Annotated in this window: 39 protein-coding genes and 1 pseudogene (2 of these 40 running past the window's edge); 22 read left to right on the forward strand and 18 right to left on the reverse strand. The window is 70.5% G+C overall.

The genetic code is table 11. The annotated features are described in order from the left end of the window. From WMF28_RS15700 to WMF28_RS15730, 7 genes are all read right to left on the reverse strand, one after another. Positions 1-719, reverse strand: partial view of an AAA family ATPase gene (locus WMF28_RS15700; protein ID WP_437603046.1) — the 5' portion only. Its footprint begins 190 nt before the window's first position; only the first 719 of its 909 coding nucleotides appear in the window; it begins with the start codon at positions 717-719; its stop codon lies off the left edge, out of view. A gap of 122 nt (positions 720-841) precedes the next feature. Next, positions 842-1804, reverse strand: coding sequence for a FecCD family ABC transporter permease (locus WMF28_RS15705; protein WP_437603047.1), 963 nt, complete (start codon positions 1802-1804; stop codon positions 842-844). After that, complete coding sequence (locus WMF28_RS15710) at positions 1801-2598, reverse strand: ABC transporter ATP-binding protein (RefSeq protein WP_437603048.1); 798 nt, start codon at positions 2596-2598, stop codon at positions 1801-1803. The genes WMF28_RS15705 and WMF28_RS15710 overlap by 4 nt, the downstream gene beginning before the upstream one ends. Beyond that, on the reverse strand, positions 2595-3443 hold the full coding sequence (locus WMF28_RS15715) for an ABC transporter substrate-binding protein (protein WP_437603049.1): 849 nt from the start codon (positions 3441-3443) through the stop codon (positions 2595-2597). Before WMF28_RS15715 ends, WMF28_RS15710 begins: the two co-directional genes overlap by 4 nt. Before the next feature lie 134 nt (positions 3444-3577). Further along, the gene (locus WMF28_RS15720) at positions 3578-5185 is read right to left on the reverse strand and encodes a cobyric acid synthase (RefSeq protein WP_437603050.1); all 1608 of its coding nucleotides are present in this window, start codon (positions 5183-5185) and stop codon (positions 3578-3580) included. 128 nt (positions 5186-5313) lie between these two features. After that, complete coding sequence (locus tag WMF28_RS15725; RefSeq protein WP_437603051.1) at positions 5314-7059, reverse strand: nitrilase-related carbon-nitrogen hydrolase; 1746 nt, start codon at positions 7057-7059, stop codon at positions 5314-5316. Positions 7060-7083: 24 nt separating this feature from the next. Further along, positions 7084-7311 (reverse strand): UPF0175 family protein, encoded by a 228-nt coding sequence (locus tag WMF28_RS15730; protein WP_437603052.1) that lies wholly within the window; start codon positions 7309-7311, stop codon positions 7084-7086. 97 nt (positions 7312-7408) lie between these two features. Between WMF28_RS15730 and WMF28_RS15735 the strand changes: the two genes are divergently transcribed. From WMF28_RS15735 to WMF28_RS15790, 12 genes are all read left to right on the forward strand, one after another. Then, positions 7409-7558 carry a hypothetical protein gene (locus tag WMF28_RS15735; protein ID WP_437603053.1) on the forward strand — a complete coding sequence of 50 codons (150 nt, stop codon included), beginning with the start codon at positions 7409-7411 and terminating at the stop codon, positions 7556-7558. 232 nt (positions 7559-7790) lie between these two features. Beyond that, positions 7791-8252, forward strand: coding sequence for a macro domain-containing protein (locus tag WMF28_RS15740; RefSeq protein ID WP_437603054.1), 462 nt, complete (start codon positions 7791-7793; stop codon positions 8250-8252). Positions 8253-8928: 676 nt separating this feature from the next. Beyond that, on the forward strand, positions 8929-10770 hold the full coding sequence (locus WMF28_RS15745) for a hypothetical protein (protein ID WP_437603055.1): 1842 nt from the start codon (positions 8929-8931) through the stop codon (positions 10768-10770). Between the two features lie 189 nt (positions 10771-10959). Next, a complete protein-coding gene (locus tag WMF28_RS15750) occupies positions 10960-11421 on the forward strand; it encodes a hypothetical protein (protein WP_437603056.1) in 462 nt (153 codons plus the stop codon). A gap of 55 nt (positions 11422-11476) precedes the next feature. Next, the gene (locus WMF28_RS15755; RefSeq protein ID WP_437603057.1) at positions 11477-12160 is read left to right on the forward strand and encodes a vWA domain-containing protein; all 684 of its coding nucleotides are present in this window, start codon (positions 11477-11479) and stop codon (positions 12158-12160) included. Further along, positions 12157-12912 (forward strand): PP2C family serine/threonine-protein phosphatase, encoded by a 756-nt coding sequence (locus tag WMF28_RS15760; protein WP_437603058.1) that lies wholly within the window; start codon positions 12157-12159, stop codon positions 12910-12912. Before WMF28_RS15755 ends, WMF28_RS15760 begins: the two co-directional genes overlap by 4 nt. Before the next feature lie 6 nt (positions 12913-12918). Beyond that, positions 12919-14736, forward strand: coding sequence for a protein kinase domain-containing protein (locus WMF28_RS15765; RefSeq protein ID WP_437603059.1), 1818 nt, complete (start codon positions 12919-12921; stop codon positions 14734-14736). 718 nt (positions 14737-15454) lie between these two features. Beyond that, complete coding sequence (locus tag WMF28_RS15770) at positions 15455-15910, forward strand: hypothetical protein (RefSeq protein ID WP_437603060.1); 456 nt, start codon at positions 15455-15457, stop codon at positions 15908-15910. Between the two features lie 132 nt (positions 15911-16042). Then, positions 16043-26764 carry a SpvB/TcaC N-terminal domain-containing protein gene (locus WMF28_RS15775; protein WP_437603061.1) on the forward strand — a complete coding sequence of 3574 codons (10722 nt, stop codon included), beginning with the start codon at positions 16043-16045 and terminating at the stop codon, positions 26762-26764. 12 nt (positions 26765-26776) lie between these two features. Then, a complete protein-coding gene (locus WMF28_RS15780) occupies positions 26777-27148 on the forward strand; it encodes a hypothetical protein (protein WP_437603062.1) in 372 nt (123 codons plus the stop codon). A gap of 965 nt (positions 27149-28113) precedes the next feature. Continuing rightward, on the forward strand, positions 28114-28440 hold the full coding sequence (locus WMF28_RS15785) for a hypothetical protein (RefSeq protein ID WP_437603063.1): 327 nt from the start codon (positions 28114-28116) through the stop codon (positions 28438-28440). Positions 28441-28721: 281 nt separating this feature from the next. Further along, positions 28722-29885: an IS481 family transposase gene (locus tag WMF28_RS15790; RefSeq protein WP_437600037.1), complete on the forward strand. Its 1164-nt coding sequence runs from the start codon at positions 28722-28724 to the stop codon at positions 29883-29885. 357 nt (positions 29886-30242) lie between these two features. On the opposite strand, the gene WMF28_RS15795 is transcribed toward WMF28_RS15790, so the two are convergent. Beyond that, complete coding sequence (locus WMF28_RS15795; protein ID WP_437603064.1) at positions 30243-30581, reverse strand: GxxExxY protein; 339 nt, start codon at positions 30579-30581, stop codon at positions 30243-30245. Positions 30582-30596: 15 nt separating this feature from the next. Next, positions 30597-32510, reverse strand: coding sequence for a M6 family metalloprotease domain-containing protein (locus WMF28_RS15800; protein WP_437603065.1), 1914 nt, complete (start codon positions 32508-32510; stop codon positions 30597-30599). Between the two features lie 297 nt (positions 32511-32807). Here WMF28_RS15800 and WMF28_RS15805 point away from each other — a divergent pair, with 297 nt between their 5' ends. Beyond that, positions 32808-34235 (forward strand): sigma 54-interacting transcriptional regulator, encoded by a 1428-nt coding sequence (locus WMF28_RS15805; RefSeq protein ID WP_437603066.1) that lies wholly within the window; start codon positions 32808-32810, stop codon positions 34233-34235. Then, positions 34232-37549: a protein kinase domain-containing protein gene (locus tag WMF28_RS15810; protein WP_437603067.1), complete on the forward strand. Its 3318-nt coding sequence runs from the start codon at positions 34232-34234 to the stop codon at positions 37547-37549. The genes WMF28_RS15805 and WMF28_RS15810 overlap by 4 nt, the downstream gene beginning before the upstream one ends. A 22-nt stretch (positions 37550-37571) precedes the next feature. On the opposite strand, the gene WMF28_RS15815 is transcribed toward WMF28_RS15810, so the two are convergent. Further along, positions 37572-38426 carry a hypothetical protein gene (locus WMF28_RS15815; protein ID WP_437603068.1) on the reverse strand — a complete coding sequence of 285 codons (855 nt, stop codon included), beginning with the start codon at positions 38424-38426 and terminating at the stop codon, positions 37572-37574. A 113-nt stretch (positions 38427-38539) separates the two neighbouring features. Between WMF28_RS15815 and WMF28_RS15820 the strand changes: the two genes are divergently transcribed. From WMF28_RS15820 to WMF28_RS15835, 4 genes are all read left to right on the forward strand, one after another. Then, positions 38540-38743, forward strand: a complete 204-nt coding sequence (locus tag WMF28_RS15820; protein ID WP_437603069.1) for a hypothetical protein — start codon at positions 38540-38542, stop codon at positions 38741-38743. A 26-nt stretch (positions 38744-38769) separates the two neighbouring features. Further along, the gene (locus tag WMF28_RS15825) at positions 38770-39255 is read left to right on the forward strand and encodes a 3'-5' exonuclease (protein ID WP_437603070.1); all 486 of its coding nucleotides are present in this window, start codon (positions 38770-38772) and stop codon (positions 39253-39255) included. 200 nt (positions 39256-39455) lie between these two features. Further along, complete coding sequence (locus tag WMF28_RS15830; protein ID WP_437604264.1) at positions 39456-40202, forward strand: AAA family ATPase; 747 nt, start codon at positions 39456-39458, stop codon at positions 40200-40202. 133 nt (positions 40203-40335) lie between these two features. Beyond that, positions 40336-40674 carry a hypothetical protein gene (locus WMF28_RS15835; RefSeq protein WP_437603071.1) on the forward strand — a complete coding sequence of 113 codons (339 nt, stop codon included), beginning with the start codon at positions 40336-40338 and terminating at the stop codon, positions 40672-40674. A gap of 74 nt (positions 40675-40748) precedes the next feature. Here WMF28_RS15835 and WMF28_RS15840 read toward each other — a convergent pair whose 3' ends face one another. Beyond that, positions 40749-41057 (reverse strand): hypothetical protein, encoded by a 309-nt coding sequence (locus WMF28_RS15840; RefSeq protein WP_437603072.1) that lies wholly within the window; start codon positions 41055-41057, stop codon positions 40749-40751. Between the two features lie 361 nt (positions 41058-41418). Here WMF28_RS15840 and WMF28_RS15845 point away from each other — a divergent pair, with 361 nt between their 5' ends. Both WMF28_RS15845 and WMF28_RS15850 read left to right on the forward strand, forming a co-directional pair. Continuing rightward, on the forward strand, positions 41419-43710 hold the full coding sequence (locus WMF28_RS15845) for an McrB family protein (protein WP_437603073.1): 2292 nt from the start codon (positions 41419-41421) through the stop codon (positions 43708-43710). After that, positions 43707-45329 (forward strand): DUF2357 domain-containing protein, encoded by a 1623-nt coding sequence (locus WMF28_RS15850; RefSeq protein ID WP_437603074.1) that lies wholly within the window; start codon positions 43707-43709, stop codon positions 45327-45329. Before WMF28_RS15845 ends, WMF28_RS15850 begins: the two co-directional genes overlap by 4 nt. Before the next feature lie 51 nt (positions 45330-45380). Here the strand turns inward: WMF28_RS15850 and WMF28_RS15855 are convergent, their stop codons facing one another. Then, positions 45381-45785, reverse strand: a complete 405-nt coding sequence (locus WMF28_RS15855; protein ID WP_437603075.1) for a calcium-binding protein — start codon at positions 45783-45785, stop codon at positions 45381-45383. Between the two features lie 578 nt (positions 45786-46363). Between WMF28_RS15855 and WMF28_RS15860 the strand changes: the two genes are divergently transcribed. Together WMF28_RS15860 and WMF28_RS15865 are read left to right on the forward strand one after the other, a co-directional pair. After that, positions 46364-48760: an SEC-C metal-binding domain-containing protein gene (locus tag WMF28_RS15860; protein ID WP_437603076.1), complete on the forward strand. Its 2397-nt coding sequence runs from the start codon at positions 46364-46366 to the stop codon at positions 48758-48760. Positions 48761-48851: 91 nt separating this feature from the next. Then, positions 48852-49050: pseudogene (locus tag WMF28_RS15865) on the forward strand (MerR family DNA-binding protein); the annotation flags it as partial. Positions 49051-49395: 345 nt separating this feature from the next. Here the strand turns inward: WMF28_RS15865 and WMF28_RS15870 are convergent. The 6 genes in view from WMF28_RS15870 to WMF28_RS15895 are tightly spaced (at most 6 nt apart) and all read right to left on the reverse strand, a layout consistent with a single transcriptional unit that may run on beyond the window. Next, positions 49396-51009 (reverse strand): hypothetical protein, encoded by a 1614-nt coding sequence (locus WMF28_RS15870; protein ID WP_437603077.1) that lies wholly within the window; start codon positions 51007-51009, stop codon positions 49396-49398. Positions 51010-51015: 6 nt separating this feature from the next. Beyond that, positions 51016-52347 (reverse strand): hypothetical protein, encoded by a 1332-nt coding sequence (locus WMF28_RS15875; protein ID WP_437603078.1) that lies wholly within the window; start codon positions 52345-52347, stop codon positions 51016-51018. Beyond that, positions 52344-53327, reverse strand: a complete 984-nt coding sequence (locus WMF28_RS15880) for a hypothetical protein (RefSeq protein ID WP_437603079.1) — start codon at positions 53325-53327, stop codon at positions 52344-52346. The genes WMF28_RS15875 and WMF28_RS15880 overlap by 4 nt, the downstream gene beginning before the upstream one ends. Next, on the reverse strand, positions 53327-55867 hold the full coding sequence (locus WMF28_RS15885; RefSeq protein ID WP_437603080.1) for a type VI secretion system Vgr family protein: 2541 nt from the start codon (positions 55865-55867) through the stop codon (positions 53327-53329). Before WMF28_RS15885 ends, WMF28_RS15880 begins: the two co-directional genes overlap by 1 nt. 5 nt (positions 55868-55872) lie before the next feature. Beyond that, a complete protein-coding gene (locus tag WMF28_RS15890) occupies positions 55873-56778 on the reverse strand; it encodes a hypothetical protein (protein ID WP_437603081.1) in 906 nt (301 codons plus the stop codon). Position 56779: 1 nt separating this feature from the next. Beyond that, positions 56780-57671: the 3' portion of a DUF6531 domain-containing protein gene (locus WMF28_RS15895; RefSeq protein ID WP_437603082.1), read on the reverse strand. Its footprint extends 3125 nt past the window's final position; the window shows 892 of its 4017 coding nt (coding positions 3126-4017); its start codon lies beyond the right edge, outside the window; the stop codon is at positions 56780-56782.

Genomic DNA, 57671 nt, shown 5'->3' on the forward strand with positions numbered 1-57671 from the left:
TGACCGACGAGGGTGATGCCGGACAGGAAGGGGATGACGCCCATGCAAGGAATCCCGGTCTTGTCCTCGAGAATGCGGACGCCGTCGGCGAACTCGCTTGGATCCCCATGAAATTTGTTGATGACGAAGCCGGCGACCCGGGATCGCTCCCTCTCTGTGAGAAGCGATAGCGTCCCGATGATGGAGGCGAACACGCCGGTCTGCTCCGCGCTCCCTACGAGCAGGCATCGCGCGTCGAAGGTCTCTGCGACCCAGCAATTCGACATATCGCGCTCTTTGATGTTCAGCTCGACAGGGCTTCCGCAGCCCTCGATGACGATGTGATCGAATCGTTCGGCGAGTCGGCGGTGGCTCTTGACGATGACGGCGCGGAGTGAGTTGTACCGATGCGTGATCGGGATCTCGGCCAGCCCCGGGGACGGTGCTCCGCAGACGATGATTTCGAGCTTGTCCCCCACCGCCTTGAACATCAACGGGTTCATGTCGACGTGGGGCTCAAGGTTCGCCGCCATGGCCTGGTGCGCCTGGTGGACGTGGATCTCCCCGCCTGAAGCCGTGAGGTAGGAGCCACGCCCAGACGACATCGACATGGGCTTGAACGGGGCGACGGCCTTGCCCTGACCGCTGAGCCAGCGGCAAATGGCCAGCGTGACCAGCGTCTTCCCGACCAGGGACGATGTACCGAGGACGAGAACACTAGGGCAATTCCTGCTCGCCATGGTGAACACGTCGCTCCAGGAGGATCTAGGCCGTCAAGTTGACTACTCTAAGGCAATACCTGCCCCCGTATCAACCATTACGATCGGCACGAAAGAATATGTTCCGTCTTGCGTGTGTTATTTCAACGGTACTGCCGCGCGATCAGGTACACCAGGGTCGGCGCGCCGAGCGCGGCGGTGATGACCCCGACCGGCAGCTCGGCGCCCGCGATCACCGTTCGCGCGATCGTGTCGCACAGCGCCAGGAATGCGCCGCCCACGACCAGGGACATCGGCAACAGCACGCGCCGGTTGCTCCCGAGAGTGAGCCGGACGACGTGAGGCACCATCAGCTCGACAAAGGCGATCGGGCCGCACCAGGCGACGCAGCCGGCGACGCCGAGCGCCCCGCAGCCGATCGCGATCGCGCGCACCAGCGGGACGTTCATACCCCGGCTATGCGCGAGCTCCTCGCCTGTGGCGAGGACGTCGAGGGAGCGCGACAGGCCGATCAAGCCCAGCGCCGTGATCGCGGCGATCGGCAGCAGGAGGACGATACCGCGGTAGCCCACCTGCGGCAGGTACCCGAGCGACCACCGCACCGCAGCGAGCGTGGCGGTCTCATCGGCGGAAAACTGGATGGCCGACGACGCGGAGCCGACTGCGAGAGAGCTGGCGATGCCGGCGAGGATGATGTCGTTGTTGCGCGCCCGCCGGCTCAGCGCGACGAACGTCACCGCTGCGCTCACCCCCAGCGCCCCGAGGAAGGCGGACAGGGTGAGGACCGGCAGCTCCCCCCAGACCATGCTGCGGACCCCGAACACAATGGCGATCAGGGCGCCGAACGTCGCCCCCGCCGTCGTCCCGACGGTGCTGGGCGTGGCCAGCGGGTTGAAGAAGATCACCTGATAGGTCGCGCCGACCAGCGAGAGCGTCCCCCCGACCAGGACCGCCATCAACACGCGCGGCACACGGAGCTGCCAGAAGATGAATTCAGCGCTGTCCTCGACCAGCGGAGGGCCCACGAACGGTGCGGCGCCGATGATCAGCGCGGCGCCGAGCACGAGCGCGCCTATCCTCGTCCCGGCGCGGGCGCGGGGGCTCATGCGAGCGGCGCTGCGTCGGGCGGCTCGACCAGGAACAAGGGTCGGCCCCCCACGTCCACCGCCCGCATGCGGACGCCGAACAGGGCGCCGAACAAGGCGCCGAAATCCGCCGCTCCGTAGCTGGTCACGAACTCGATGCGTCCGTTCTTCATCCCCACCACGTTCAGGCGGTTGGCCTCGCCGTGATGGACCGAGTACGCGAGCGCGTTCACGTCGTGGGTGACGCAGAGAACGCTCTGGCCAGAGCGCCAGAGGCGCACGAGCTGCCCGTAGAGCTCGAATTGCTGCGCCGGATCGAGGTGGTTTGCTGGCTCGTCCAGCAGCACGAGCGGCGTCTCCTGGGCGAGGAGCGCCGCGACGAGGACGCGCTGCAGCTCGCCACCAGAGATATCGGTGATGAGGCGGCCCGCGAGGGGCGCCGCGCCCACCGAGGCCAGCGCCTCCTGCGCCGCGGCGAGCGAACGCCCCCGGCTCTCCCGGAACCGAAACCGGGCTGCGGCGACGAAGTCCACGGCGGGGATCGGCTCGAGGATCACCCCGCGCTGCGGCAACCATCCGAGCTTGGCCGCGCGCTCCCTCCCGGAGAGCGCGGAGAGCGGCTCGCCGTCGACGAGGACACGGCCCGACGAGGGCTGGATGACCCCGAGCGCCACGCGTATCAGCGTCGTCTTCCCGGCGCCGTTGGGGCCCACGACCGCGACGAACTCGGACTCGATGAGGCGCAGCGTGACGTCGTCGAGCAGCCTGTGCGCACCCACGTGGACCGTGACATGGTCGAATTCGAGGACGGTCATCGGGGCTGCGCCTTCGCATCGTGGATGGCCGCGGCGACCTTGTCAAGGAGCCCCAGTATGCGCGGCCCCGTCGAGTTGACATCAGCGCCGTGGATGACACGGATGGCACCTCGCTTGGCCGCGGCGATCGGCAGCGCCTTCCAGTCGGTGAGATAGCGAGCTTCCACGCTCTCCTCGAGCCGATCGACGTCGACGAGGATGAGCACCACCTCCGGGTCCAGCGCGATGACCCGCTCCAGCGACAGGTTGGGAGCTCGGAAGATGTCCTCTGCGATCGCGTTGCGGCCGCCGGCCGCCTCGAGCACCGCGCCGTGGAGCGCGTTGCGCCGGAAAAACCAGATCTCGCTCATCCTCCCGGAGGTCGAGCCGAGCACCATGAGCACGCGTGGAGCGCCCTCCGGAGGCCGCCGGGAGAGCCGCTCCTCGAGCGTGCCGGCCAGCGCCTCCGCGGCCGATTCTCGCGACGTCAGCCGGCCGAGCTCTCGCGTGCCGCTGACCACCTCCGAGAGGGTCTGCCAGGGCAGCAGCTCGGCACGCGCAATCGCTCTGAGCTCCTCCACGCGCGAGTTCTGGGTGCGCTGGCTGATGATGAGGGTCGGGCGCAGCCTCGCGATCGCCTCGACGTTCGGGGTCAGCGCCGTGCCTGCCTTCGTCCGGCGTTGCGCGTCGTCGGGGTAGTCGCAGAAATCGCTCACGCCCACGACGGCCCCGCCCGCGCCTATGGCGAAGAGCGTCTCCGTGATGGCAGGGGAGAGTGAGATGATGCGAAGCGCGCTGGCGTTCTCCTGAGGCGGGCGCCGGTCGCACGCCCACGCGAGCAGCGCCGAGGAGAGAGCCCCGAGCACGAAGCCACGGCGGACCAGGCGGCAGGCAGGGAGCTGTACCGCCTCCTTCGTGGCCCCGGCTCTGCCGCTCGACCTCGGCAACGTTGGCCCCCCCGCGACATATGGCGCGAACATGTCCCTGTGGCGTCGAAACGTCAAGCTTGGCCCCCCCGCTGCGTGCCCGGCGTCTCATCGCCGACCAGCAGCATCCTGGAGAGATAGGTCTCGTCCAGGTGCCGCATGACGTGGCCTGTCCAGCGGTCGATCTCGGCATCGTAACCGCCTGAAAGATAGGAGCGCACGCCCGGCAGCGCCGGCCAGCCGCGCTCTTTCCGCAGGGTGTTCAGGAGGTGCAGGCGGAACTCGTCGTTGTCGAGCAGGCCGTGCAGGTAGGTCCCGAAGACGCGGCCATCCTCCGTCTGCGCCCCGTCCAGGATGACCTCCCCGCCGCCGGCCCGCCTCAGGTGCAGCAGCGGCCTGCAGCGAGGGTCGGTACGTTCGGTCCAGCCCATGTGGATCTCGTAACCCACGAGCTGTCCCACGCCCGGTCGCGCATCGACGAGCACGGCGGTCGCCTGGGTCGTCGTCTTGTGAGCGTTCATGATCGTCCGCACGGGGAGCAGACCGATGCCTTCGACAGCCACGCCGGCCTTGTCCTCGACCTTGTGAGGATCGTCGATGCTCTGCCCCAGCATCTGCATGCCGCCGCAGATCCCGAGGATGCGACCGCCGCGCGCGCCGTGCCGCGCGAGCGCGTCCGCCAGCCCGCGCTGGCGCAGCCACTCCAGGTCCGCGACGGTGGACTTGCTGCCGGGGAGGATGAGCAGGTCCAGGCTCGCCACCTGCTCCGGGCGTGTCACGTAAACGAGCCGCACGCCCGGCTCCCGCGTCAGGGGGTCGAGATCCGTGTGGTTGGCGATGTGGGGGAGCTGCACGACGCCGATGGTCAGCGCCTCGCTGTCGCCCGCGCCCGCGGTGGGCGGCCCGTCGCCGAGCGCCACGCTGTCCTCGGCCTTCAGGCAGATGTCCGGCAGGTGAGGGATGACGCCGAGGCAGGGTTTTCCGCTGCGCTTTTCCAGGAAGCGCACGCCGTCGGCGAAGAGCAGGGGATCGCCGTGGAACTTATTGATGACGAACCCCGCGATAAGGCGCCGCTCCGAGGGGGTGAGCAGCGAGAGCGTGCCGAGGATCGACGCGAAGGCGCCGCCGCGATCGATGTCGGCCACGAGCAGGCACGGCGCGCCCACGGCCCTGGCCATCCAGAGGTTCGAGACGTCCCGCGCTTTGAGGTTCATCTCCGCCGCGCTGCCGGCCCCTTCGAGCAAGACGACGTCGTGGCGCGTCGAGCACCGACGGTAGCTCTCGAGAATGATGGAGCGCAAGGCGCTGTACCGGCGATCAGACGGCAGCCTGCCGAGCTCCGGTGACACCTTGCCGCGCACCACGACCTGCACCGAGGCGTCGGCTCCCGGCTTGAGCAGCACCGGATTCATGTCGGCGTGAGGGGTGACTCCGGCCGCGAACGCCTGCTGCGCTTGAGCCCAGCCGATCTCGGCGCCATCCGGCGTCACGTAGGAGTTGAGGGCGATATTCTGCGCCTTGAAGGGCGCCACATCGACGCCGCGGCGGCGCAGCCAGCGCCCCAGCGCCACGACCAGCAAAGACTTTCCCACGTTCGACGCCGTGCCAAGGACCATCAAGGCGCGGGTTGAGCTCCGCCTCTCCCGGCCGTGGTGTGCCTCGCGCGTCGGGGGGTTGACCATGCTGCGGACTGTACCCCCATCCCGCGGGGGGCGGGAGGCCCCTTCGGCGGGGAACGTCCGGGCGGCTATGGCGCTGCGCCCCCGAAACGGCCTGCAGCGGCCGCCATCGGGCGGCCCCCAGCGAGGGCTCAGTCGTCGAGGAGGACCGCGAGATCGAACGGATAGTAACTGTTCAAAAACTTGGTACGCACCGTGCTCGTGTCCAGGTTCAGGATCTTGAGCCGGCCCCCGGCGCCGACGTCTTCCAGGTTGCTGATATAGCCACCGCCATTCTCGACGATGATACCGTTACCCGTCCAATCCGAGGCCGCCAGATGCACCACCTCGTTGGTCCGGGTCCTCCACATGCGGCGGAGCGCGTCGACGTCCCAGTGGTAGCCTATGCGGCTCAGCGGGTCTTTCGGTGCGAGCGAGCCCGAGGTCGAGGTGATGAGCACGAGGTCAGCTCCTGCCTTGGCGAGGTGCGTCCCGGTCTCGGGGAACAGGGCGTCCTGCCCGGTGAGCACGCCGACGCGGGCGCCAGGAAGATCGAGCAACACCGGCTCGGCCCCGCTGCCGTTCTCGAGGAAGGGGGTGTCATGGATCTGGGCGTGCAGCGAGGGAGGTACGCCCGGACGGACGAGCAGCAGGGACTCGTGCAACGTTTCACCCTGCTCGTACTCGATCACCGTCGTGACCAGCAGGGAGAGCGCGTTCTGCTCGGCGAAGGTCTGGAGCGCAGACCAAGGGAACGCCGAGGACCATCCCGAGCTGGAGGCGTTCACGGGCACGACGGAAGCCCCCAGCCCCGGCAGGACGAGCACGTCGGCGTCCTGGCTCCGCGTGGACCAGAGCTGGTTGATGGTCGTGAGGTTGTGCGCAGGGGAGAGCGCTGGCTTGTAGGCCATCGCGGCCACGCGTACAGGCCCCGGGGTGGGCAGGCCAGGCGCCGGCTCGTAGCCGAGGTCGCGCCGGTAGTACGAATTCGCGATCGCGCCGTACGCGCTCGGCTCCCGGTGGCTGACCGAGTAGGTCGGGTTGCTCACGTTCCCGATCCGCGCGTCGGGAACGACCACGGTCTGGTAAAGGATCGTGTCGGCGGGAGGTAGCGAGTCGTCCTCCGTCCGGTAGATGACCTTGATGTTCCCATCCGGGCTGATCGCGGCGGACGGGGCGTCATTCATGTCGTAGGTGAAGGGAGAGCCGAAGCGCTCGTCGACCTCGGTCCCCCACCGGTTCGCTGCCAGGAACCATACGCCGTTCTCCCTGGCGCGCGTCTGCCAGATCTCCTCCTGCCCGTCGCGGCCCCACCAGTTGGACGGCAGCAGGACGATATCCGCGCCCTCCAGGGCGATGATACGCATCCAGTCCGGAAGATAGGAGTCGGAGCAGATGAGCATCCCGATGTCCCCGTACGGCGTCGTGATGACGTCGAAGGGGACGTTGCCAGCGTCGTGCCAGCCGGAGAGACCCCGCTTCTGCTGCGTCTCGATGAATCCGTCCGGACCGAAGGCCACCACGGTGTTGTATACCGCTTCCGAGGGGGTCACCTCGGCGATTCCGACAGCGACATAACTCTGGTACGCAATGGCGAGGTCGCGGATGCCGTCCAGCTCGGGGTACGGAGAGGTGAACCCGAGGCTGTCCACCACATCCGCCCGGGTGATGGAGAAGCCCGTGGTGGCGAGCTCGGGGGTCACCACGATATCGGCGCCGTTCTGGAGCGCTTCCTCGACGAGGGCGTCGAGCGCGGCGACGTTCTGGGTGACCTCTCCGAGGCCCGGATTGGAATGGATGAGCGCGACCTTGGCCGAGGCGGCAGCCGCGTCCACGGCGAGTGAGAGCAGCGACAGCGAAATACCGCAAGCGCTGAATTTTCTTAGAATTCCGTTCATGTTGTCGTCCAGGCTACCACGAGATCAATGGCGTGAAGCGCACGATCGACCCAATGGTATTCGGGCGGGTCCGCCCGTTTGACGATGGCGGAACGGTGGACGGGGCGCGACATTCTTCTTTGATGCCTCGACCGGATGGTCAACGACCGGCACGCCACGTTCGCCGAGCACCTGCATGAACGCGGCGCGCGGAAGACCCGAGAGCTCGGCCCGTTTTCCGGCGCTGACGCGATGCTGGCGGATCCGGTCCACGATCCGACGTGACGGGCGCGCCCCCCTCTCACCGCGCCTCTAGCTCGCGCAGATCCACGCCCGCGCCCTCCGCGGCGCCTGGCCTGGAGAGCTCGCCGTGACCGAGCCGTCGCGTCGGGCTGCGGTGGTCGTTTCGCTCGCCAGCACCCTGAGCCGCGCCGTCGCCCTCGGGGATGAGGTGGGGGCCCGGGTCGCGCACGAGGCGATCGGCCGGCTGCTCGGGCTGCCGCTGGCACCGGAGGGGTGAGCAAGCTTGGGCCGAACGTCGGGCCCGCCGCTCGGATCGACTCGCTGCCGGAGCCTTGCCGCTCGCCAGCGCCCGCAGGCACGACCGGCTCGTAGGGGGCGCCGGTGCGGACGTACCGGGTGGGCCGGAACGGCGCGCGCGAGGTGGCGGGGCATAGGCGGCGCCTCGCCTCGCATTCGCGGGCCCGTCGGCATCTCACGAAGCTGACCGCGGCGATGCTAGGGGGCCCCGCGTGCCGACGATCTTCACCAAGGGCGACCTCCTCAACACCCCGGATTTTCATGCGTACGCGCACGGCGTGAGCTGCGTGGGCAAGATGGACACGGGGATCTCCGTGACGTTCAAGAAGCGCTGGCCGGGCCTGCTCCCGGCGTTCGAGCAGCGGAGCGCCGAGCGGAAGCTCCAGCTCGGGGAGGCCTTCGTCTGGAGCGAGGGCGGCGACACGGTGTACAGCCTCGCGATCCAGGAGGACGCGACGAAGAGGCCCTCGCTCGCCGCGCTCGAACGCTCGCTGGCCGCGATGGTGACGCACGCCGCCGGGGCGGGGATCGCGCGGATCGGCGTACCGCGCGTGGGCGCCGGCAAGACCGGCCTCGAATGGCCGCGCGTCAAGAGCATCCTCGTGAAGGTCGCCAACGACATGCCGGTCACGCTCGTGGTCTACGAGCAGTTCGTGCGCGCCCCGGGCGCCTGACTCCAGCGTTGGAGGAAGTGATGCGCACCCGCGGCATCAAGACCGAGGTGGCGGGCTGGGGCGGTTTGCCGGACGGCGTGGCCGCGCTCATCCCTCCACCGCGCTAGCCGTTGCTGCGCCTGTCCGGCGTGCTCGCGCCGCGCTCGTCCTTCTCCCGATAAGGCTTCCTGCGCGTACCGTTCACCGAGGCGGAGGGAACACGGCACGCCTGTGACAATTCGACCACCTTCGTGCTGGCCCGGATGGTGGAACGGGCATCGAGACACTGCAAATCGAGGACTGGTCGGAGGACCCCGACTCACTTTGCGGGTACGGCTACCAGTTCTGGATGTCGCGTCACGGTTATCGCGGTGACGGCGCCTTCGGCCAGTGCGGGCTCGGCGCCGCGGCCTGGAGTAAGATTCCTGGAGCTCGGCGCGACCGTCCACCTTGCTGACATCAGGCTCACGTGCGGTGTCCCGCAGGCGTCGGGCCCCGCCATGACCGAGAGGACGGTAGCAATCCCCCCACCCGTGGCCAAATTCACGCGGGCCGTGCCCGGCTCGGCCCCCGAGCCCACCTCCGCATCGGTGCGCCCGGGGCCGGCGGCCGAGGGGCCGGCGCGTGCCGGTGGTTTTTTGCCGGGGGCGGCGAGCGCGGATAGGGAGGAGGACCGCACTGGGTCTCCGGGAGCCGCATGTCCATCGTCGGTCGACCGCCTGCTCCGCCCCCGAACGCCCGCGCGCCGCACCCTGCGACGGTGGCGCAGCCCAGGCCCGCCCTCGGCGGCGTGGCCCCCAGGCCGCCGCACCCTGCGACGGTGGCGCAGCCCAGGCCCGCCCTCGGCGGCATGGCCCCCAGGCCGCCGCACCCTGCGACGGTGGCGCAGCCCAGGCCCGCCCTCGGCGGCATGGCCCCCAGGCCGCCGCACCCTGCGACGGTGGCGCAGCCCGAGCCCGCCATCGGGGAGGCTCTCCAGCCGTATCGCAAGGGTCAACGCAACCGGGGGTTCCTCGACTCCAAGAAAGCGAAGACGAAGGCGGACCGAGCGCGGCACGTGAGCGGGGTGAAGCACATCGATCACCAGCAGCGGGCTTACCTCGCAGGGAAGGTCGACGCCTCCCTGCTGGACGGGCCCCTCGTGAACCTCCCCGTATGGGCGGCGCTGTTGCTCCTCTCGGCTTCCCTCATCACCGCCGCGGAGGCGCGATCCATCGACGCCCACCAGTCGCGCCAGCCGGCGCCGCGATCTCCCCAGAAGCTCCCGTCGAGCCCGGGAGGCTACTCCAACTCCACCGCGCTCGTTCCGGTTGGCGGCGTCACGGACGTGTGCCCGGTCCGGCCTCCGCTCGTGCGCACCCCCGGCATGATCGGCGGTTTGCTGCCCGTGCCGCCGCGGTCCTCGACCTCGCAGATCGGCTCCTCCGAGCTCGTCGAGCTCCTGCCGGCCCGCGAAGTCGCGCTGTCTCCCGGCGAACGCTTGACCCAATCGATCTTCGAGGCGTGGCGCCCGAAGGTGAAGGCGCTCGGCAAGCGCGAGAGCCTGAAGCCCATTTACAAGCAACTGGCGACCTTTCGAGGCGGCGGCGCCAGGCTGTCGGCCATCTCCGGCGGTGATGGAGGAGCGTACTTCCTGAAGGCGGGCGGGAAGACCGGCTGGGTCGTGAAGCCGGGGGATGAAGATCTGATGTGCCCGAACAACCGCAAAGGGTTCGGCTACGACGGCAAGCGCCTCCACGCCGGGATCCCGGTGCATACGGCGGTACAGCGGGAGGTGGCGACCCACCACGTGGCGAACCGCCTCGGGCTGGGCCACCTCGTCCCTGGCACCGTGGCGGCCGTCTTCGACGGGTCCGGCGTCTTCAGCACGAAAGGGCCGAAGCTCTGCTCCGCCCAGCAGTTCCTCCCCGGGATCATGGGCGTCGGCGAGCTCCGCGACGAGCTGGTCACCAGGCTCCGCCAGGGAGGAGCTCCCATCCACGAGGCGGCCGACTCGGCCACCAAGCTCATCGACGGGATGCTGGACGAGAACGACTTCGCCGACATGATGGTCCTGAACTGGCTCACCCACGACAATGATGCGCACGGCGGCAATTGCGTGGTCCACGTCAAGGCGGGGCCGGGCGTCTCCGCGGAGACGCCGCTGCCGGTGAAAGATCTGCTGAAGAAGCCTGTCGACGAGATGGGCAAATACAAGCTCGGCATGAAGAAGATCGACAACGGCCTCGCCATGCCCGAGGAGAACACCAACGGGCGGAATTACCTGTCCGTCTTCCCGAAGTTCAAGCAGCCCGTGAGCGCTCGTGTCCACGACAAGCTCGAGGCATGGACGACGTCCGCGAAGGGCGGCCTCACGCCCGTGAAGGCCGTGGCCGAGGAGCTCGATGAGCTCGATCTCAACCCGGAGGGGATCAGCACCGCCGGCGACGCCATGGTGGATCGCATCCGCAAGTATGCGAGCAAGAGCAAGACCGTCCAGAAGCGCGGCTGGAGCTACGAGCGGTTCCAGAGCCTCGTCGGCTACGTCTATCGAGGCTGAAGCGTACGTGGGCGAGGCGCGACGCGCAGCGGCTCGACAGCCCTCGCCGCCCGCGCGACGACCGCCGCCGCTCCTCGCTCGGCGGAGGCCGCGTGGATCTGGACAGGCCACCCCCCCGGAGGAACGCCCTGATCGACGATGGCGCCGTAGTTGCCCGCGCGGCACCCGGCGCGGGAAGATGGGCGCCCCATGCGCGTCGCGTATCTGATGGTCCTCGGGGCGGCGCTCGTGCTCCCGGGTTGCGGCGGCTCGACCAGGGAGCTCCGCCTCACCCTCACCCCCGCGGCCGACATGAACGACGCCCGCTCGTGCTACGTGCTCGCCCGCGCGGTCGACGGCAAGGCCTTCTCGACGGAGTCGTACGACGACGCGGCGGGCATGGCCATGGCGCCGGACGACTCGGTCCTGAGCGCGCTGGCGGTGCTCCCGGGGGTGAGGCAGGTGCTCATGGTGCCGCTGCCGGCGAAGGGACGGGTGGCGATCTACGCGCTGTTCAAGCAGCCGGAGGACGAGGCGTGGCGCCTGCTCCTGCCGGAGGAGCTGCCGCCGGAGGTGGAGATCCGGCTGGGTCGCAGCCGGATGTGCTGGACGAGCGACGGCGCGCCGAAGGGGGCGACGGGGCTGTGCCGGCAGCGGAGCGAGGGGCGGTAGCAAGAGCCCCGCCGCTTTCTTGCCCCTCCGCGGCCGCCTGCCCTTCCATTCCGGCATGCCGCCGTCCCTCGTCGACCGGGTCCGGGTCAACGACAACAACCGCGAGCCCCGCCAGCCGCTGGTCCTGCTCGTCGACACCTCGGGATCCATGACCGCCGATCTCCCGGACCTCGCCGCCGGCCTCGACGGCCTCCGCGCCGCGCTCGCGCGGGACACCGTCGCCCGCAACCGGGTCGAGCTGGCGGTCGTGACCTTCGGCGGCAAGGTCACGGTCCACGGCGATTTCGGCGAGGCCGCCGTCTTCGAGCCCCCTGCGCTCGTCGCAGCCGGCGATACGCCCATGGCCGCAGCGATCGAGCAGGCCCTCGAGCTCCTGGAGGCCAAGAAGCGCGCCTACCGCGAGAGCGGCCTCGATTACTACCGCCCGCTGATCTTCCTCCTCACGGACGGCGAGCCCACCGACACCGCCCGCTGGCCGGCGGCGGTCCGCCGCGTCCGCGAGGCCGAACGCGACCGGAGGCTCGTCCTCCTCGCGGTCGGCACGAGGACCGCCAACTTCAATCGCCTCAAGGAGCTCTCGCCCGATCGCGCGCCGCTCCGGCTCAAGGAGGCGCAGTGGGACACAATGTTTCAATGGCTGAGCAGGAGCCTCCAGGCGCGGAGCCGCTCCCGGCCCGGTGAGGAGGTCCCGCTCGAGGATCCCACCGGGCCGCGCGGGTGGGGGGCGCTGCCGTCGTGACGGGGTGGCTCGTGTTCGGCGCGTCGGTGCGCGGGCCGCAGCACGAGCAGGAGGGCTCGCCCTGCCAGGACGCCTGGGCGTCGGGCCCTGCCGGCGGGCGCCGGGTCGGCCTGTGCCTGTGCGACGGCGCCGGATCCGCCGCGCATTCGGAGATCGGCGCCGCCGCGGTCGCGGCCGCGGTCGTCGCGGCGCTGCGCGAGCTCGCGCCGGAGAGCCCCCAGGCCCTCTGCGACGCGGTGCGCGCCGCCTGCGCGGCCGGCCGGCAGGCGCTCCTCCGCGAGGCCGAGGCGCGCGCCCTCGCGCCCGAGGACCTCGCCTGCACGCTGGTGGCCGCCGCCGCGTGGGGCGACGCCGTCGCCGTCGCGCACCTCGGCGACGGGGCCGTGGTCGGGCGCCGCCGCGGCGGCGGGGAGCTCGTGGTCCTGAGCGCGCCCGATCGCGGTGAATACGCGAACGAGACGTGGTTCGTCTCGTCGCCCTCGTGGGAGGCGCGCCTGCGCGTGGGCCTCCACGAGGGCGTCGACGCGCTCTGCGCCTTCACCGACGGCTGCGAGGGCGCCGCGCTCGTGCGGGGCCGCGCCCTCGCGCCGTACGCGCCCTTCTGCGCGCCGCTCCTCGACTTCGCGGCCGAGGTCACCGACGCGGGCGACGCCGGCGGCGAGGTGGCGCGGCTGCTCGACGCCGAGCCGCTGCGGCGGAGCTCGGGAGACGACAAGACGCTCGCCGTCGCGCTGCTGCGCGCGCCCCCGTGAGCGCGAATGAGCGCGAAGGCGTACCGGGATCCCGCAGGGAGGGTCGTCGAGCTCGGCGAGGAGCTCGGCGCGGGCGGCGAGGGATCCGTCTTCGCCGTACGCGGGCGCCGGGCGCTCTGCGCCAAGATCTACCGCCCCGACAGGGCCGAAGGACGCGAGCGGAAGCTGCGCGTCATGCTGGAGCGCCGGCCGTCGTGGCTCCTCCGCCGCGCGCTCGCCTGGCCCGTCGCGCTGCTGACCGAGGCCGAGGGGCGCGGGGCGTTCGCGGGGTTCCTCATGCCCCTGCAGCGCGGCGCGATCGAGGTCCACCGCTGCCTCGTGCCCGACGAGCGCATGCAGATCGCCGGGTGGCTCACCCAGCGGGACCTCTGCGTCCTCGCGGCCAGGCTCGCGCGCCTGGTCGAGGGCGTCCACCGCGCCGGCCACTGCGTCGGCGACCTGAAGCCGCAGAACATCCTCGTCTCCCCGCTCTCCGGGCGCGTCGCGCTGGTGGACGCCGACTCGTTCCAGATCCGTGATCCGGCTGCGGGGCAGGTGCACGGCTGCCCGGTGCTCACGCCGGAGTACACCGCGCCGGAGCTCTGCGGCGCCGAGCCCGGCCGCGCAGCCCGCACCCCCGCGTCCGACGCGTTCGCCCTCGCCGTGCTGATTCACCAGCTGCTCCTCGGCGGGGCGCACCCGTTCGAGGGGGAGCTCGCGCCGGGCGGCGCCGGCGGCGCCGAGCGCATCCCGGCCCGGATCCGCCTGGGCCTCTGCCCCTTCGTGCCCGGCGTGACGGGCGTCCGCCCCGCCGCGGGCGCGATCCCGTTCGCGACGCTCCACCCCGGCCTGCAGGCGCTCTTCATCCGCTGCTTCGGCGCTGGCCATGGCGCGCCGGCCGAGCGCCCCGGCGCGGCGGCGTGGCGCGCCGCGCTGCTGCGCGCGAAGCGCGAGATGGTCCGCTGCGCCCGCAGCCCGGCGCACCTCCACGACAAGGCGCTCCCGCGCTGCCCGTGGTGCGAGCGCCGGGAGCGCACCGGGATCGACCTGTTCCCGGCGGAGCAGCGGTTCCAGCGCGCGATCGCGCGGGTCCGCGATCCGGCGGCGGCGCCCGAGGCCGAGCGGATCCGCTGGCTCGGCCTGCACGCGCGCGGGCGCTTGCGGGACGGCGCGCTGAGCGCGGCGGAGCGGGCGTGGCTCGACAGGGCGGGGGCGGGGCTCGGGCTCGACAGGGGCGCGGTGGCGCGGGTGGTCAAGGAGGCGGCGGGGCGGGCGACCGAGGTTGGGGCCGGGGGGCGGGCGACCGGGGTTGGGGCCGGGGGGCGGGCGACCGGGGTTGGGGCCGGGGGACGGGCGACCGGGGTTGGGGCCGGGGGTCGAGCGACCGGGGTTGGGGCCGGGGGACGGGCGACCGAGGTTGGGGCCGGGGGACGGGCGACCGAGGTTGGGGCTGGTTCCGGGCCGGCGCGCGTATGGCTCCCGCGGGGGAGGGTGGTCTTCACCTCGGTCGCGTCGATCGCCGCGGCCGGCGCCTGCGCGGCCGGCGTCCTCGTCACCTCGAGGCTGCTCGCGACTCCGGGCGCGTCCCCGATGCCGCGCCCGCAGCCCTGCGCCGTGCTCGCGCAGCGCGCGACCATCGGCCATACCGGGGGCACCGGCGCGTACCTGCGCGCGGCGCCGTCGACGGGGAGCGACGGGCTCCCGCTGCCCGACGGCACGGCCCTGCGCCTCACCGGCCGCACCCGGATCGCCGAGCAGCTGGCGTGGGCCGAGGTCGAGGTCGTCGCGAGCGGGCGCGTCGGCTGGGTGGCCACGCTGTATCTGGTCCAGGAGGCCCCCCGTTGAGCGGTCTCTCGTGGTCCCAGCGGTCTCTCCCAGGTGGTCATCCTCCGCGTCGAGGCGCGCGTTGCTCCCTGACGTGCAACGAGAGGTTCCGTCCAGAATGACAATGGCTTGACCGCGGAGGACGACGGCCCTGACTCCGGATGACGACGGCTCCAGGGCGAGTGCCGACGGGTCGCACCACGGATGCCGACGGCTCCCGGCCGGATGCCGACGGGTCGCACCACGGATGACGGCGGCTCCAGGGCGAGTGCCGACGGGTCGCACCACGGATGCCGACGGCTCCCGGCCGGATGACGACGGCCCGAGCCCGTACGACGATGGCTCCAGCCCGTAGCACGACGACTCCCGGCCGAATGACGGCGAGCTCCGCCTCGCATGACGAGGGCTCCTCGCGGCGTGACGACGGCCTCCGCCTCGATGCCGGCGGCACGCCGCCGGACGAGGGGGGGCGCCAGCAGACGCGTTGACCCGCAGGTCTGCTGCAAGTGAATGTGACGAAATCTCGACGTAGCCGACGAAATCTTGCTTCTGCGCGAATTGGCCTGGACGATCTGTTTGTTCTGGTGCTTACATGCGTCGCCATGGGTCCAAGGCGGTAGGTCACTTCGCCCGGAGACCTCTGCGTCATGTGGTGCGCGAGCGGGTGGCTCGCGTTCATTACCATTCTGTTTGCTATCGATACGGGTCCAGGACCGGGGCGATCCGGGGAGGAATCAACATGCAGCAGCATGGCAGCTGCGCCCAGAGGCGCGGTGCGGTGGTGAGGTGCGTGCAGCCGCAGGTTCGGCTCAACATGGCGGGCTCCAGCTGGCTCTCGAGCTCACCGCTGCGCAACGCCTTCTGGCTGGGCGCGCTCTGTTTGCTGCTCCTCGCGTGCGAGGACGGCGCTCTGCCGAGCGTCGGCAGATCGTCGAATTCGCTGACCGCCAACGACGGCAGCACCGGCGTCACGGAGTGTGACAGCTATCTCGATCAGTTCGAGCTGTGCATGCAGGCGACGTTGCCGTCTCACCAGTTCAATCAGCAGCAGGCTGGCATCCGTCGTCAACGCTTCGCATGGCGGGATCTGGCCGAGAGCGCCTTCAAGAAGCAATCGTTGGCGCACGTGTGCCGGCAGGCCATCACCACCGCGCAAGAAGAGTTCCAGACCTGTACCTGGAACAGCGGGCTCTGAGGCCGTGGAACCGCCCATTCGAGCGCGCGTGAGCGGCGGTTGCCCGGGCTTCTGGAAAGTGACTCATTGAACATTCGCCTCGTCGATCATGGCCAGTGAGCGGCTAGCCGGCGAGTTGCGAGGAAACGCACCATGCTGAACGTCATCGGTCGATCCAGTGGGGCTCGGGCCACGTATTTCGTCTTGATCCAGATGCTGGGGCTCGCGGGGCCGATCGCCGCGCTGGCCGCGACGTCATCCCGACCGAGCGCGGTGGAGCCCAGCCTCCCGCTCGACGATGCGCTGCGTGAGCTCGAGTCCGCGACGGCTGGCTTGCATGGCGCTGCGGCGCCGGACAGCGCGGAGCAGGGTGCGGCGACCCCGTTGCCGGATTCAGGCGACGCGACGACCGTCGCAGCGGTGGCGTCGGCGGTGTGGCTCAACGCTCCCGCGAACGCCGATCCAGGGGCTGCCTGGTCGCTCTTCGATGGCGACGCGCGGACGACCCTGTCCTCACCCTCCGGAGCCCCCGTTCGCGTGGAGGTCCGCTTCGCCGAGCCCACCTGGATCCACCAGGTCAGCGGCTTCGGGCGGACCCGCGGCGCGTTGACCATCACCGTGGATGGGGCCGCGGGCGAGCGCGTCCTCGAGGGCGTGGAGCAGCGCGCGCTCGAACTGTCGGGCGCCCTCGGCCCTCTGCGCATGCCGCTGCCCGTCCTGGCCGAGCGGGCACTCATCGAATGGATCCCCGGGGATGAGTCCGGTCTGGCAGAGCTCGCGTTCTGGGGCGCTCGCGATCCGGTGAGCGTGCTGCCGGAAGCTCACTGGGCCGACCGCGTGACGAGCAACGGCTTCCCGGGAGCGCTCGTCTTTTCTTCGGATCGTGCCACGGCGCGCGTCGGTGAGGTCGGGCAAGGCGCTCAGGCGTTCCAGGTCGACGTGTTCGCCGAGCCGCGGTCCCTGTCGCGCGCGTTTCTTGTCTACGAGCTCGAGGGCGTCTCGCACTGGAGCGGCGTGCCGCGCAGCATCAACGGGGCGGCCGAGCGCGCATCGACGGCGCTTCCGCCGGCGAGCTCCAGGTCCGGTCTGCAGGTCGAAGAGATCAGCCCCGCGTGGCTCAAGCAAGGCTTGAATCCGGTGGCGTTCGGGGCGCCGCGGAGCTCCGTTCAGCACGGCTCCGTGTCGGGTTACCGCGTGAGCCACGTGCGCGTGGTCGGGATTCCGCACGGCGGCAGCTACGCCGCCGTCTCCCCCGCCGAGCTGTCGAGCGCCGCAGGTCGCCAGCCCTCGGCGCGAGCAACCCAGCTTGGAACGGCCCCCTTCGCCGGGCCGTCGGTCCCCCACACGCTCGGCTTCCGCCTGACCGAGCCATCGAAGGGTCAGCTGATCGCCAGCGCCGGAGGGGGGAAGGAGCGCCTCGAGATTCCGCTTCGAGGCCTCTCGCCAGGCTGGTATCAATGGGACGCGGTGAGCGCGTTCGGAACGCTCGACTCGGTTCGCTTCTCGTTGCGCGGCGGCGCCGAGCAATCCTCGCCGATCGGCGATCTGCGCGTGGCCGCGAGCGCCTCGCCGGCGCACGCTCGTCCGGCGGTTCGCATCGCCTACCCGCTGCACGGCGAGTGCGAGCATGGGCGAGCCTACGTTCGGGGCTTCGTGCACAGCGCGGGTGTCGCGGTGACGAACGTCAGCGTCGAGGATCGCGCCCTCACGCCCGCGGAGCTGGGCGGCGACGGCGCCTTCGAGCTCAGCGTCCCCGAGGTGCAGGGGGGGACTGCCTGGTCCGTTCGCCTGCGGGCCACCCTGGCCGATGGCTCCACCGTCGCTCGTGAGGTCGAACTCGGGCCGTGCCTGGACAAGAGCGCCCTCGCGGCTGCTCCAGGCGGGCTCACGCCTGACGTGGGCGCGCCCTATGGTGAATGGGTCACGCCCGATCAGGCGAAGACGCTGCACCATGCCGGTGCGATGCTCGAGATCCCGGCGGGCGCGGTCTCGGAGCCGGTGCGCATCACGATTCGACCCTTGACGCGCGACCAGGCCTCGCCCGTGGGGCGCGGGCTCGTCAACGTCGTGCCGGGCAGCGGCAGCTTCCGCTTCGGCCCGGCGGGGCTCCGCTTCAAGCAGCCCGTGCGGCTCACGCTGCCCTTCGACCGGGAAGGCCTGCCGCCTGCGGCGACGACGCGCAGCATCTCGACCCTCTACTTCGACGAGCCGGTCGGCCTGTGGCGAGCGATCCCCAAGGTGGCGGACCCGAGCGGCGGCGTGATGGTGAGTGAGACCGAGCACTTCACCGAGTTCATGAACGCCACGCTCCCGGCGCCGGACGCGCCGGGTCCCAAGAACGCCTCGCCGGATGAGATGAAGGGCATCGAGCTCGGCAGCCCCTCGGCCGGCGTGGACCTGATCGAGCCGCCGGGCGCGAACCCACAGCGCACGGCGAACCTGGGCTATCCGCTGCGCGTGCCGCCGGGGCGCAACGGCCTCAACCCCGATCTGGCGCTCACGTACTCGAGCGCTCGCGCCAACGGCTGGCTCGGCATCGGCTGGGACCTCGAGATCTCGAGCATCCAGCACGACACGCGCTTCGGCGTCCCTGACTACGATGGTACCAAGATCCAGAACGATCACCCGGGTTCTGTCGCGGGCTCCGTGCGCTACGCGCTCGACGGCGCTCAGCTGACCGCCGTCGGTCCCGCCGCTTCCGGCATGCGGTATCAACGCCGCGTCGAGGGCGATTTCCAGCGCATCCTCCGGCTGCCTACGCCAGGCGACCCCAACAGCTTCTACTGGGAGGTGACCGACAAGAACGGGGTGAAGTCGGTCTACGGCAAGACCGCGAACGCGCGGCTCGCCGATCCCGGTGACGCCAGCCATGTCTTCAAGTGGAACCTGGAGTACGTCGAGGACCGATTCGGGAATCGAATCGTGTTCAAGTACTTCCACGACGCGCAGACGATGTCCGGCGTCTCGATGCCGCAGGTCTATCCGAAGAGGATCTGCTACGGCGCCATCGCGTCGGAGATCGAGGACGACTGCGAGGGGACCTACAACGTGAGCTTCGTGCTCGACGCCGCCGACACCCGGCCCGACCGCAGCGTCGATGCGCGCCCCGGCTTCCCGACCAAGACGTCGCGCCGGCTGGAGAGCGTCGAGGTCGCCTTCGGCGCCACGATCATCCGCAGCTACGATCTCCGCTACACGCTCGGCGCCTTCCAGAAGACGCTGCTCGAGGAGGTCGGCTTGCTCGGCACGGACGGCATCGAGCTGTACAAGCACGATTTCGAGTACGAGGAGATGCCCCAGAACCCCTTCGCGGCGCCTCAGAGCTGGGGCTCGCTGAAGTCGAGCTCGGGTCTGCGCACGGAGTACGGGCTCTCGAGGACGAAGGGCTCGAGCTTCGGCGGCGGCGGCGGCATCGGATTCAAATCTCCGGTCATCTCCGCGAGCGCGAGCCTCGGCGGCTCCAGCGGGCACAGCCGCGTGCGCCGCTCGCTCCTGGATGTCAGCGGCGACGGGATGCTCGACTTCCTCACCGGCGCGAGCAGCAGCGTCAACACGGCGCCTCGCGCCCTGTCCCCCTATGATCATCTGAGCTACAAGAACATCCCCGGCGTCGGACAGAACTCGCTCGGCACCACGGATACCGGCGGCTGGACTGCCGGAGCGGGGGTGAGCGTGCTCGGCGGCGCTCTCGGCGTCGGCGGTAGCCTCGCCCACACGGAAGCCGAGGATCGCCACATCCTCTCCGACATCAATGGCGACGGCTTCGTCGATCAGGTGTGGGTGAGCGACGGCGCCATCAAGGTCCGCAACGGCGCGAAGGACCGCTTCGGAGAAGTGGAGACGTTCGGCGCGTACGACGAGTCGATGATCGCGTTCGCGAACGCGGACCGCCTGGAGAACCAGAAGAGCAGCTTCTTCCTCGTCGACCCGCTGGCGCGCTGGAAGGCCCCGTTCGCCGGCATGGTGCAGATCGGCGGCGTCATCCAGAAGGACGCGGCGGGCGGCGACGGGGTCACCGTCTCGATCCTCAAGAACGACGCGCTCCCGCCGATCTGGACCCGGACGTTCGCCGGGGACGAGCTCGCGCCGTGCGTGCCCACCGCGGGCAATACCTGCAACGGCCCCACGCCGCTCCAGGAGCCGATCGGCGTGGGGGACGACCTCTACTTCCGCGTGAGCTCGGTCGACGACCCGCGCAAGGACCTCGTGCACTGGTCTCCCGAGATTGCATATCAAGGGATCGCCTCCAGTCGCGTCGACGACCGTGAGGCCTATGGCTCGTTCGTCTACCGCACGTCGCTGGCCGACGATTTCCGCCTCGTGGGCATGCCGAAGCGGCCCTGGATCCCGAACGCGCCGGGCGAGGTCAGCGTGCTCGGAGGGGGGGCCAAGCTCTCGACCTCCGACGACGTCCAGCTCAACGTCTACAGGGTACCGTCCGATGCGGACCAGTGGATTGACGCGCAGCTCGTGGCGAGCACCAGCCTGGACGCCAGCTTCGAAGGGACGTATCAGGTCACCGGTACCGGCATCCGGGTCGCGTCGGGCGACTTGCTCTACTTCGAGCTGAAGTCGGACTCGCCGGTGGATCCCGAGCGGGTGGGCTGGGAGCCCTACGTCGAGTACACGCGCTACAGCCGACCCGACCCGGAAGCCGAGGTCTACGTGGAGGGGTCCGTGCTCGGGTGCGGCCCTTCCGAGGAAGATCCGGAGACGATCGTCTGCGAGATCGAGAACGATCCGACGCCGGAAGATCCGGTGCCCATGAGCTTCATCGTGCACCAGCCGGAGGTGAACGTCGCCGTCTTCATGTGGCAGGCCGGCGCGCCGACGACGCCGGTGACGGCGGAGGGCTCGACCAGCGCGGGCACCTTCATGAAGGGCCTTACGGGCCACCCGGTGTGCGCTCTCGTGCAGGGCGTCAACAAGCTCTTCTCGAAGACGTGCCTCGACGCCACGGCGTCAGGCCCCGTCGCGCTCGCCCCGCCGGTCGGCATCACTCCGGGTGAGCCCATCTACTTCACCCTGATGTCCAAATCGCCCGTCACGCGCGTCGGCGCAACGCCCGGCGATGGACAGGTGTACTGGGATCCCTCGACCGGAGGGGACCTCGCGCCCGTCAACGTCCGTTGGCTGGATCCCAACTTCGGGGATACCGATGCTCCGGCACCCACGCACGACATGATGGCGGGGGGATATCACCGGTGGTCGTTCGGGGACCATCGCGGCGACCAGACCTTCAGTGAGCCCGCGCTCCAGCATGCGAACGTGAGCAACGACACGTCGCCCTTCTTCTTCGCGACCCTCTCCCGCGCGGGGATGCCTGACGGTTCTGGTGCCGTTTACAGCACGCGTGGTCAGAACAGCTTCGTGGGGCGCGGATTGTTCTCGCCCGGGCGAACGAAGGCGGGCCGCGGCTTCTCGGGGAGCGCGGGCATCCAGGCGCTGCGGCTGTCCGATACGTGGAGCTACGGCCTGAACGCGAACTTTTACAATCTGGACATGGGGATCGGCGCAGCCGACACCACGGGTGAGGTCGACTTCCTCGACATGAACGGGGACAACTTGCCCGATCTGGTGACGCGCAACGGCGTCCTGTTCAACACCGGCGGCGGCTTCACTTCCAAGCGCGCGGTCGACTTCGACGAGTTCCGCGAGGTCGACCAGGAGAGCATGCGCTTCAAGGTGAGCATGGCGCTCGGCGGCAGCGACGAGAAGGACCAGGCGGTCCCGGACACGGACACGCGCGGCCGAACACGGGCGCTCATGTCCACGAGCTTTTCCGTCGGGCTCGACTACGCGGTGAGCTCCGCGAAGACGGAGCTGCTCGACATCAACCAGGACGGCCTGCCGGACCGCGTATCCTTCAGCCCCGACGGCGGAGATCCCGTCGTGCGCCTCAACACCGGCTACGGCCTCACGGCGCCGATCCAGTGGTCGAATCCCGACTGGGAGTTCAGCGGCTTCGGCCTCCGCGAGGACGTGCTGCAGACGATCAACGTGCTGGGCGCCGAGACCGGCCCGAACGCGGCGCGCTTCGAGGACACCGGCTCGCTCAGCGCGGGCGTCTCGGTCGGCGCGTCGTTCAGCGCGGGCCTCTTCGGGGGCGGCGCGCATGTCGGCGCGGGGTACGTCTACAGCCTCAACCGGCAGGCGGTGGACTTCATCGACCTCAACGGCGATGGCCTGCTCGATCACGTGAGCCGGCTGCCCCATGACCCGCAGCTTCGGGTCAAGCTGAACCTGGGCGATCGCTTCGATACGGAGCAGACGTGGACGCTCCCGCCATGGCCGAGCGACGTGGAGGATGAATTCGCCACCGTCGGTTCGGAAATTCTGAAGACGCTCGACGCTACAAAGCGCAAGCAAGAGGCGTTGACCTTCTCCAGCTCGCGCGACTACAGCGCGACCTTCGATGCCGAGATCTGCTACTTCTTCGTCTGCGGCAGCGTCTACGGCTTCTACAACGACACGGCAGGCGGCAGCGAGGTGGCCTGGCGTGACGTCGACGGCGACGGGCTGGTCGATCACGTCGCCAAGGTCGACGGCCAAGCTGCGGTCCACGTCAAGCTGAACCAGCTCGGGAGGGCCAACCTCCTCAAGGCCGTCAATCGCCCCTTGGACGGCAGGTTCGAGCTCGACTACGAGCGTTATGGCAACGAGGTCGGCGACGAGGCGGAGCCGAGCGTCGACCTGCCGGGCAACAGCTACGCCCTCGTCGCGGTGCTCTCGATGGACGGCCGCGGCCAGACCCTGGCTCAGGCCCTGGACTACACGGCGCCGGCGGGCGGAGAGGCCCGCGCGCAGACGGGGAAGTACGATCGCATCGAGCGCGAGGATTACGGCTCGTCGATCGTCACCGTGACGCGCGGCGTGACGAGCAGCAGCACGGGCGACGGCTCGCAGATCGAGACGCGGTACTTCAATCAGGACCACTACCGTCGTGGGCTCGTCTATCAGACGAGCGAGCGCGGCGTCTCGGAGAGCGGCGATCACATCCCTTACACGCGCCAGACGTTCACGTACGAAGATCCGACGCCCGGCGGGGTGAGCGTGCAGGACAAGCCGGATCCGCTCGTGGGCTCCTTCTTCCCCGCGGAGACGCATCGCACGACGGAGTGGTTCGAGGGAGAGGCGACGGCTCAGAAGTCCACGGAGGAGCGGCGGACCTGGAGCTTCGACCACGGCGGCCTCGATACGCTCTTCATGAGCGCTGACGAGGGCGCCGCGGACGACCTGTTCTACAAGGTCGAGTACGACACACGCGGCCTCAGCTATGCGAGCCCCGACGAGCTGTACATCGCGCGGCCGGACAGGGTGGTGGCACGCAGCGGAAATGCGTCAGGCGCCGTGCTGCGTGACCGGCGCGCCACCTATCATCTCACGACGGGCGCGCTCGATACGTTCGGCAATCACGTCACAGGAGGCGGCATTCCGGGCTCCACCGCGACGTACAACGACGCCGCGAGCACGGTCACGATCGAGCGGGACGAACTCGGCAACGTCAAGAAGGTGACCGATCCGAACGACTACGAGCTCACCTACCTCTATGACGAGACTGGGATCTACCGGACGAGCACCACCGATTCCTTCGGCTACACGTCGAAGAGCAGCCCGAACTACCTGTTCGGTGCCGTCGACACCACGACCGACCTGAACGGCCACCGCACGAGGTACAGTTACGACGCCTTCGGGCGCCTGATCGCGGTGTGGGGGCCGAGCGACTTCGTGGTCGAACCCGACGCACAGGAGGACGTGGCTCCCACGCTGCGCGCCGTGTACGGGCTGCAGCCGGGGGCTTCTGCCGCTCCGTTCTGGGCGATCATGGGCCACAAGGACGTGGTCCGCAACGCTCCCTCGACCCCGCCCCATCAACACGACTACGTCGAGACGGTCACCTTCATCGACGGCTTCGATCGCGTCATTCAGACGAAGAAAGATCTGGAGAAGGACTTCGGCGACCACACCGAGGTCGGGATGACCGTCAGCGGCCAGCTCGTGTTCGACGAGCGCGGGCGCCGCAAGGAGCAGGGCCATCCCATCTTCAGCACGGCGGCCGTCACCACCCTGGTGGACGTGCCGGCGGTTGAACCCAACTCGATCGCCGCCTCCACGAAATGGGAGTACGACGCCCTCGGGCGCGTGACCAAGCTGACGACACCCTCCGATCTGGAGGACATCGGTCTGAGTTTCGTCGAGACCGAGATGACCTACGGTTTCGGACTGGATCATGAGGGAGTCCTGCGGTTCCGCACCACGGTCACGGAGTCCGACGACGGGATGACCATTCAGCACCGTGACGTCATGGATCGCGTCGTGGAGATGATCGAGCGCGCCAATCCAGCGGACGGCACGCCGATCCTCACCCAGTATCGCTACAACGCCGTGAGCGACCTGATCGAGGTCGAGGACGCTCGGGGCAACGTCACAACGGCGACGTTCGACACGCTCGGACGGATGGTGAGCCTGAACAGCCCTGACGCCGGGCTCATCGAGTGGGAGTACGATCGGGTCGGCAACCTGCGGGAGAAGCAGACCGCGAAGCTGCGGGCTTCCTCGCAGCGCCTCACCTACCAGTACGACTTCAATCGCCTGCGGCAGGTCACCTATCCGACGAGCACGCCGCGGGTGTACACCTACGGTGGTCCGTCGCTCGCGGGCGACGAGAACGGAAACGTCGCCGGCCGCGTCATGACCGAGACCAGCGAGGCTGGCGAGCGCACCTTCCGCTACGACCGCCACGGCAACAGGGTCCAGGTCCAGGCGACGTTCAACCGGCTGCGTGAGCCGCACCGCGGTCCCTACCGCTACCAGGTGGAGCATCAGTTCGACGCGTTCGGGCGGGTTCTGCGCATTCGCTTCCCTGATCTGCGGGTCGGGACCAACCCCGACCAGGTGCCGCTCGGCGACCCGAGCCGCGAGGTGCTCAGCTACAGCTACGACGCCGGCGGCAACCTCAAGAGCATCCTCGGGCTGAATACGCAGATCAACGAGCAGCACCCCGACGAGTCGCCGAACACCATCTATCTGACGCACATCGGCTACGACGAGTTCGGGCAGAAGGTCCGGCTCATCGCCGGCAACTTCATCGAGACGACGTACCAGTACAAGCCGCGCTCGCGCAGGCTCGCCAACGTCAACGCGGATCATCGCGACCCGTTCCTGCGCCAGCAGAACAAGCCGGCGAGGCCGTTCCAGCGGCTCGACTATACGTACGGCGAAGATGGGAACGTGACCGAGCTGAGGAATGACGCGCCGTTCGACAATCAGATGAACGGCAGCGTGCTCGTCGGCAACCTGAAGCACACGTACCAGTATGACGCGCTGGACCGTCTGACGCAGGCGACCGGCGTGGTCCGGACGCGGAACGACTGGAGGTATCGCTACACGCAGACGTTCGCCTACGACGACGTCCACAACATCACCCAGAAGGCGAACGTGAGCTATCGGCAGGTGCCGGACGGCGCCGGAGGGTTCCGGGACGACCACGTCATTCGCGAGCAGACGTACGACGCACTTTACACCTACGCGGGGCCCCGACCTCACGCCGTCACGCGTACCTCCGAGCAGCTCCCGGACGAGTCGCAGCGCTACAATCGCGAGCACACGTACGACGCGAGCGGCAACCAGCGCACATGGACGTTTCGTGGCTCCAGCCGCGAGATCACGTGGAACGAAGAGAACCTCGCGAGCGAGATCAAGATCAACACGCAGACCCGCTCAAAGAATCTCTACGATGGTGAGGGGCAGCGCGCGATCTCGAAGCACGACGTCGTGGGCCAGGAAGAGACGGCGTACATCAGCCAGGACCTCACGATCCGCGACGGTCGCTACCTCACCAAGCACGTGTACGCGGGTGAGACGCAGCTGGCGTCCAAGATGGACAGCGCCTGGCTGAACTACCCGCCGACGCTGTACTTCCACACCGACCACCTCAGGAGCACGCAGTACTCCAGCAACGAAGAGCAGACGCTCATCCAGCATAATGAGTACTTCCCGAGCGGCGAGCTCTGGCGGGATGAGACCGATTCTCGCTACGAGCTGGCCCGCCGCTACACGTTCAGCGGGAAGGAGCTCGATGTCGGCACCGGCCTCTACTACTTCGGAGCGCGCTACTACGACGGGCGTCAGAGCCAGTGGCTGAGCCCGGATCCGATGGTCGCGCAGTACTTCGCTGGAGCGCCCGCGCTCGGGGTCTACGCGCCGTTCAACCTCAGCTTGTACTCGTACGCTGGCAACAACCCCACGAAGTATGTCGACCGCAATGGGGAGTACGTCGAGTCGGTGTTGGACGGCATCAGCTTGGGGATGGGCATTGCATCGCTGATCGACAACGTAGAGAAGGAGAATTGGGGAAGTGCCGCGATTGATGCCGGGGGTGTCGTCCTCGACGGGGTCGCGTTGGCCTTGCCCCTGGTGCCCGCCGTACTGGGCGCCGTGATCGCTACATCCCGTGGCGCCGACAAGCTGAACGACATGCGCAAGGCCGCCGACCAGGGCGCGGACGCGGTTAAAGCCGTCGCCCAGCACGGCGACGAAGTTGCGGACGTCGGTGGGGCAGTTGCAAAGGGGGGAGCTATGGCCGGGCGCAGGCTTGGCCATACCTTCACAAAGCATGGGGCGCAGAACACAGAGCAGTTGCTCAAGCAAGCGGCAGGCTCAGGTAAGCCCGTTGGTCAGTGGCTCGACAACGCGGCGGCAGAACAATTCATCGCGGACCGAGTTGGTCAACTTGGCAATGGGGCCAAGACGTTCGAGCTTCCCGAGGGGCTCGGGCGCGTTATCAATTCAGATGGAACTTTTTCGGTCGCGACAAAGGCGCGGCTGGTTCCCAGCGGTAGTGGCGTAAAAACTGCATACCCACTTATCGAATAAGGGACAATTTGCATGGCATCTCGAACGGACGACGAGGCACTCCTGGTGGAACTTTCTCAAGCCCTCGGCCTTGAATACGAGCCGCAGGACTGGGGCATTATAAACGCCGACGCGGGCCGGCTTGAGGAGTTTATTGCCTACTACGATGAACATCCGATGCTCAGTTCCACCCAGCGTTTCGCGTTGGGGGAACTAGTATTGGCCTCCGCCAATGAGGTCCTTATGAAGACCCCCGAGGCAGAGCTTGTTAGTCTTTCTACGTTTTTGGCCCAGCACGCGGAGGACTTCATGGCTGAAGTAGAATATTGGGAAACACTCGGTGATGTAGAAGAGTTTCCGCTATCAGCTTGGCTCCAAGAAAACCTTCCGAAGAAAGTAGAGTAGTGCCACCCGCGCGCACAGCAACATGACGAGCCGCTCGCCTTCATCAGGCGTCGGGGCTGGGAGCCTCGTGGACACCGTCGTGGAGTATATGGTCTGTGGCTCGGGTTGACGTGCTCCCGTCTGGCTCGTCTTCTCCTTCTCCCCGATGAAGGCAGCCCTTTATCTCGACGATCGAGCAAAGCCACCGAGAACCAGCTTTCCGACCGCGAAGCCTCCCGCAGACCACCCCACCTATCATCCCCAGCTCATTTGTGCCGCCCGGTGTTGTTGGTGTTGCGCCTCGCCATCGACCGCTGTATACGCGCCAAGCGAGCGGGCCGAAGAAGGGGATGGTGGAATCCCGGACCTGATGCTACCACCGAGTGAGAGGGCGGACTGGAAGCGGGCGTGTCGACATCGACCTCCGCGGTAAAGGCCACTTCGATGGGTCGAGCGGCAGGCAGAGCGACACTCCTCACGTGCACGAAGCGACGGCGCATGTCGTCCCGAAAGGTCAGTCGAAGTTGGGCCCCGAGACCTGACAAATCTCCTCATTTTGTGGCCGTTTCCAGCGAGAAATTGAACATGAAGGCGAGAAGGCGAGAAGATTTCTCAGAGATTTTGCTTCCCGTCTTCCCGTCTTCCCGTCTTCCCGTCTTCCCGTCTTCCCGTCTTCCCGTCTTCCCGTCTTCCCGTCTTCCCGTCTTCCCGTCTTCCCGTCTTCCCGTCTTCCCGTCTTCCCGTCTTCATGTGAATTCCCCGAAAAATTTGAGGGGATTCCTCAGCCCCGAGACCACTCGACCGGAGGGGTCATCGAGGCTGCCCAGCAGTCGCGTATCAGGCACCTCGAAAAGGAGAGCCAGACGTTCATGGAAGGGAGAACATCGAAAAGCTCAAGGAGGGCAAGTGATATGGCAGCGTGTGGCCTCACCCTCGCAGGAAGCCGGAAGCTCGTTGTCAGCTCGCCGGGAGCATCTGCCGATCACTTGATCCAGCGACCTTTCGTCGCGCTCCTGCCCTCCTTCAATGCACCGGAGCGGCAGCAGGTGGAGGCGATCACGAAGGACTTGATCGATCTCGGGTGCGTAGAGCTCTGCTGCGTGGGGCCCGAAGCCGAACAGCTTCATGATGCGCTTGACAACATCATCGAGGCTGGAAACGCGCTGGAAGTCGTGACAACATGGCATGAGGAACCCATGGACGCATGCGAGTACTTCCTGCACGCTGCTGCCGGGGGACGAGCCAACTTGCTCGCCCTGATCCTCTCCCATCCGGCACTTCAGGCCATGCTGGAAGAGGAAGCACGAACGTGATGCCCCACGTCGCACCTCCTGACGCGCGAGCGTAGCGGCGTGGAGCTCCGGCGGTCTACACGGTCCACAAGGCCTTCTGACGAGCCTCCCCCAGGTGGATCCTCCTCCGCGTCGAGGCGCGCGTTGCTCCCTGACGTGCAAGGAGAAATTCCGTCCAGAATGACAATGGGCACGGACCGGTGGCCTGGGTAACGGTTCAGACCGGGAGCCTGGGTAGCACCCGGACAAACCGGGAGCTTAGGTGACACATGTCGTAGAGGACCGGCGACGGAGGATCGCTGGTGCCCTGGAAAGAGACATGTTCAGTGGACGAGAGGCTTCAGTTCATCGCGCAGGTCAACGAGTCGGACGAGACGTTCGCGGAGCTGTGCCGGCGGTTCGGCATCAGCCGGAAGACGGGGTACAAGTGGGTGGAGCGCTACGAGCAGGCCGGGCCTCGCGGCCTGGAGGAGCGGCGGCCCGTGGCGCACACGTTTCCGCATGCAACGCCTGCAGAGGTCGTCGATGCGCTGCTCGCGCTGCGGAAGGATCGACCCACGTGGGGCCCGAAGAAGCTGCGCGCCCGGCTGGAGAGCCTGGGCATCAATGGGCTGCCGGCGACGAGCACCATCGGCGAGCTGCTCAAGAAGCACGGGCTGATTCGGCCCCGTCGGCGCCGCGTGGTGACGCCGACGTCAGCGATGCCGTCGACGCTGGCTCCTGCGGAGCAGCCTAATGACACGTGGTGCGCCGATTTCAAAGGGCATTTCGCACTCGGCGATAAGACCCGGTGCTACCCGCTGACGCTGACGGATCAGGCGTCGCGGTACTTGCTCAAATGTGAGGGCGTGGCGACGCCCGACCATGCCTCGGTACGACCCCACTTCGAGCGCGCGTTCCGCGAGTTCGGTCTGCCGAACCGTATCCGCTCGGACAACGGCCCGCCATTCGCCACGCTGGGCGTCGGTGGGCTCTCAGCGCTGTCGGTGAGCTGGATCAAGCTCGGCGTGTCTCCCGAGCGCATCGAGCCCGGTAAACCGCAGCAGAACGGCCGCCACGAGCGCATGCACAAGACGCTGAAGGCGGAGGCGACCTCGCCGCCAGAAGCCACGCTCGCGGCGCAGCAGCGCGTCTTCGACCGTTTTCGGCATGAGTACAATGACCAGCGCCCCCACGAGGCGCTCGGCCAGAGGACGCCGGCTTCGCGCTACACGCCGTCGCGCCGCTCGATGCCGAGCAAGCCCTCGTCGCCGGAGTACCCGGATACAATGGCCGTTCGACGCATCGGCACCACGGGACAGCTGCAGTTCGGGGGCGCGTCCACCTTCGTCTCCACGCTGATCGCCAGCGAGCCCGTAGGGCTGCTGCCGATCGCGGACGACATCTGGGAACTGTACTACGGCCCTGTTCTGCTCGCGCAGGTCACCCTGAAGAACAAGGAGGTGCAGTTCTCCAAGAGGCGGTGACCTGCGCGCTCGCACGCCGGACCGTGAGGAGAGGCTCGTGTGTACCGAGACCGCGGGGAGTGGTTCGTGTATAGATCCTGGTGGTCCGAGAGAGCGCGGCGAGCGTGTCGCGTCGACAAGGATCCGGCCCCTGTTTCCAGTCCTCCCGGAGCACGGGGCCGTGGCTCGAGGAAGTGTCACCGCGGCTCCCGGTCTGAAGTGTTACCAGGGCTCCGCTCGTACCATGGCTTGTCCGCGGAGGACGACGGCCCTGGCTCCGGATGACGACGGCTCCAGGGCGAGTGACGACGGGTCACACCACGGATGACGGCGGTCTCCAGCCGGATGCCGACGGGTCGCACCACGGATGCCGACGGGTCACACCATGGATGACGGCGGCTCCCGGCCGGATGACGACGGCCCGAGCCCGTACGACGATGGCTCCAGCCCGTAGCACGACGGCTCCCGGTCGAATGACGGCGAGCTCCGCCTCGGATGACGAGGACTCCTCGCGGCGTGACGACGGTTTCCGCCTCGATGCCGGCGGCGCTGCTCACCACCGAGTGTGACATCGAGACGGTCGCCACGCTCGAGATGCGCTCCCTTGTAGATGAGTGGGAGCGGACGCTCAAAGCTCAGGCCGCGAAGCGAGAGCTCATGGCAAAGACAGTGCTCGTACGTGGATTCAAGCAATCCAGGGCCGAGATGCCGATGCACTTCGAACCACGCCGCTCAGTCGCACTCCCCCACGCTCCACATCCCCGGCGCCTCCACGTGGAGCGTGACGATCTCGCTCTTGTCGAACCCCAGGTCCTGATGCGCGCCCGTGGTGCGGTATCCGAGGAAGATCTGCTCCTCCTCGCCGACGTCCAGGATCTGCTTCTGAACGCGCCCATGGATCTCGTGCTCCGCCACCGACGCCGTGATCGCATTGCAGTCGAACGGCACGTAGCTCACGTGGGCGAGCATGATCGGGCCGGAGGCGGTGAAGTCCGTGACCGACAGCCCCGTGAACTGCCCGTCCGCGTCGTCGCTGCTCGGATCGGTGAGCGGCGTGAAGGTCCGGCCCCCCTCCTCGTTGTAGACGTTGGCGAGCGAGCTCGGCGAGCCCGAATTGCTCGCCATGAACGCGATCTTCCCGCTGCCCGCTTTCTTCGCCTCATCGACGCGGTAGATCCCGACGCCGCCGGAGACGTCATCGAAGTTGAACCAGCGCTGCAGGCCGCGGTCATAGCCCTCGTTCTGGCGGTTATCGAGAAGGAAGTACTGGTCCGGATCCGAGGTCTCGATCTTGTAAATCGTCGGCTCGACGCTCTGCCCGAAGAACTCCGCGCCGTCCGACTGGACGATGGGAATGTCCTGCGGCGCGGCCCCGGGTGCGATCACGGTCGGCGCGAGGAATCCGGCATGGATCCGGCTCCAGGCGCCCATTGCCACGGGCACCGTGCCGGCGGGCGAGCCGCTCGTCGCCCCCCAGCTCCCGCTCGACATCACGCACCACGCCCCGAGCGGGGTCGGGCCCTTGTAGAGATCCGGGAGGCCGACCGCCGCGTGCCCGAGCTCGTGGACGATGACCCCCACGGTCGCCGGCATCGTTGTGGGCACGCCGCCGACCGAGTGGATCTGCCGCTCGCCGAGCGCGACGTAGCCGGTGAGGGACTTCCCGTCCAGGGTGATCGGCGTGTCGAAGCCCTTCGCGTGGGCCCAGACGGACGGCGTCTTCTGCGTGTTCGCGGCCTCGTAGCCGGCCACGACGAAGACCACGTTGAGCTCGTCGCCGCGGATCTTGCCGTCCGCGTTCTTGTCGAACGAGGCGAAGTCGACGTACGGATTCGCCATCACCAGCGCCTCCTTCAGGTACAGCTGGATCAGGGAATAATCCTTGTGGCTGTTCGGGTGCGCGAACGGGAGCCGGATCCGGACGATGCCGTCATTGGCGGTGCCCTGGGTCTCCTTCACGCGGGTGAAGGAGAACTTCCCGCGCGACATGTCGGCGTAATAATGGTTCACCGAGCCCGGGAGGCTCCCGTACATCGTCTGCTTCCAGTACGCGATGTCGGTCGAGAAGGTGCCAGTGAACGCGCCCGGGGCGGTGAGCCCGCCCCCCTGGGTGAACTCCAGCAGGATCGTGAGCAGCGGGCGCCGGACCCCGGTGGTCACGGTCGGACCCGCCGCGTACGAGAGCCGGCCCGGGGAACGCGCGATCGCCGCCTCCCACAGGGCGTCGAGCGCCTCGTCGTCGATGCGCGGGAGCAACGCCGGATCCACGCGGCCGCCCTGCGAGCGGAGATCGCGGACAAGCACCCCGGAGGGGACGAGCGCGAGGGCGCCGCTGCGCCTGTTCGTTCCGAGCTCGGCGACCTCGTAGTCGCCCGAGAGGGCGTTGAGCACGACGACCGTGCCGTCCGCCATCCGGAGGTAGTCGAAGTGCTCGTCGCCGATCACCTCGGCGCGGAAGGTCGCGCCGGTCGGATCGAGCGGGATCGCGCGGATCCCGGGCTCGGCGCTCACCGCGGCCGCCGGACGGCTCACCGAGACGGCGCTCGCCAGCACGGCGAGCCCGACGAGCCCGAGCCGCGCCCCGCGCCCCGCGCCGAAGATCCCCTGGTGCTCCACGTTGCCTGCGCCGCTGGTTCGAGACGTCATGTCCACATCCTCCTCAATCCGCGTTCGCTCGCGTTCGATGAGGACGCATCGCAACCCGCGTGCCGCCCTCGGTCGGCGGCGCGGCTCGCCGTGCTTTCAGGCCGATCCGCGCATCTCCGGCGATCGCCGCGCCGCGCGCCGACACGCCGCCGGGACACCTGTCGCGCGCGCGTGACGGCCGCTGTCGCGCGCGCGTGACAGCGGCCCCGCCGGTGCGGTTCCGCAGGCGCCGGCGCGTTCTCGCGGGCGCACGGGTTCCGGGTTGACGCGGCCCTCTCCAGGGGCACCATGGCGCTCATGAGCGACGATCCCGGGGCGACCTGCACGCTCACGAGCTTCGATCAGGGGCGTTCCCTCCGGCTCCCGGCGGTCTCGGTGACGGTCACCCTCCCGGACAGGCGCACGCTCACCGCGCCGCTCGATCTGCGCCCGCTCATCGTGGGGGCGGGCGCCGACTGCGATCTGGTCCTCTCCGATCCGCGCGCCTCGCGCAGGCACTGCGAGATCCGGATGACCGAGCAGGGGGTGCTCCTGCGCGACCTGGGCAGCAAGAACGGCACGCTGGTCCGCGACATCCGGATCCGCGAGGCCTTCCTCCCGCCCGGCGTCCCCGCCACGGCCGGCGGCTCCGAGATCGTCGTCGGCCCCGCGGGCCCCGCGGCGGTCCTGCCCCTCTCGGCCGCGGACGCGTTCGGCGGCGCCGCGGGCCGGAGCCTCACCATGCGCGCGCTGTTCGCCAAGCTGGAGCGCGCCGCCCCGACCGACGAGACCCTGCTCCTGCTCGGCGAGTCCGGCACCGGCAAGGAGGTGCTGGCGCAGGCGATCCACGCGCGGAGCCGCCGCAACGACGGCCCCTTCGTGGTCGTCGACTGCGGCGCCATCGCGCCGAACCTCGTCGAGAGCGAGCTGTTCGGCCACGCCCGGGGCGCGTTCACGGGCGCCGCGGCGGCGCGGCCGGGCCTGATCGAGCAGGCGAACGGGGGCACGCTCTTCATCGACGAGATCGGCGAGCTCCCGCTCGAGCTCCAGCCGAAGCTCCTCCGCGCCATCGAGGGGCGGCAGATCCGGCGGCTCGGCTCGAACGACTGGGCGCCCTTCGACGCGCGGATCGTGGCCGCCACGCACCGGAACCTGCGCGCGAAGGCCCAGGACGGCTCGTTCCGGGCCGATCTCTACTTCCGCCTCTCGGTGGTGGAGGTCCACGTCCCCGCGCTCCGGGAGCGCAAGGACGACATCCCGCTCCTCGTCGAGCGCTTCCTCCTCGCGCGGGATCCGCCGCGCGCCCTCGCCGACCTGCCGCCGGGCGCGCTCCCGCTGCTGGAGGCCTACGACTGGCCCGGGAACGTGCGCGAGCTCCGGAACACCGTCGCGCGCCTCGTCCTCTTCCCCGAGCTGCTCCACGAGATCGTCGGCGCCGGGCCGCCGGCGCCGCAGGGGGCCGCGAGCCCGGATCCCACGGGCGCCTCACCCTCCGGCGGGGCTCCCACGGGCGCCTCGCCCTCCGGCGCGGCGCCCGTGGGGCCCGGGGATGCCCGCCTCCGCACGCTCCTCGAGCTGCCGCTGCCCGAGGCGCGCGAGGTCGTGCTGGAGGAGCTGGAGCGCGCCTACGTCACCGAGAAGCTCCGCCAGCACGGGGGCAACATCTCGCAGGCGGCCGACGCGATGGGCGTCTCCCGCCAGCTCGTCCACCGGCTGATCCAGCGCCACGGCCTCCGCGCCCGATGATCCCGCCCGCGGACGCCGACGATCCCCGCATCCCGGCCCCGCCGAGGCCGCGGCGCGGCCGCGACGACGCGACCCTCACCGGCCCGGCCCCGCCCGGCGCGCCCGAAGCCCTGCCCGGCGCGCCCGAGGCCACCGCCGACCTCGGCCTCGGCGAGGAGGGCCAGCGCGCCTCCGCCGCGCCGGAGGCTTCCTCGCCGATCCCGCCCTCGCTCCACGCCCGCTTCGAGGACTTCCACCTCCTCGGCCGCGGCGGCATGGGCGTCGTCTACCGGGCCCGGGATCTCCGGCTCGGCCGGCGCGTGGCCATCAAGCTCCTCTCGGCGGGCGCGCAGGTCGACGGGAGCCTCCTGCGCGAGGCGCGCTCCCAGGCGCGGCTCCGCCACGAGAACGTCTGCGAGGTCCACGAGGCCGGCGTCGCCGATCGCGTGCCCTTCCTCGTGATGCGCCACATCGACGGCCCCTCGCTCCAGGAAGCCCGCGGCGATCTGACCCTCGAGGAGAAGGTGCGCGTGGCCCGCGCCATCGCCGCGGCGCTCCACGAGGCGCACCGGCTCGGCCTCGTGCACCGCGACGTCAAGCCGAGCAACGTCATGCTGGAGCGGGGCGAGGACGGCGCCTACCGCCCCTACCTCATGGACTTCGGCATCGCGCGCGACGCGGCCGAGAGCGGGCTCACCCTCACCGGCGCCCTCCTCGGAACCCCCGCGTACATGGCGCCCGAGCAGGCGGCCGGGAGGGTGCGCGCCCTCGACCGGCGGACCGACGTCTACGGCCTGGGCGCGACCCTCTACGCGCTGCTCGCCGGCCGCCCGCCGTTCGTGGGGGGCACGGTGATGGACGTGCTCCGCCAGGTGCTGGAGGCGGACGCGCCGCCGCTCCGGACGCTGGACCGCGACATCCCCCGGGATCTCGAGGCGGTGGTGATGCGCTGCCTCGAGAGGGAGCCCGGCGCCCGCTACGAGTCGGCGCGGGCGCTCGGGGAGGACCTGCAGCGCTTCCTCGACGGCGATCCCGTGCTCGCGCGCCGCGCCTCCCTCGGCCGCCGCCTCGCCCGGCTGGCGCGGCGCCATCGGGCGGCCGTCTCGGGCGCGAGCGCGCTCGTCGTCGCCGCGCTCGTCGTCGCCGGCCTCTTCGTCCGGGACCGGCGCGCCGCGGCGGAGCAGGCCACGCTGGCGCGCGAGCTCGGCGAGACCGTGAAGGAGATGGAGCTCTTCCTCCGCGGCGCCCACGGGATGCCGCTCCACGACGTCGAGCGCGAGCGCGACGTGGTCCGCGCCCGGCTGAAGACGGTGGAGGCCCGGATGGCGCAGGCGGGCGACCGCGGCCGCGGCCCCGGGGAGTACGCGCTCGGCCGCGGCCTGCTCGCGCTCCAGGAGCCGCGCGCCGCCCTCGAGCACCTGCGGGCGGCCGAGGAGGCCGGCTACAGGTCGCCGGGGCTCGACTACGCCGCCGGGGTGGCGCTCTCCGAGCTCTACCGCCGCGGCCTGGAGGAGGCCCGCCGCCTCCGCAATCCGGCGCAGCGCCAGGCCCGGATCGCCGCGCTCGAGGCCGAGCTCAAGGCCCCGGCGGTCCGGCACCTCCGCGCGGCGCTCGGCGGCGCCATCGAGGCGCCCGGGTACGTGGAGGGGCTGCTCGCGCTCGCCGAGGGCCGGCACGAGGAGGCGCTGGAGAAGGCCCGGGCCGCGTTCGCGGGGGCGCCCTGGCTCCACGAGGCGAAGAAGCTGGAGGGCGACGTGCTCTTCGCGATGGGGAGCCGTTACCGCCACGACGCCGCCTTCGATTTCGAGAAGATGAAGGGGTATTTCGATCGCGCCGCCGAGGCCTACGGGATCGCCGCCGATCACGGCCGCTCCGACCCCTCGGTCCACGCCGGCGCGTGCGAGCTCTGGACCCAGACCATGAACGCCGCCGGCAAGCACGGCGCCTCGATGCGCCCGAGCTTCGAGCGGGCGCGGGAGGCCTGCGGGCGGGCGCTCGCGGCGAGCCCGCGGAGCCCCGAGGCGACCGTGAAGCTGGCCTGGGTCCACGGCTGCTTCGCCTGGTGGGTCGCGAGCGGGATGCAGCCGGGCGAGGACGTGGCGGCGGCCCTCGGCGAGGCCACCGCGCGCGCCGAGGAGGCGCTCGCCAGGAGCCCGGACGACGCCATGGCGCGGTACGTGGCCGCCGGCGTCTTCCGGGCGCGGGCGTTCCACGCGGACCTGATCGGCCGCGACCAGGGCGAGGCCGTCGAGCGCGCCATCCAGGGCTACGAGGCCGCGCTCGAGCGCGAGCCGGACTTCGCCTGGGCCCTCAACGAGCTCTGCGCCGTGTACGCCGAGCGCGGCCGCTACAGGTCGCTGCGCGGCATCGACCCGGCGGGCTCCTTCGAGCGCGCAGAGGCCTGCTGCGACCGCGTCCTGGCGCTCGATCCCGGCTTCGGCAGCGCGCGCTCCTCGCGGCTGATCACCGGCATCTACGAGGCGGAGCACCTCGTCCGCGCCGGCCGCTCCCCCGAGGCGGTGGTGCAGCGGACGCACGGGGTGATTGACTCAATGCGTCAAATGGACCCTTCCTGGAGCTGGGCGCCCTACTGGCGGGTCTGGCTGGACCACGCGCTGGCGCTGCATGCGCTCGACGCGGGCGCCGATCCCGGCCCGGCGCTCGCGCGCGCGCAGGCGAGCGCGCGGGAGATGGCGCCGGACGCGGCCACCTTTCCGGAGTCGTTGCGCGCGATGCTGGCGATGCTCGAGGCGCGCGTCCGGCTGGCGCGGGGCGAGGACCCGGCGGCCTCGCTCCGGATCGTGCGCGAGGCGCTCGATCGCAGGATCGCCGGGGCGCCGTGGGACGTGTCGGACCGGGTGCAGCGCGCCGAGGCGGAGCTCCTCGCCTTTGCGTGGAGCGCGCGGCGGGGTCGTCCGGACGCGGCGCGGCTCGACGCGGCGCTCGTGCCGGTCGGCCCTCTGCTGCTCGGCGAGCCGCGCGCCGAGCCCCGGCTCCACGCGCTGCTGGCCGAGATCCACGAGGCGCGCGCGGCGCTCGGGGCGGGCCGCCGGGAGGACGCCGCCGCGGAGATCGCCGAGGGGCTCCGGCACGCGGGCGTCGCGCTCGGGCTGAACCCGCGGTCCGACCGGGCGCTCGTGGCCCAGGGCGGGCTCTTTCGCCTGCGCGCGGCGGCGGCGCTCGACGCGGCCGCCCGGAGGGAGGCCACCCTGGGCGAGGCCGCGGCCCTCGAGGCGGCGATCCAGGCGAACCCGCTGCGCGCCCGGACCGTGGGCGCGCGCCTCGCCGAGGCGCGGCGGCTCGCGGGCGAGGCGCCCGCCCCCGCCGCGCCCTGAGCACCCCCGGGCGCCCCGGAGATCAGCGACGGCGACGGGGAGGGGGTTTGCACCAGTCGGCCACGGGGTCGTTCAGCCACGTCATCGTGCACGGCTTCTCGTTGCAGATGTACTGGCCGTCCGCCGGCGCCCCGACGGGTTTGCAGGCGGGGTTGAACTCCAGGTACCCCATGTAGTTGAGGCCGCAGGCCCCGACCTCGTGGCAGTACCGCTGCTCCAGCGCCGCCTTGGCGTCGATCCCGCACCCCTGCGCGAACGCGTACGTCGGGTAGACGTCCACGTTGACGGAGAGCGCGCTCCCGGCGTGCGCGCACCAGACCGCCTCGCCGTGGATGAACCCCGTGTGGTCCCCCTCGTCGTCGACCACGTTGAGGCCCGTGAGCAGGACCTCGACGCCATCTGTCTTGTCGTTGACGAACGCGACCACGCACTCCAGCACGTTGTCGATCACGCTCAGGGGGAGCCCCCCCTGCGCCCAGCTCGACCCGCCGGCCACCATCCCTCGCCCCGTGTAGGCGCTGTCGCCGTGGGTCACGACGCTGTCCTTCGCGAGGGCGCAGCGGACGGTGTGATCGAAGACCTCCTCGCCCTCCGGGGTTCCGAGGATCCCGGTGCCGACGATCCCCGGGTTGAGCGTGTCGTCCGCCTGGAGCAGCGGGAGCAGCAGCGCCTGGACCACCTGCCCCTTCCATGTGTGCCACGCCTGCTTCGGGGTGCCGTTGGTGTCCTGGCCTCCGGGCTTGCCTATCATCGCCTCGAGCCCCGGCCCATGGATCTCTCCGTCGATCTCCGACGCCGGCCCGCAGGCCGCCGGGAGGAGCCCGACCCCCATCATCATCATCATCGTCATCCCGAGCGCACGACCGGATCGGTTCATCGCGATCTCCTCACACAGAGAGTTTAGAGCCTTCGTTCCGGCAGGCTTGCCGATCAAGGAGGCAAGTGGCGATGCTCGCCGCCCTGCGCACCGGAGACAAGGGAGCACGCGCCGTGCCACGCCTGCGAGCGGGGTGCGATCCGCGGATCGCCCGTGCTCTTTGCAGGGGGCTGTCGCGCTGGATCGAGGCGCAGGGCAAGCGCGCCGACGCGCAGGCCTTGTGCATCGAGCGGTACGACGAGCGCCGGCAGGAGGTGACGCCCCCGTGCGAGCGGTTCGACTACGAGGTCTGGAAGCCGTATACGTCGACTCCGTGACGTACGATCGGCACACTTCGGCCCGCATGACCACCTTCGTCGCCCTCGACTTCGAGACCGCCGACCGCTACCGCGACAGCGCGTGCGCCGTCGGCGCGGTGCGGGTCGAGGGCAATCGCATCACCCACCGCGTGCATCACCTGATCCAGCCGCCGCGGCGAACCTTCGAGTTCACCGGGGTACATGGCATCTCCTGGGCGCGCGTCGCCGGCGAGGCCCGGTTCTCGGAGGTGTGGCGAAGGGTGGCTCCGCTGCTCGAAGGTGCCGAGTTCATCGCTGCCCACAACGCGAGCTTCGACCGCTCGGTCCTCCGGGCCTGCTGCGCCGCCTTCGCCATGGATCCTCCGCGGCTGCGCTTCGAGTGCACGGTGCAGCTCGCGCGGACGCGCTGGCAGATCCGCCCCACGACCTTGCCGGACGTGTGCCGCCACCTCGGCCTCGCGCTCCGCCACCACGACGCCCTCAGCGACGCCGAGGCCTGCGCGGGGATCGTGCTGGCCGCGCGGGCCTGAGCTGCGCGCCGAGCGCCCGGGGGGACGTGCGTCGCCGCCGTTCGATCGACCCGCCGGGGCGTGTATACTCGCCGCGTGCGCGCACTCCATCCTGCATGCAACGCGCTGTCTCCGTGCGCGCTGCTCCTCGCCGCCGCCGCCGCCGTCGCCTGCTCGTCCGGCGAAGAGGCGGGCGCAGCGTCGGCGGCCTCGATCTCCTCATGAAGCGCGCCCACCTCCCGGGCGGCTTCATCCGCTCCGTCCAGCTCCTGCGCGAGCGGGTCGAGGACTTCTCCAGGTATCCGTTCAGCATCCCCGCCGTGCGCGCCCTCGAGGAGCTCGCGCTCCATCCCAAGGTGACCTTCTTCGTCGGCGAGAACGGCTCCGGCAAGTCGACCCTCATCGAGGCGCTCGCGCTGCTGGCCGGCTTCAACGCCGAGGGCGGCTCGAAGGGCTTCAACTTCGCGACCCGGCGCTCCGAGTCCGAGCTGCACACAGCGATGCGGCTCGTGCGTGGGGCGCGCCGGGAGAAGAACGGCTTCTTCCTGCGCGCCGAGAGCTTCTTCAACGTCGCCACGCAGGTGGACGAGCTGGCCGCGACCCAGTTTTACGGCGGCACGTCGCTGCACGAGCAGTCGCACGGCGAGTCGTTCCTGGCCCTGGTGAAGCACCGGTTCAAGCCCGAGAGCCTCTTCCTCCTCGACGAGCCGGAGGCCGCGCTGTCGCCCGCAAGGCAGCTCACGCTGCTCGCGCGCATGCACGAGCTCGTCGAGCGGGGGCGATCGCAGTTCATCGTCGCGACGCACTCGCCCATCGTGCTCGCCTATCCGGACGCGACGATCTACCGGCTCTCCGAGGAGGGGATCGCGGCGGTGGCGTACGAGGAGACGGAGCACTTCGCGCTGACGCGGGATTTCCTGCTGCACAGGGAGCGGTTCTTCCGGGAGCTCTTCAGGGAGGATGAGTGAAGATCGCGCGAGGGGTGCTAGGCGAACCGAGGCCCGGCGCACTTGACTGGACCGGCGCGCGTGTGGCCCAAACAACGGGGAATCCTCGGTAAGCCGGCGCCGCCGGCGCGTCGCGGGATGAAGGGGTGGCTCCATGGGCGAAGAGCAACGCTGGTTCGATGACCTCCCGGTGATCGGTCGCCCCCCTGCAGAGCGGGCGGCGGTGCTCCGCGCGATCGACCCGCCGCCGGACGCCGAGGTGCAGGCGCAACCGAAGGGGTTCTTCTCGTCCGTGCCAGACCCGTGGGACCATACGTCGCACGCGTTCGGCTTCCTCCCGCCGGGCTTCCCTGCCTTGGGCCTCGTCGAGGTGAAGCCCGCAAGCCAGACTATTGCAGACGAAAAATACAGCTTCCTTCGCACGAAGGCGACGTTTCAGCGATGCATGGAGGCTGCCGATGACAAGTACGGTTGGAAGAAGCAGCCGCTCTAGCGAAAACCGAGCGCCGATGAGCTCGTCACGTCGATGGCAGATCGTCGTCCTCCGCGTCTCCGAACCAGCGCACGCTACGCTGGCACGTACTCGCCCGCCCGGAAGGGAGACTGGAAGCGGGTCGCGTCCGCGGCGCTCACCGCGCTCCACTTGAGCGCGTGCAGGTAGGCGCCGGAGTGGGAGGGGGGATCGAGCCGCGAGCTCTCGCCGAGGCCGTGGGTCTCCGGCTCGACGACGCGCGCGCCGAGCTCGAGGTTCCAGAGCACGTCGAGCTGGCGTCCAGGATCGTCGTCGTCGAGGCAGACCAGGCGAACGAGCGGCGACTCATCGCCCGTGCCCGAGACGACGTCGTCGACGAGCCACTGGCGATGCCGGGCGTGCACGATCGGCTCTTGGCCGGCAGGCCGTCCGCGGTCGCGGCCGCCGGTCGCACCGTCGCCGTCCGCGGTCGCGGCCGCCGGTCGCACCGTTGCCGCCCGCGGGTCGATACCCGCGGCCTCGAGCGGCAGCGCCATGGTCTCGCCGACGAGGGCTTCCTCGACGCCGGACTATGTGAAAGACTGTGCGGCAGTCCAGCCACGGTGAGCTCGGACCGCGAAGCGATTGAGAACCACGGTGTAGGGTGAGCGGCCGAATTGCGCGAGCCTGTCGGGCAGCCGAGCGTCGATCGCAGCGAGGCGCCACCGTCGGGTCGGCACCGGTAGGCCGTAGTGGACGGCACCTGATATTACCGAGGGAGTCGATATGTTGACCGATGAACAGCTCAAAGCCCTCTGGAAGGGCTTCGCCCCACCCAGCTGGGCGACGTGGCAAAAAAACTACCTCGACTTCCTCACCTGGGCGCACGGCACCCCCGAGCCCGAGCTGCGCACCGAGGCCGCGCAGAAGAAGCTCTGGAACGCCCGCGCGATCACGCCTGCCGGCTATGGCGACGCCATCAACGTCGATGCGCTCCTCGCCGATCCCGGGTTCGTGGACGCCATCGTCGGCCTCCGCGGGCGCGCCTGGCCGTCCGACGTCGCCGCCCGAGCGGCTGCAATCCAGGACGAATACGAGCGCATCCTCGGCATGGCCGTGGCGCGCGACGTCAAACCCAGGCCGTACGCCAAGCTCCAGCGGCTGGTCGGCGCGCTGCTGCCCGCCGAGCTGACGTGCGTGCTCAGCTACGACGCCGTCCGGCACGCCGCAAAGCTACTTCTCGGCGACGCGAGTGACCCCCAGCTCGTGGCCCAGGTGCAGATGCGCGCGCGGCTCCGGGCCGTGCTCGGCGAAGAGAAGAACCTGGCCGAGCACGTGCGACGCTCGACCTTCTGCTGGTGGATCCATGAGAACTACGAGCGGCTGGCGGCCGGGCAGATGCCGCCCTGGAAAGGCAATGTGGCCGTCGACAGCGAAGCGATGCGCCCACCCGAGGACAAGCTGCCTTCGCTCGTGGTCTGGCCATTCGCGAAGCAGTACGTGGGCTATCTCGCGGTGCGCAACTTCGCCGGTGCGTACCGCGCTGTGGTGCAGGCGGCGCTTCCAGGGCTCTCGCAAGACGACCTCGTGGGCGTGCTGCAGGCGAGCGGAAGCTTCGACAATGTCCCGACTCCATTGCTGCGCCAGCTCATCATCCGGGCCAAAGGCCTCGGGTTCATCGAGGAGCGCGGCGGTCTGCTCTACGCCACGAAGGACGGCGACGAACTGCTCGGCAGCGAGCAGCTGGACATCCTTATCGAACGCTTCTTCGAGCGCGTCTTCGGCTTCGCCCAGCTCCTCCGGCACCTCGACGAGCACCCAGGGTCGACCGATGAGGCCGTGGTCGGCGCCCTGCAGGCGCTCTATCCCAACTGGACCACCGCGCGCGTTCCCAGCGATCTCCGGAACTGGAGCAGCTACCTCGGCTTGCTCCAGCGCGACGAGCACGGCGGGCTCTTCCTTACGCAGTACGGCAAGGCGTGGGTCGCCAGGCTCCCCAAGAATCTGCCGAAGCCTCCGCCCGAGGCGAGCCCCGGTATGGATCCGCGGACGCCCATCGTCTCGCTGCCCGCGATCCCGTATCCGGCCTTCGACGCCATCCTCGCGCGCTTCAAGGCCGATCCGGAGATCGCCGACTTCGTCTTCGAGGACCGCCAGCTCGCCACCCTTCACGCCGCCTGGCGCAGCAACCCACGCAAGCGGTTCGTGCTCCTGTCCGGGCTCTCGGGCACCGGCAAGACGGCCGTCACGCTCTGCTACTCGCGCGCCGTCTGCGAGCTGATGGGGATCTCCGTCTCCGAGCACCGGGAGATCGTGCCCGTCTCGCCCGACTGGCGGGATCCCTCCGGGCTGCTCGGCTACTTCAACGCCCTGCACGCCGACCCCACGTTCCAGGCCGAGCCCGCGCTCCGGCTCGTCCTGCGCGCTGCCGCCGACCCGGGGCGGCCCTACTTTCTCATCCTCGACGAGATGAACCTGGCCCGCGTCGAGCGCTACTTCGCGCCGTTCCTCTCGGCCATGGAGACGGGCGAGGATCTCGTGCTCCATGCCAATGGCGTCGATGTCAACGACGTTCCCCCGCGCGTGCCCTGGCCGGCGAACCTCCACATCGCGGGCACCGTCAACATGGACGAGACGACCCACCCGTTCAGCGACAAGGTGCTGGACCGGGCCTTCACGCTCGAGTTCTGGGACGTGGATCTCAAGAGCTTCTTCGAGCGCGCCGCGGCCAAGGCGCCCGGCAAGCGGCTGCTGGAGGTGGAGGAGGCGCTGTGCGAGCTGCACGGCGCCATGCGCGAGGTCCGCCGGCACTTCGGTTACCGCACGGCCGGCGAGGTCCTCGCGTTCATGCACGCCGCTCCGGAGCTGGGCGGCATGGCGCCGGCGGCGTTCCTCGATCAGGCCGTGTTCTCGAAGGTGCTGCCGCGCCTGCGCGGCGAGGATACGCCGGCGTTCAAGGGCGCGCTCGAGGCCCTCATGGGGATCTGCAAGCGCCGCAGCCTCGCTGTGAGCGAGGTGAAGCTCGGGAGCATGATGGAGCTGCTCAAGCGCACCGGCGTGACCCGGTTCTGGGCATGAGCCTCCAGGTCCGCGACGCGGCCGGCGCGGACGAGCGCGTCGTCGACGGCGTCCTGCATCTGGAAGAGGCAAGGACCTACCACGTCAATGCTCCCCCGGGCGCCGGCGCCCCGCGGGCGTGGCTCGGGCCGCGGGAGTTGCCCTGGAGCGAGGAGCGCGGGTCGTTCACGCTCGACGTGGGCCAGTGGGTCGGCTCGGCGTCGCTGAGGGTGGCGCACGGCGCGCAGGAGACGGTGGTCGCCGTCGAGGTGGCGCCGCGCAGAGAGAAGCTCTCCGAGGGCGCGTGGCTGGCGCTGCTCGCGGACCTCGAGGCGTGGTCGCCGGGCCTGGCCATAGGCCTCGAAGGCGGCGGCGTCGGCACCGTGCAGACGGAGGGCACCACGGCCACGGTCCTCGCCGCAGCCCTGTTGCCGCTGGTGCCGGCGCTTGTCCGTGCTGTTCGCGCCATCGCCGCCGCGCCGCGGGAGCTCGCGACGGCGACGCGCGAGGATGTGCCGCTGCGCGCCGTGCGGCGAGCGGATCGGGAGACGCTCCACTGGCTCGCGCGGCACCCGGCGGCTGCGTGTGCGGTGGACCCCTGGTTGGCTGCTCGCGCCGGCCAGCTGGACCCGTACGTGCCGCAGGACACGACGCACGAGACCATCGATCACCCGGTGAACCGCTATATCGCCTGGCTCGTCGGACGGGTCGCTCGCGTGCTCGGCGACCTGGGCGGCGCGCTCGGCCGCGCCGCCGGGAATCCACGGCTGCAGCCGGACACGGCGCAATGGTGCCGCGCGCGAGCGCGCGCGGCGGCTGGCGCGGCGGACGAGCTGTCGGCCACGTTGCGCCGGACGTTCCTCGGGTCGTTGACGCCCACGCCCGCCACCGAGGCCGCGCTCCTTGCGGTGCAGGACGACCCTGTCTACGCCCGAGCCCACGCGCTGGCTCGGCCTTTCCTCTCGCCGCGGTTCCGCCTGCGCGAGTCGCTGGACGGCGGCGAGGCCCCGGTGCGCCCGAGCTTCGAGCTCTACGAGCTGTGGGCGCTGCTCGCCGTCCAGCGGGCGCTCGCCGAGGCCCTCGACGGGTGGACGTGGACCTGGCGGCAGGCACCGGCGAGCGAGCTTCTCGCCGGCTTCGGGGCGGGGGCGGCGTTCACCGCGAGGCGGGCGGAGGATGGGGCGCGGGTCGTCATCCGGTACAACATGACGTTTCCTGGATACCTCGCCCGGGGGACCTCGGATCGATACAGCGTCTCGGGTGAGCGTCGACCCGATATCGTGATCTCGTTCGAGCCGCCCGGCGGCCCGCGTTCCTGGATCTGTCTGGACGCCAAGTACCGGGTACGTCGGGAGGCGCTCGCGGACGCCTTCGTGTCGCTCCACATCTACCGCGACGCGCTGCGGTGGGAGACGTTCGGCGGCACGTGCCGCGGTGGGCTGCTCCTCGCCCCGGCGGTCGATCCGGAATGTCAGCCTTGGTTCGCGGCCGAGTTCCGTGAGCGGTTCGGGATCGGAGCCTGGCGGCTGACGCCCGGGGAGCCGCCGGACCTCGCGCTGGCCAGGCACATCCTCGCCATGGCAGGCGAACCTGCGCGGGCGTGGGCGCCGGCGACGGGAGCGCCCCCTCGCGATGCTTAGCCGCCCGACGGGGCCATCGAGCTTGCCTTGATGAGATCTCCGCCCGCTCCTTCACCCGTCGCCGCGCCGGAAAAAGCGATAGGCCTCGATCCACTCGAAGCCCTTGGGTGGAGACTTCGGCAGCGGTAGATCCAGGACCGGGATGCGCTGCATGCGCGCACCGTGCTTGCAGGTGGCCACGATCTCCTCGGCGTCATCGAAGTCGATGCCGGTGACCTGAACTGGAACACCGAGCAACTCCGTCTCGAAGGGGACGTCGAGGTGGTCCTCCATCATGGTGAAGAATCCGACCCGCTGCTCGGACTCTCCGTAGGCGTCGACGATCGCCTCCTCGACGAGCCCCCTGAGCCGTGCCTCGTCGATCTCCGGTCGTGTCGGCCGCGCCGTCCTGCGCGATGTGCCCGCCACGCGCTTCGGCGTGTCGGACCTCTTCGTTCGCGAGCTTCGTGTAGCCATCGCGCATCTCCGCTGGATCTTGAACCGCGCCCTCGCAGGTCTTCGCCGCATCACGGGTATCCCCGCGCGTCAATTGGGTGCCGTGCTCCCGTGAGCACGACGAGCAAATTGATGGAGAGGTAATTGCCTCGCGTACTCCCAGTCGATGACGGCGAACGGCCCGCTCCGCCTCGCGGAGCTCGGTGAGGCCTCCCGGAGCTCGAGAAGGCGACCTCGAGGGCCCGCTTCGCGTGCGCCCATCCCGGTCCGGCATCGCGTAATCCAGTTCTCATCTGCGCGCCGACTCATCGCACGAACGAAGGCCGAAGTGGAGCCTCCTTGTGCACGAGCACCGATCTCACGCGAGCCGGGCAGGGGAGCGCAACGAGCCATCCTCCATCCACCCATGCATTGCTGACAGAGCCAACAAATTACCAATATTTCGGAGGAAGGCACCGCTTTCGAAGCAGCAGAATGCCGGCTCTGCCATGGAAAAATTGGCTGGCTGATCGGAATGCGTCGTGAGCCCCACACGAGATCTTCGTGATTCGATGGCTCATCTCCTCGTCTCGCCCGTGGATCGCGTACTCTCCGCCGCGATGGGAAAGAAGGTCGGACGCAACGAGCCCTGCCCGTGCGGCAGCGGTCGCAAGTACAAGAAGTGCTGCCTCACGAACGGCGCCGGCGCCGGCGCGCCGTACACGACGGCGGATCGTCATGCTGCGCTGCAAAGGCTCCTGCTCTCGGTTCATCCCGACGAGCTCGACGACGCCAGGGACCGGTTCTGGGGCAAGCATCTCCCGCTCCGCGAGCGGTGGACGGACGCCGCTCTCCTGGAGATGGCGGAGGTTGCGTTCCAGTTCTGGCTCTTCTTCGACGTCGACGTGCTGGACGAAGGCCTGACGCTCGCGGACGAGATCCTCCAGCACGGCCGCGACCTCGGCCACGGCGAGCGGAGATACCTGGAGATGGGTCGCAAGAGCTCCCTGCGCCTTTACGAGGTGATCGGCGTCGAACCGGGAGCGAGCCTCACCCTGCGCGACGTGCTCCACGGCGGCGAGGTCCGCGTCCGCGAGCGGGCCGGATCGCGCTCCCTCCATACCTGGGACCTCGTGGCCGCGCGCGTGATGCAGAAGGGCGCCTCCGGGCAGCCCGAGATCGACGGAGGCCTCCTCCCTATCCAGAGCCGCTTGCGCGATCCCCTGGTGAAGCACCTCGCGCAGCTGAACGCCGAGCGCGACGAGGCCTCGCTCCGCGAGGCGTACGCGCTCGTGTTCTTCGACGCCTGGATCGGCCCTGGCCTCCCGAACCTCGCGAACTACGACGGCGACCCGGTGCTCCTGACGCAGGTCCACTTCGACGTGATCGACGAAGGCAAGCTCGTGGCGGCGCTCGACCGCGCGCGCGATATCACCCGCGCCGGCGAGGCGCAGGTCTGGTCGTGGGTGGGCAAGGGCGCGCAGCGCCAGGAGACGGTCTCCCGCGCCTTCCTGCGCGTCGACCAGGGGCGCCTGGAGATCCAGACCAACTCCCGCGAGCGCGGCGAGGCCGTGAAGGCCCTCGTCGAGCGGCTCGCGGGCGCCTCGGTGAAGCACCGCAGCACCGAGCACCAGGACCTGGAGCAGGCCGTGCTCGCGCACACGCCGGAGGAGGGCGACCTCAGGCCCGCGGCGGCGCCGGACGAGCTGCGCCAGGTCGTCGTGCAGATGCTCCAGCAGCACTACGAGAAGTGGCTCGATGAGCCGGTGCCGGCGCTCGACGGAGCCACGCCACGCGCAGCCGCAGCGGTGGACGGGCTGCGGCCCCGCGTCGCCGGGCTCATCGAGGAGCTCGAGCGGATGTACGAGCGCGCGCTCGTGGAGGGGTCGGGCGCGTTCGATCCCACGTGGATCTGGGAAGAGCTAGAGCTCGAAGACCTCGCGCGCGGCCGATCGCGCAAGCAAGCCGCGCCGCGGCTACCTCACGAGGTCGTCGCGGACCTCGATCCCGATCTCGTGGAGGTCGCCGCCGACCTGGGTGAGCGAGCGCGGCGGGCGTCGCGCGATGATCTGACGCGCGTGATCGAGCGCCAGGAGGTCGAAGGCGATCCCGGCTTTCGCCGCCTCGTGCGCGCGTCGGTTCGAGGCGCGACGGAGGGCGGCGCCTCGGAGTCCGTCGGCACGGCCGGGGGCGGGCGCCTCGCCTCGTGGGTCGGGTTCCTCGCGAACTTCGAGCTCCATCTGCGCAAGATCTTCTGGGTCGACGAGGGGCTCTCGTGGATGCTCGGCGCCACGGCGCTCGACGTCACCGGCGAGGCGCTGCGCCCGCCGTTCACGAGCTTCGCGCTGGTCTTCACCGATCGCTATGCCCTCGGGCTCGCGGAGCGCCTGCTCGCGGAGGATCCATCTGCGCGCCTCCGGGGCCGGATCCTCTCGGTGATCACCGTGTATGTCACCTGCAGCGCGGCGGGGGACGAGCGGGCCGACGTGCGGCTCGCGCTCGTGGCCGACGCCCATGACGGCGGATGGCCCGAGCTCGTCGTACGCGACCTCGCCGTGCGACAGGACGCCCGGATCGCCGAGCTCCTGAGGACCGTCTCGCCCGGCGACGAGGACGGCGAGGAGCTCGAGACGCTCGTCGCCTCGCCGCCGCTCCGCGCCCTGCTCGGCCTCGTCTTCAATGCGATCCTCTACGCGACGAGCGCCGACGCGGACGCCGTGCCCGGCGACCCGCGCGGCGACGACGCTCCTCCGCCGCGCCGCCGCGGCGGCGGCGCGGTCCCGCCCACGGACGGGATCTTCCGGCTGCCTGGCAAGATCGACGTCACCTCGCTGAGGCAGCTCAAGCGCGTGCGCCGCGGCTCCTCCGACGTGCAGGCCATCCGGCGCTGCATGGTACGCGGCCACTGGCGCCGCGCGGGGCGGAGCTGGAAGGACGCGCGCCCGCGGTGGATCAAGCCGTACTGGCGTGGGCCGAGCGCGGCGGCGATCGTCGAGCGGGAGTACCGGCTCACATGAGCCCGGGCGCGGGGCTGGCCCCCTGGGGATAGGACCGGCTGGGCGTGGTCAGGCAATCGCGGCGTGGGTGTCAGGGCTCTCGTCCCCGGATCTCTTCACCCTCGGCCGGGTGGCGGGGTTTTCGCTCGACGAGATCGCGCAGATGTTCGCGCCCGACGGTCGGCTGCGCGTCGAGCGGGAGCGGCTGACCGCCAAGGCCGACGAGCTGGACCGGACCCTCCAGCGACTGGGCGCCATGCGCGACGGCCTGCGCCACCGCAGCGGCGTGCTTCGCGCCGAGCCACATGGAGCGCTCGGGATCCCCGGCACACGCGCCGGAATGCGGTCCGGAAGGGGTCTCGAGCCCGCGCGAGCGCTCTGGATTGCGATCCGGAGGGGTCCGGACCCCCCATCTGGCACAAAATTATGCGCTTCGAAGGGGCAATTGGCACAAATTTGCGCAATTTCGGACGTTTTTTGGCACAAATTCCGCCGGAAAGACGCTCGACGGAGCGTTTCGGAGGGGTCTGGACCCCGGTGTGTCGCAATGCATTGCGGTTGAGCCAGTGCTCGACCCCCCTCCCTTGGCACAGATGGAGGCTGGCTGGCACATCTCTCCCGCGCATGCCGGGCGTGCTGGCCCCCTGGTGGCAGGCTCACGGCCTGCTCGTGCTCCGGAGGCGCCACGCGCGGTACGAGCTGCAGGCCGCCTCGAACGCGCTGCGCTCGGCGGGGGTCTGGGCGAGCCTCGCCGTCCAGGTGGCGTCGACCAGCGTCCTCTGTGCCGGGGTGAGGCCGTAGCGGCGCAGCGTCTCCGGGGCGCGCTCGGGCTCGAGCGCGAGGTCGACCGTGAGCGACGCGTACTGCTCGAGCGAGAACTGGACCGGCCCGCCGGCGGCTCCGTCCGCGGCCTTCGCGGCCGCCGCGGGGGCGCCGGTGGGCGGAGCCGGGCGCGACGGCGCCGACGGGGGCGCGGGGTTCACGAACGGCAGCGGGTCCGCGCTCTTGCCGCCCGGGCGCGCGCCAGCCGCTGCCGGAGCGACGGTCGCCCCGAGATCGACGCTCGCCCTGGGACCGCCTGTCGGCCTCGACGGGGGCGAGGAACCGGCGATGAACGGCAAGATAGGCGACATCACGACGTCTCTCGGATCGACGGTGCTGCCGAAGTCGACGCGCGGCACCGCGGCCGGAGGCGCCTTCGCCTGCACGATCGCCGGCGACGGCGTGGCCGAGCTGGCCGGAGCGCGCTCGCCCGCCTTGGTGCGGGCCGCCTGATAGCGCGTCACCACGGCCTTCACGCGACCCTGGAGCGCGGGATCGGCGTTGATGCGACCCTGCCAGTACTGGAACGCCTGCGCCCGCTGCGCGGCCGTCAGCCGGTGCTTCTCGCAGAGCTGCGCCTCCGTCATGCCGAAGAGCGTGTGGTCGGCGAGCATCACCGCATACCGCTCGAGCGGGATGGGCGGCGGTGACTCCTCCGCCGGCGCCTGGCCCCGCGGGGCGGGGTCCTGGAACGGTAGGCCGTCCGTGAACGGGACGGCCGCCATCGCCGTGGTCGCGCCCTTGCGAGCTCTCGCGGGCAGGGCGCGCTCCTCGCGCATCGATGGAGGCGGAGGCGGCTCCATGATCGGGCGCGCGACCTGGACCGGCACCCTCGCGGGCGGCGTCCCGAGCGGCGGCGCCCCGACCGGCGGTGCCCCGACCGGCGGCACTCCGACCGCCGGCGCCCCGACCGGCGGCCCCCCGACCGCCGCCGCCCCGACCGCCGCCGCCTCCACCGCCGCCGCGGCGAGCAGCGGCGACGGCGTCCGCGTCAGGGTCGGACATTCCTCGAGCGGCCCCTCCATGTGGCTCCGGAGCGTCGCGGCGAGCGCCTCGTCCGCCAGGACCCGGTTCGCCCAGCTCGCCTCGAGGCTCGCGTACGTCGCGAGCGGGAGCTCGTGGCGCGAAAGGAACGCGACAGGCTCCGCCGCGGTCACGAAGTGCCGGCGAAAATGGGCCCACGCGCGCACGTCCGACGCGATGGGCTCGAACGTCGGATCGAACCGCCGCTTCGCGGTCAGCAGGGCGGTGTCGAACGCCACGAGCAGCTCGAGATCCGAGGCGGCGCTCTCGTCGATCCCGGCCTGCCAGCGCTCCGACGCCCGCTCCCACTCGGCTGCAGGCACGCCGGCGTGCTCGAGGGCTCGCCACAGGTCGAGCCCGGCCCCGAGCCCGGCCACCACGGCAGCATACGACTCCAACGAGATGACCGTCTCCTGGTTCGACATAAGCCCTCAGCGCGCGAGGCGAGCCAGATCCGACAACGCACCTTCCAGCGTCGCCCCGAACGCATCCCACGCCACCCGCGCCGGTCGGCCGACCCGCGCGAGCAGCTCGTCGGCGCGCACGCGCACGGCCCCGGCCCGCAGATCCGGGCGCCGCATCTCCGCGAGCACCGATCGCGGAGAATGAGGCTCGCCCCCCCGGAGGCGCGCCGGCTCGGCGGCCGCGGGGAGCGCCGCGATCGCCGCCTCCCACGCCGCCACGGTGGGCGCCGCGACGCGGTCGCCCAGGGCCGTCACGAGCGCGCCGTGCGCGTCCTCGTCGACCTCGTCGCTCCCCAGCTCGGCGAGGAGACGCGGAAACAAGGACGGCAGCCCGATCCGCCCCATCGCGTCGAGCGAGCCCGGGGTCGAGGGCAACCCCGCCGCGAGGTCGCGCGCGAGCTCGCCATCGCCCGCGTCGCCCGCGAGCGCGATCACGTCGAGCGCGTGCGGCCCGAGCGCGGCCAGGGCGCGAGGATCCATCCTCCGCACCCGGTCGAGCGGCTCGAGGTCCCGCTGCAGCATCCGCGCGCGCGCCACCTCGTACGCGAAGGCAGGGCCCTCCACCTCGATCCACGAGGCGCGCGCCGGCGCGGGGCGCGCGGGGTCGGGCGGCGTGCGCGCGAGGTACCGCTCGACCGCCGCCTGGACGAGGGGGCTCCGCTCCCGCGCCAGCGCGGCGAGCGCCTCGCCCGCGAGCTCGCCGGGGGGCGTCGCCTCCAGCGCGATCCCCGCGAGGACCGGCTGCTCCAGGCGCGCCGCCCAGCGCCGCGCGCGCTCGCGCAGATCCGCGCTCGGCTGGGTCGCGATCGCCTCCGCGATCTCGAGCACGCCCCCGTACGTGGGGAACGCCGAGCCGTCGAGCGACGCGAGCCACCCCTCGAACGCGTCCTCCACGCCCGCCGCGTCAAGGCAGCCGAAGAGGACCGCCAGCGCCCACGCCGCGCCGGGGTGCTCGAGGTCCGCCTCGCCCGCGAACGCGGCGAGCTCCGCGGGCGTCAGGCCGGCCTCGGCGAGCGCGTCGATGTGCGCGAGGAGGCGGCGCGCGACCTCGGGCCGCTCGAGGTGCGGGCCGGCCCGGTGATCGGCCCCCAGCGCGACCGCCCGCTCCAGGAGGCCGGTCCGCACGTGCTGCTGCCACAGCGCCGCGGACAGCCCCGCCGCCCGCCCGGCGTCGAGGCGGACCTCTCCCTGCCAGTCGAGCGCGCCCAGATCCCGCTCCGCAGGCGGCGGATCCCGCCCGGCGAGGGGCGCGGCGGGGACCACACGCTGGAGCCCGACAGACGCCTTGCGAAGGCTCATGACCGCTCGTCCCCCACGAGCGCGGCGCCCACGGTCCCGTCGCCCGACCGCGCCCAGGCGAGCGCCACGCGGCCGCCGACCTGCCCGGCGCCGGCCGGCCCGGGGAGGGGGAGCCCGTGCCGCAGCCAGGCCAGCGCGAACACCGCCGACATCAGGCCCGCGGCGCTCCCGAAGAGGCCGATCTGCCCCTCGAAGCTCGGCATCTCGGCGCGCTCCAGCCGCGCATTGTGCCGCACGGAGGCGAGATGGAAGTCGCGGATCCGGAGCGGATCCACGTCGAGCGGCCCGACCACCAGCGGCACCGCCGGGCGGAGCCGGAGCGCCGCGAACACGCGCGTGAGCGCGGCGCCGTCGGTAGGTAGATCGTTGTCGTCCCGCGCGTCGCTCTCCGCCGCGGCGTACGCGTGCACCTTGCCCGCGAGCGGCGCGCCCTGACCCGCGCCCGCGATGAGCCGCACCGCGGCCGCGCCCTCCGAGGGGGGCAGGGGATTGCGCGTGAAGGCGGAATAGCGCTGCTCCAGCCACAGCTCGAGGTCCTGCCGCCGGATCTGCGAGTCGACGGCGAGCACCACCACCTCCGGCTCCCTCCGGAGCAGCTCGCGCGCCTCCTGCAGCGCCGGCACGTACGCCGCCGCCCCCGAGCGCCGGCTCACGACGGTGTGGCCCGCGAGCGTCAGGAACCGCGCGACGTCTGCCTCGCCCTCGAGCGCCTCCGGGGGCGCGACGAGGAGGATCGGCGTGCTCCTCGACCCGGGCGCCGCGCGCGCCAGCGCCTGCTTCGCGAGCAGGCGGATGCGCGACGACCACGGGCGCGAGGGGGCGATCCACGGGCAGTGGTGGACGGGGAGGGCCTCGCCGTCGCGCGTCGTGAACGCGCCGCCCGCGTGCGGGCTGACCTCCGCCCGGTGGAAGAAGACATGCTCGCTCGGGCTCAGCCCGAGCGGCGAGACAAGGGAGATCTCCGCGACGCCGAGGGCCATCAGCCGGCGCTCTCCTTGCCTGTGTGCTGGGTCTTGCCGTTGATGGTGATCGTCGCGGACTCGAGGGTGAGGCCGCCGCCGTGCACCGAGACCGTGGACGCGCCGTCGCCCACGTCGAACACCACGGTGCCGCCGTCGAGGGTGAGGGGACCGCCCGCCTGGATCGACAGCGCGCCGCTGGCCTTCACCGCGAACTCGGCGCCCGCGTCGAGCCGGATGGCGCCGCCCGCCTTGAGGGTGTGGGCGGCCTTGACGTTGCGCCCGAGCCCGGCGGTCGCCCGCAGGGAGGTCGCCGCCGCGGTGTCCGACGAGGCGGCCATCGTGAGGCGCGAGATGCGGACCGCGGACGTCGTGTGGCTGCCCCCGATCGCGAAGCTCGACGCGCCGAGCGTCGTCCACTTGAGCGCCCCCGGCGTCTGGATGCCGTGGATCGCGCCGATCACCTCGGTCACCGCGCCGTTCACGACAAGCTTGCGGTGCCCCGGCGCGGCGGCGGCCGCGCCCGCGCCGGCGCCGCCGGGGCCCGCCGCGCCGCCGCCGCCCTGCTGCTCGGCCGCGCGTTGCTGGGCCTGCTCGGACCACGGCGTGAGCCCGGCGCTGTCCGCCGCCGCGACGATGGCGTCGCCGCCGGGGATCCGGCCGGCGACCTCCCCGAGGCCCGTCCGCGCCGCGGCCGTCGCGAGGCCGCTGAGCCCGCCTCGCTGGTACCCCTGGCCGAGCGCCTTGCCCCACGAATAGCCCTTCGTGAGGGCGGCGCCGACCCCGGGGATCTGCCCGACCCCGGCCAGCACCGCCGCCTCGGCGAAGCCCTTGAGCCCGCTGATCGGATCGCCCACCTGCTCGATGAGGTTGGCGCCGATCGAGACGGTCTCGCTCCCTACCTTCGTCGTGCCGGTGGCGTTGATCGTGATGTCCTGATTGCCACCCACGGAAGCCGTCTGGCGGTCGACGCCGACCGTCCACGCGTTCTCGAGGGACAGCGTCTCATTGCCGCTGATCTGCCACGATTGCGCGCCCTTGATGTGGATGTTCTCGAATCCCACGGTCTGGTTCTGCATGTCGACGCCGACGGTCGTCGTCTTGCCGAAGCCGGCGTGCCAGACCATGTGCTGCCGTCCCGCGGCGTCCTCCAGCGAGATCATGTTGGCCTTGCCGCCCCCTGGAGAGCTCACCGTGCCGAGCGCGGTCATCGTCTTGTTGGCGGGCAGGCCGAACGCAGGCAGCTGCCGGCCGTTGAAGGAGCGCCCGAGCACGTAGGGCCGATCGGGGTCGCCGTCCTCGAAGCCGACGAGCACCTCCCAGCCCACGCGCGGGAGGAGCATGGAGCCCGGGAGATTGGCCTGCATCACGCGGATCGGGAGGCTCGATGTCCCGTCCTTCGGGCCCCCGCGATCCCAGGGGAACGCGACGCGCACGCAGCCGGCCGCGTCGGTGTGGATCTCCTCGCCGCTCGCGCCGGTCACCGTGGCGCTCTGGATGCCCGGGACGCGCGGGCGAGGGGTGACGCGCGGGAGCCGGTACGGCACGCCGAGCGGGATCGCCCTCACGTGCAGCCTGCCTTCCGGATCGCCCGCTCTCCAGGTGAGCGAGGTCTCGACGACGAAGTACTTGCCGCTCGGCGAGACGCCCACCGAGAGCGCGGCGTCGGCCTCGAACTGCACGCCGGGGCGGAGCTCGAGCGCCGTCGTGTCGAACTCGAGGACATCGGCGTCGGCCCGCAGCGCCTCGAGCCGCAGCCGCGCCTCGCGCTGCCCCTCGTCCTCGGTGCGGAACCGGCCGGGCGCCTGGTAGACCTCCACCGCCTTCTCCGGATCGAGCCCGCCCTCGGCCTTCGCCTCCAGCTTCACGGCGGGCTTGGCCGGGTCGTGGTCGCGCAGGGCCACCTTGCCGGGGCGGCGTCTGCGGAGCTGCCTGGCGGCGAAGGCCACGCGCTTCCCGGGGTAAAGGCCCGATTCGTCGACGAACATCAGGGGATCCGGCAGGACCTCGGGCGCCCCTTCGGACCTGTCGCAGAGGACGAACGCGTCGAAGCCCTCCCTGGGATCGAACCGGAAGTAGAGGCCCTCTTCCTCGCAGATCCGGCGAAGGAAGACGTCGTCTGTCTCGTTCCACTGGGTGACGTGCTCGCGCTCCGGCGGCGGCTGCGCCTCGTTCACGAAGGCGTCGCCCTGGATGCCGGCGCCGGCGAGGAGCTCCTCCACGATCGCCGCGGCGGTCGTCCTGCGGAACACCCGCGCGTCCTTGCGCAAGGTGAGCCACTCGATGGCCGAGCGGAGGTCGATCGTGGTGAGCCGCTGCGCGCCCGGGTCGGCGGTGGCGACCGCGGTGAGGCCCGCGACGACGCCGTGGTGCACAGCGATCGCGCCGTCGTCGCCGGTGATCTCGATCCGCGCGGGCGTCCCGAGGAGGGCCTCGCCGTCGAGCGGCTCGGGCGTGGAGACGTCGACCTCGGCGCGCGTCGCGCGGCCGAGCGCGCTCACGAGGCGGAGCTCGATGGTGCGGGTGGTCGCCGGAGGATCGAGGGAGAGCGTGACGTGCATGGGAGTCAGCCCAGCCTTCTTCGTTCGGCCTTCGGCGGCCGCACGAGGAGCGCGTCCAGCGCGGGACCGAAGCCGCGCCATCCGTGCTGCTCCCGCCGCCAGAGCTTGCCATCGCCGGTGAGGACGTAGCCGGGGGCACCGAGCGACCAGCTCGTCCGCCGATCCTCCTCCGCGAAGAGCTCTTCCTCCTGAAGATCGCGGTCGAGCCTGGGCCGCACGCTGTACAGGGGACCGAGGTGCTCTCCGGTCGCGCGGCAATAGACCCTGTACCGGTCCGGGTAGCCCGCGGGAAAGGCCTTGTCCAGGCGTGCCGCGGAGACACCGAGGCGCGAAGGCGGCCAGTGGCCCGCGGCGACGAGCGTATCCCTGGCAAAGCCGGGCGCCACAAGCTCCGCGGCGAGCCGGAGAGCGGTCAAACTGCCGCCGTGGAACGCCGCGCTTACCTGGACGAGCGCGCTCCTCAGCAGCGGCTCCAGGTGCCTGTCGCGCGTCATACGGCTCAGCGCCCACCAGTCGATCAGCCGGAGCCATTCTGCGCTCCGAAAGCGTCGGTCCACCGACCGGAGCTCCTTGAGCGCGCGTCCGAGGGGCGATCTCGGCGAGATCCGCGGCGCGAGGGATTGCACGTGCGCTCGGTACTCCCGGAACGTCCTCGGCCGCGCCACGCCGTCCCATGGGACATCGTCCGTTGTGACCTCATGCGGATGACCGAGCACCCGGCTCCCCTTCAGCACCACCTCGCACTCGCGAGGCCCATACGTGAGGAACTGAACCTCGTAGGGAGGGTCGGACAGCTCGCCGCCCGTGTAGAAGAAGTCCGGGAAGCCAAGCTCCTGGTAGAGCTCGATCTCCGGCGCGCGGCGCGCGGCGAGCTCGTTCATGAATTCGACGGTGGGTTGCGGCAGAAGCATGTCAGTGTCCCTTGTGGGCGATGAGCCTCGCCAGAGCGGCCCTGACCTGCTCCATCCTCGCGGCGAGGGCCCTGTCGCTCGGGGTCCCTGTCGAAGCGCGCTGGATGCCCTCGGTGAGGTTCCGGAGCAGCTGCCATCGCCAGCTCGCGTCGGTCCTCAGCCGCTGGTTCGCGGCGTTGATCTGATCCTGCACCGGTCCGGGCCTCCTCTCCGTGCCGGTCACCCGCTCGAAGGTGACGTTGCCCCTGCCGTCGGTCCGGACGCCCAGCTCGACGCCCGGATTGCCGGTGTAGAAGTGCGTGCCTTTCCCGTCGTTCCAGTCGCTTGTGCCGGCGGAGTGCGGCTGCCAGGGGTCATACGCCAGACCCAGAGGATCCCACGTTTGGGTTGGCGCCCCGCCGAACGCCATCAGATTCAACCCGCCATGGACGTTGATGGGATCCGGCGAGAGCCACCTCCCGCAGGCCGGCTCGAAGTACCGGAACCTCGTCGAGCAGAGGCCCGTCTCGTCGTCCGCGACCTGGCCGAGGAGCCGGAACGGGCTCTCCACGGGCAAGGTGTGCGGGTCCCGTTCGACCGACACGACATCGCCCCACGCGCCGTGCTGCGCCCGCCAGGCGATGCGCCCGCGCTCGTCCACGAGCTCGGTCGGCGTGCCGACCTGGTTGACGATGACGCCGAAGACCGTGCCCTGCTCGACCTGGAGCAGCGGCGTGAAGCTGCCCGGATCGTGGACGTGCACCCGGGCTCGCTCGCCCTGAGCCGAGACGTGCCGCTCCTCGCAGACGACGTCGCCGTCCCACAGATAATCGACCGACGCTTCCACCGGGGCGCCTCCGCTCGCGCCGCCCGCCAGGGCCGCGTCGAGGGCCGCGCCGTCCCATGCAGAGAGC

The sequence above is a fragment of the Sorangium sp. So ce590 genome, from assembly GCF_051521365.1.
Taxonomy (GTDB): Bacteria; Myxococcota_A; Polyangia; order Polyangiales; family Polyangiaceae; genus Sorangium.

Coding starts and splice junctions, on each gene's coding strand:
- WMF28_RS15705 (WP_437603047.1), bottom strand. CDS start 1,804: ATGAGCCCCCGCGCCCGCGCCGGGACGAGGATAGGCGCGCTCGTGCTC.
- WMF28_RS15710 (WP_437603048.1), bottom strand. CDS start 2,598: ATGACCGTCCTCGAATTCGACCATGTCACGGTCCACGTGGGTGCGCAC.
- WMF28_RS15720 (WP_437603050.1), bottom strand. CDS start 5,185: ATGGTCAACCCCCCGACGCGCGAGGCACACCACGGCCGGGAGAGGCGG.
- WMF28_RS15725 (WP_437603051.1), bottom strand. CDS start 7,059: ATGAACGGAATTCTAAGAAAATTCAGCGCTTGCGGTATTTCGCTGTCG.
- WMF28_RS15745 (WP_437603055.1), top strand. CDS start 8,929: ATGTCCATCGTCGGTCGACCGCCTGCTCCGCCCCCGAACGCCCGCGCG.
- WMF28_RS15750 (WP_437603056.1), top strand. CDS start 10,960: ATGCGCGTCGCGTATCTGATGGTCCTCGGGGCGGCGCTCGTGCTCCCG.
- WMF28_RS15755 (WP_437603057.1), top strand. CDS start 11,477: ATGCCGCCGTCCCTCGTCGACCGGGTCCGGGTCAACGACAACAACCGC.
- WMF28_RS15765 (WP_437603059.1), top strand. CDS start 12,919: ATGAGCGCGAAGGCGTACCGGGATCCCGCAGGGAGGGTCGTCGAGCTC.
- WMF28_RS15770 (WP_437603060.1), top strand. CDS start 15,455: ATGCAGCAGCATGGCAGCTGCGCCCAGAGGCGCGGTGCGGTGGTGAGG.
- WMF28_RS15775 (WP_437603061.1), top strand. CDS start 16,043: ATGCTGAACGTCATCGGTCGATCCAGTGGGGCTCGGGCCACGTATTTC.
- WMF28_RS15780 (WP_437603062.1), top strand. CDS start 26,777: ATGGCATCTCGAACGGACGACGAGGCACTCCTGGTGGAACTTTCTCAA.
- WMF28_RS15800 (WP_437603065.1), bottom strand. CDS start 32,510: ATGACGTCTCGAACCAGCGGCGCAGGCAACGTGGAGCACCAGGGGATC.
- WMF28_RS15805 (WP_437603066.1), top strand. CDS start 32,808: ATGAGCGACGATCCCGGGGCGACCTGCACGCTCACGAGCTTCGATCAG.
- WMF28_RS15810 (WP_437603067.1), top strand. CDS start 34,232: ATGATCCCGCCCGCGGACGCCGACGATCCCCGCATCCCGGCCCCGCCG.
- WMF28_RS15815 (WP_437603068.1), bottom strand. CDS start 38,426: ATGAACCGATCCGGTCGTGCGCTCGGGATGACGATGATGATGATGATG.
- WMF28_RS15825 (WP_437603070.1), top strand. CDS start 38,770: ATGACCACCTTCGTCGCCCTCGACTTCGAGACCGCCGACCGCTACCGC.
- WMF28_RS15830 (WP_437604264.1), top strand. CDS start 39,456: ATGAAGCGCGCCCACCTCCCGGGCGGCTTCATCCGCTCCGTCCAGCTC.
- WMF28_RS15835 (WP_437603071.1), top strand. CDS start 40,336: ATGGGCGAAGAGCAACGCTGGTTCGATGACCTCCCGGTGATCGGTCGC.
- WMF28_RS15845 (WP_437603073.1), top strand. CDS start 41,419: ATGTTGACCGATGAACAGCTCAAAGCCCTCTGGAAGGGCTTCGCCCCA.
- WMF28_RS15850 (WP_437603074.1), top strand. CDS start 43,707: ATGAGCCTCCAGGTCCGCGACGCGGCCGGCGCGGACGAGCGCGTCGTC.
- WMF28_RS15855 (WP_437603075.1), bottom strand. CDS start 45,785: ATGGCTACACGAAGCTCGCGAACGAAGAGGTCCGACACGCCGAAGCGC.
- WMF28_RS15860 (WP_437603076.1), top strand. CDS start 46,364: ATGGGAAAGAAGGTCGGACGCAACGAGCCCTGCCCGTGCGGCAGCGGT.
- WMF28_RS15870 (WP_437603077.1), bottom strand. CDS start 51,009: ATGTCGAACCAGGAGACGGTCATCTCGTTGGAGTCGTATGCTGCCGTG.
- WMF28_RS15875 (WP_437603078.1), bottom strand. CDS start 52,347: ATGAGCCTTCGCAAGGCGTCTGTCGGGCTCCAGCGTGTGGTCCCCGCC.
- WMF28_RS15880 (WP_437603079.1), bottom strand. CDS start 53,327: ATGGCCCTCGGCGTCGCGGAGATCTCCCTTGTCTCGCCGCTCGGGCTG.
- WMF28_RS15885 (WP_437603080.1), bottom strand. CDS start 55,867: ATGCACGTCACGCTCTCCCTCGATCCTCCGGCGACCACCCGCACCATC.
- WMF28_RS15890 (WP_437603081.1), bottom strand. CDS start 56,778: ATGCTTCTGCCGCAACCCACCGTCGAATTCATGAACGAGCTCGCCGCG.